We start from the raw sequence: 46,161 nt of genomic DNA, 5'->3' as shown, positions 1-46,161 counted from the left end.
GTGTGCCTGCTCAGCAGCGGCGATGAATTGCGAGAGCCGGGCGAGCCGTTGGCGCCGGGGCAGATATACAACAGCAATCGTTACTGCCTTGCCGCGTTGTTGCGCGGTTGGGGCGTGGAAGTGCATGACTATGGCGTCATGGCCGATGAGTTGGCGACCAGCCGGCATGCCTTGAGCCTGGCTTCGTCGGAATGCGACCTGCTACTGACCTCTGGTGGCGTATCGGTGGGCGAGGAAGACCATCTCAAGCAGGCAATCGAAGCGCTGGGCAGCGTCGATTTTTGGCGACTGGCAATCCAGCCGGGCAAACCGCTGGCGTTTGGCGAAGTCGCTGGAAAACCCTGGATAGGCATGCCGGGCAATCCATCGGCGGCGCTGATTACCGCGCTGGTGGTCGTGCGTCCGTTTCTGCTCAGGGCACAGGGAGTCACTGAGGTGATGCCTGTGCCATTGGCCGTGCCGGCCGGGTTCGATTGGTTACAGCGCAACAAACGTCGGCAGTACCTGCGGGCAAGGCTGAGCCCAGGCGCCGATGGGCAATTGAGTGTGGAACTGCACCCTCAGCAAAGCTCTGCCATGTTGAGCGCCGCCTGCTGGGCCGACGGCCTTGCCGTGATCGAGTGCGGGCAGCAGGTCCTCAAACACGACAACGTCATGTTCCTGTCCTTCGCCGACCTGATGCATTGATGGCAATTGATCACCGTCAAGGCCCTGTCTGCCGGTCTCGCTAGACTGGCAGCGCATTTTCGACTGCTCTGAGTCTGCGGACGGCAGGTATCCACCGAGGGTCGAGACGAGTTCCTTCATGAGGATTACCCATGCAACTGGTCTGCCCGGCAGGGAACCTGCCTGCGCTTAAAGCGGCTGTGCGCCAAGGCGCCGATGCCGTTTACGTCGGTTTTCGTGATGACACCAATGCCCGGCATTTCGCCGGGTTGAATATGGACGACAAGCAGTTCGACGCCGCAGTCGCGTTCATTCGCCAACATCAACGCAAACTCTATGTCGCGGTTAACACGTACCCTCAGCCCAAGGGCTGGGAGCGCTGGCAGCGGGCGGTGGATCGCGCCGCCGACTTCGGCGTGGATGCGCTGATCGCCGCCGACCCTGGCGTGCTCAACTATGCCAGTCAGCGTCACCCGCAACTGGCGCTGCACTTGTCTGTCCAGGGTTCAGCAACCCATGCCGCGGCGCTGACGTTCTATGCGCAACGCTACGGTATTCGCCGCGCCGTGCTGCCTCGGGTGCTGTCGTTGACGCAAGTGCGCCAGGTCGCCGCCAGCAGCCCGGTGCCCATTGAAGTCTTCGGCTTCGGCAGCTTGTGCATCATGGCTGAAGGGCGTTGCCACCTTTCCTCCTACGTCACGGGCGAATCGCCGAACCTGTGTGGCGTCTGTTCGCCGGCCAAGGCAGTACGCTGGAGCGAAGACGCCCAAGGCCTGAGCGCACGCCTCAGTGAAGTCCTGATCGATCGCTACACCCCTGACGAGCCCGCTGGCTATCCGACCTTGTGCAAAGGCCGCTTTCTGGTGGGTGGCAAGCGCTTTCATGCGCTGGAGGAGCCCACCAGTCTCGATACCCTGGATCTGCTGCCGGAACTGGCGGCCATCGGGGTCGAAGCGGTAAAAATCGAGGGTCGCCAACGCAGCCCGGCCTATGTGGAACAAGTCACCCGCGTCTGGCGTGCCGCGCTGGATGCCCATCGCGGCTCGCCGGGCAGCTTTCGGGTCAAGGATGAATGGCGTCAGGTGTTGGCTGGTTTGTCCGAAGGCAGCCAGACCACATTGGGTGCTTATCATCGATCATGGCAATGAGGGACTGGACATGAAGCTCAGCTTGGGACCGGTCCTGTTTTATTGGGACAAAGAGCAACTCAGTAACTTTTACGCCGAGATGTCGGCCTTGCCTCTGGATGTGATTTATCTGGGGGAAACCGTGTGTTCGAAACGCCGGGCATTTTCATTGGATCAATGGCTGGGCCTGGGGCGCGAGTTGCACGAGTGCAGCCAGGCGCAGATGGTGCTTTCCAGCCTGACGCTGATCGAAGCAGCGTCCGAGCTCTCCAGCCTGCGCCGCCTGTGCGACAACGGCCAATTGCTGGTGGAAGCTAACGACATGGGCGCGGTGCAGTTTCTGGCCGAGCGCAAGCTGCCCTTTGTCGGTGGACCGGCGCTCAATCTGTACAACGGCCATGCACTGACGCAACTGCTGGACTGCGGAATGACCCGCTGGGTGCCGCCGGTGGAGTGTTCGGCGGCGCTGATTGGCGATGTGATCGAGCAGGTGCGTGAGTTGGGACGCGAGGTACCGGAAATCGAAATTTTTGCTTATGGGCATTTGCCTCTGGCCTATTCCGCGCGCTGTTTTACCGCCAGGGCGGAAAACCGGCCCAAGGACGACTGCCAGTTTTGCTGCATCAACTACCCCGACGGCTTGGCCTTGAGCAGTCAGGAAGGCCAGCGGTTGTTCACGATCAATGGCATTCAAACAATGTCGGCCGACGTGACCAATCTGCTGGCTGATTATTCCGGACTGGTGGCCTGCGGTGCTGATCTGTTGCGCCTGAGCCCGCGTGCCCAGGGGATGGCGGAAGTGATTGCCGCCTATCAACGGGTTCGTCTGGGCGAGACGCCGCCGCTGTTCGTTGAGGGCTGCAATGGTTATTGGCATGGCCAGGCTGGCATGTTGCGCGTCGAGGAGGCAGGCCTGTGTTGAACCGGAAAAAATGGTTGTTGAAAGGTGCTGATCGGTTGTTGCCGTTGGCGCACCGAGTGCCTTTTGCCGTACAGCGGCTGGTGTTGCAGCAAGCGCTCAATCGCTGCCTCGCCGAGCCTCTGCGCGACGGCAGTTTTGAGCTGTTACGGGGTCGTTGGCTGTGCCTGCGGATTCCAGATCTGAGCTTGTCCTGGTACCTGACCCTGGGTCGTGAGGGATTGCAGATCGCCGAGCGGGCAAAGGCGCACGTGACCATCAGCGGCAACTGGCGGGAGTTTTTACTCCTGGCCAGTCGTCAGGAAGACCCTGACACCCTGTTTTTTCGCAGGCGTCTGGTGATTGAGGGGGATACCGAATTGGGGTTGGCGTTGAAGAACCTGATCGATAGCCTGGACCCTGATGTATTGCCTGTTTGGTTGTGGCGCAATCTGGAGCGGGCAGGGAAGGGGTTGGCGGCGGGGTGAGAATCTGCGTTGCTGTGATTGCCTGCGATGAAGCCGGCCTGGCTCTTGCGGCTATCGTAGGAGCCGAGCTTGCTCGCGATGGCGGCCTGGCAGCCGGCCTGTCTTTCGCGGATATACACTCTCCCACAGTGGACTTTCATTGCATCAAGACCCTGTCAGATCCTCAATCCATCGTCTCGGCGGCTACGATCATCCGGTTTTTCTCCTCAAGATCACCCCCGCCAATCAACCGTTTTACCTCCTCGAATAACTCATCACTCTGCTCCTCGGTGCAGTCCTCGCCATAGCGTTTGCGCAGGCCGTGCTGGCTGAGGATCAGGTGCACATCGGCGTGCAGGCCGTGCTGGTTCAGACAGGCTTCGACACATTGCAGCGGGCAGCCGTCCAGCGCGAGGATCGGCCGTCCCGAGCGCGCTTTATTGACCAGCGGCGCGACATGCCCGCCGACACCGACGATGCAGGACATTTCGGCCAGGCCTGCGCGATCCAGGCGCAAGGCCAGGGTGTTGGCCAGTTGCGCGACATTCGAACAGCCGGAGCAGGAGTAGACCAAAGGCAGGGTTGAATCGGGCATGAGGGTTCTCCAGTGATGGACTCTGCCAGTGTGCAAGGCTGGCGGCATTGTGCCTTGACCATGGTCAAATCCGGGGGCGGCTACTGTTGGTAAGCGGCCAGATCCTCTTCGGCGAGGATGCGGATATTGCGGCGCTCCATGGCGATCAGGCCGCCCTCGACCAAGCGATGCAAAATGCGCGAGAAGGTTTCCGGCTGGATGCCCAGTTTCGAGGCCACCAGACGCTTGGACACCTGCAAGACGATCTGGCCATTGACCGGGTCCCGTTCCTGGAACAGGAAGTTGATGACCCGTCGGCTGGCGTTGGCGAGGGTCAGGGTGTCAATGTCCTTGAGGCGCTGGTGCAGGTGAATGCTCATGCTTGCCAGGATCGCCAGACAGATCTTCGGCTGATCTTCCAGGGCGTTGCGGTAATGGCTGCCCTCAATGCTGACCAGCACGCAGTCCTTCAGTGCCGTGGCACTCACCGGGTAGAGTCTGGCCTGGCTGAACAGCAGGGCTTCGGCGAAGGTTTGCCCGGCGTGAATGACCTCCACCAGGTTTTCCTGACCTTCACCCGTAACCCTGTGCAGCTTGATCTGACCGCTGACCAGCAAGAAGAAACGCTTGGCCGGATCGCCTTGATGCATGAGTGTGGCGTGACAGCCCAAGTGTTTGAGATTGGCCAGATTGCAAACATCCTGGAAGACCTTTTCCGGCAATTGGCTGAACAGGTGGTGACGGCGCAACGTTAAAACGATTGAAGGGTGGGTCAGCATGGCGTACCTCCGCTGACGGTCATGGTAGAGCTCGCGGACCCTGTGGCCTATGCCTCCGCAGGTCTACCTCCAAAGAGGGATGTCCGTCAGCTGGTGCTGCGCAGATGCTCCATGGCCCACACGGCCGCCTCTACCCGCGAGCGCAAACCGAGCTTGTGCAACAGGTTTTTGACGTGAACCTTGACCGTACCTTCGGTGATGCCCAGCTTGTGCCCGATGACCTTGTTGCTAAAGCCGCTGGCAATGGTTTTCAGTACCTGGCGCTCGCGCTCGGTCAGTTCCACCACGGCCTGGCGTGGCGGTGAACGCAATGCCTGGGCCATGGCCCGAGTCAGGCCGGGGCTGATGACCAGTGCACCGTTCAATGCATCACGAATGTATTGAATCAACAGTTCGGGTTCCATGTCCTTGAGCAGGTAGCCATCGGCATCCAGGCGCAGCGCGTCACGAATATCATCTTCGGCGTCCGACACCGTAAACAGCAGCACCTTTCCCGTGTAGTGCGTGGCCCGTAACCGCCGCAGGGTTTCAATGCCATTCATCTGCGGCATGTTGTTATCGAGCAATATCAGATCGGGTTGCAACGGCTCGATGAGCGCGAGTGCTTCTTCACCGTTTCCGGCTTCACCGACGATCTCGAAATCATCCTCGAGTTCGAGCATTTGGCGGATGCCATGACGCATCATCGGATGATCGTCCACCAGCAGGATTCTGTGTCGCAGGGACGGATTCATGAAACGCTACCTTCTGTTTGTTGCCCGAGAAACTCCGGTTGGAATTCCAGCTGGACGAGGGTGCCTTGCGGCACCCGGGAACATATCTGCAGGTGACCGCGCAAGCTGCGGGCGCGTTCCTCCATGATGGTCAGGCCGTGGTGTTCACGCTTGTCGATATTGCCGCTGAAGCCCCGACCGTCGTCTTCGACCGAGAGCCTGACGGTTTCGCCGTCCTGACGCAGTTGCAGCCAGGCGTTTTGCGCATGGGCGTGGCGCGAGCAGTTGGACAGCGCTTCGCGAGTGATTTGCAGAATGTGGATCTGCTCACTGGCCGACAGTTGAAAGGCCAGCGTATCGACGTGCAGGTGCACCAGGAAATCCCCACGGCGGGAGAATTCCTGGGCGGTGTCCTTGAGCTCTTGCACCAGCCCTTCGTCGTGAATCTGCAAGCGAAAGGTGGTCAACAGTTCGCGTAGCTGGCGGTAGGCATTGTTCAGCCCCTCGCGCAGTTCGGCGGTGACGGTTTCCAGGGTTTCGACCGGTTCGCCACGGCGCATCAGGGTTTGCATGCGGCTGACTTGCAGCTTCATGTACGACAGCGCCTGGGCCAGTGAGTCGTGCAGCTCGCGGGCAATGATAGTGCGTTCTTCGAGCAGCAGCAGGCGATGATCCTGTTCGCGCTGGCGTTTGAGCGAGAGCGAGGTACCGATCAGGTTGGCCAGCGCCTGGATCAGTTGGGACTCCCAGTTCTGTGCCCGATGCCCATCGTCAAAATGCGCCTTGAGCTCACCCAGTTCATTGCCCTGGTTGCTGATGCTGAAGGTTTGCGGACTGGATTTAGTGTGTTTCTGGCAGGTGGCGCATTCACTGCTGGCACAGACTTCCCGGTGGTTTTCGCCATGCAGGGCGAGCATGTGCGAGGCGGGTGCCTGCACCGCGCCGCGCAAGCATAGAGATAGACGCAAGCCAGGCAAGCGTTGCTGGAAGCGCCGGATCAGTTCATCCAGCCCTTCGGCATTGGCCAGGCGCGTAGCCAGGCTGCGGCTGCTTTGGTACAGCAGTTCCAGGGCGGCATTGGCTTGTTGCAGGTTCAGGGTTTTCTGCTGGACCTGACTCTCGAGGGTGCGGTGCGACTCTTCGATGGTTTCGGCCATGGCGTTGAAGCTCATGGCCAACTGGCCCAGCTCATCTTGCGACTGATGGTTGACCCTCACTTTGAAGTCTGCGTCGCGAAAGCGCTTGGTGGCGTCCACCAGTTCTTGCAAGGGCTTTACGACGCCGTACTGCAACTCATATAGACCGATCAGCAGGATGAAGATGGTAGTGAACAGGGCCATGCCCTGGATTGCCTGCTGCCAGCCTTGTTTGTGTTCGCTTTGTTGCTGCAACAGGCTGACGAACTGGTTCAGTTGCTCGACGAAAGGCAAGGCATTGGCCTGGAAAAATTCCGAGTCGCCACGCTCCAGCGCCGGACGTAAATCGGTGCTCCAGCGTTGCTGGATTTGTTGGTAGCTGGCCTGCAGGGCGGTTGCCGGACCATCGTCCAGCACAGCCTTGAGCGATTGACTGTCCAGGCGTTGTTGCAGGCTGTCGGTGATGGTTGAGATTTCTTCACCGGTTGCGCCAGAGGCCAGTTTCCAGCTCAGGTGGTAGGTCTCCATGCGCACGGAACCGGCGGTGTTGATGGCCGCTGCATCGCCCTGACTGAACCAAGCGATCAGCCCGGCGCTCAGGGAGCTGGCGAGCGCCAGGATGGCAATCAGGATCACCGCTAGCGCAGCGCGAGCGGGCAGGGAGCTGCGCAACCAGCGCAGCATCAGCGCTGACCCAGAAACAAGATGAGGAAACCTGGCATGTAGAACTCCAAATGGTGGCTGCGGATGGTTTTGCAGCCGATCCCGGTCGCACTACCTCTAAAGAGTTGTCGGCCTCTCCCGGTAGGTCAAAGCGTCGACATAAAAAGTTAACAGGTTGATAAATATAGGGTTTTATTGGATTTTTGGTCTACCTCCTTGGAGGTAGACCGCATCAGCATAGGCTTATAGCGCCATGGGCTTCGTTGATGTGGGTCAATTTTCTGCAGGGTGCGCCTCACTAGTCTCCAGCCATGGATAACTGACTGGAGAGCATTGTGACCCAACCGCGTGTGCAACAAGGGCTTGTGCTGGGTATGAGTACGCTGGCCTTCACCGTGTGTTTTATGGTCTGGATGATGTTTGCCGTGCTCGGCGTGCCGATCAAGGAGCTTCTCCAGCTCAACGAAACCCAATTCGGCCTGCTCGCCGCGACCCCGGTGCTGACCGGCTCACTGGTGCGTTTACCGTTGGGCCTGCTGACCGACCGCTTCGGCGGGCGCAGCGTGTTCTTCCTGCTGATGCTGGCCTGCGTGGCGCCACTGTATCTGATCAGCCACGCCACCGCCTACTGGCAGTTCCTGGCGTTGGGCTTGTTCGTTGGCCTCGCCGGCGGCTCGTTTTCAGTGGGGATTGCCTATGTCGCCAAATGGTTCGACAAGGAGAACCAGGGCTTCGCCATGGGCATCTTCGGTGCCGGTAACGCCGGGGCCGCGGTGACCAAGTTTCTGGCTCCGGCGCTGATCGCTGCCGGCAGCTGGCAGTTGGTGCCGAAAGTCTACAGCGCAATCCTGTTCATCACTGCACTGCTGTTCTGGTTCTTGAGCGCAGAAAACAAAGACCATCGCAGCGCCAATGGCGCCAGCTTGCGTGAACAACTAAGTGCGTTGAAGGACCCTGCAGTGTGGCGTTACTGCCAGTACTACTCGATCGTTTTCGGCGGCTATGTCGGCCTGGCGCTGTGGATGACCAAATACTACGTGCAGGAATACGGCTTCAACCTGCAAAGCGCGGCCCTGTTGGCGGCCTGCTTTTCCCTGCCTGGCGGCGTACTGCGCGCCGTCGGCGGCTGGATGTCGGATCGCTGGGGGCCTCAAAGCGTCACCTGGTGGGTGTTGTGGGTCAGCTGGATCTGCTTGTTTCTGCTCTCGTATCCCCAGACTCAATTGCAGGTGCAGACCATCAACGGCCCGCTGAACGTTCATATCGGCTTGAGCCCCACGCTATTCACCGCACTGTTGTTCGTCATGGGTATCGCCTTCGCGTTCGGCAAGGCGTCGGTTTTCAAGTACATCGCCAACGACTACCCGGAAAACATGGGGGCGGTGTCCGGCATTGTCGGCCTCGCTGGCGGCTTGGGCGGTTTCGTGTTGCCGATTCTGTTCGGCGCACTGGTGGACCTGACCGGCGTGCGCTCCTCCTGCTTCATGTTGATGTATGGCGTGGTCTGGGTCTCCCTGACCTGGATGTATTTCAGCGAAATCCGCAAACGCCCGTGGCTCGGTAAGCAGCCGCCAGTGACCCCATTCCCGTTTTCCAGCATTGCCCAAGGAGAAGAACATGTCCGTTCTGCAAAAGCCTGATTCAGGCCCGGTCATTCACGACTGGCGCCCGGAAGACCCCGCGTTCTGGGGGCGTACCGGCAAACAAACCGCCACACGTAACCTGTGGATCTCCATTCCTGCGCTGTTGTTGGCCTTTGCGGTGTGGATGGTCTGGAGCACGGTGATTGTGCGTTTGAACGCCATTGGCTTCACCTTCAGCACCGATCAGCTGTTTTGGCTGGCGGCATTGCCTGGGCTCTCGGGCGCAACCTTGCGGGTCTTCTACTCCTTTATGGTGCCGATCTTCGGCGGCCGCCGCTGGACCGCCCTGAGTACTGCGTCGCTGTTGCTGCCATCGATCTGGATGGGCTTCGCCGTGCAGGACCCGAGCACCTCCTACAGCGTGTTTGTCCTGATTGCCTTGCTCTGCGGTTTCGGCGGCGGCAACTTTGCCTCGAGCATGTCCAACATCAGCTTCTTCTATCCCAAGTCCCAGCAGGGTACGGCCCTGGGCCTCAACGCCGGGCTGGGTAACCTGGGTGTCTCGGTGATGCAGTTCTGTGTGCCGCTGGTGATTACCTTTGGTGTGTTCGGCTTCATGGGCGGATCACCGCAAGTACTGCCAGACGGCAGCCAGTTGTGGCTGCAGAACGCAGGGTTTATCTGGGTACCGTTCATTGTCGCGGTGACGGTGATTGCCTGGTTCGGCATGAATGACTTGTCCAGCGCCAGAGCCTCGTTCAGCGAGCAGGCAGTGATCTTCAAGCGCAAGCACAACTGGCTGATGTGCTGGTTGTACCTGGCAACCTTCGGTTCGTTCATCGGCTTTTCCGCAGCCTTTCCGCTGCTGATCAAAACCTCCTTCCCTGATGTCATCGCCTTGAAATTCGCCTTCCTCGGCCCTTTGGTGGGTGCCTTAGTGCGCCCATTGGGCGGCTGGTTGGCGGACAAGCTCGGCGGCGCGAAAGTGACCTTGTGGAACTTCGTCCTGATGATCGTCATGGTGTTCGGTGTGCTGCACTTTCTGCCGCAGCACGGTACGGGCGGCAACTTCTACGGCTTCCTCGGCATGTTCATGCTGCTGTTCATCACCACGGGCGTGGGCAACGGCTCCACCTTCCGGATGATCCCGGTGATCTTCCGCACCCTTCATGAAAAGTTCTCCGCCGGGCAAGCGCCTGCCATCCGCGAACAAGCGATGAAAAATGCCGGCAAGGAGTCGGCTGCAGTGCTCGGCTTCAGTTCCGCGATGGGCGCCTTCGGTGCGTTCTTCATTCCCAAATCTTTCGGCACTTCGATGGCGCAGACCGGCGGCCCGGAGATGGCCTTCTACATGTTCGTCGGCTTTTACCTGAGTTGCATTGTGGTGACCTGGTGGTGGTACGCCCGCAAGGGCGCCGCGACGCCCTGCTGACACGACCCGAATCCAACCATTGCGTGGGCGGGGCACAGACCCCGCGGCAAGCCTGAGAGGAATACACCTTGAGTCATTTACTGGATCAACTGCGGTTTTTCAATCGCAAGCAAAACGAGTTTTCCGACGGTCATGGAGAGACCCGCAAGGAGTCCCGCGACTGGGAGAACGTCTACCGTTCGCGGTGGCAGTACGACAAGATCGTGCGCTCCACCCATGGGGTGAACTGCACGGGATCCTGTTCCTGGAAAATTTACGTCAAAAACGGTCTGATCACGTGGGAAACCCAACAGACGGACTACCCGCGTACCCGCAACGATCTGCCCAACCATGAGCCCCGTGGCTGCCCGCGTGGTGCCAGCTATAGCTGGTATATCTACAGCGCCAACCGGCTCAAGTACCCGAAAATTCGCAAGCCGTTGCTCAAACTCTGGCGCGATGCGCGGCAGACAATGGCACCGGTCGAAGCCTGGGCCAGCATCGTCGAGGACAAGGTCAAGGCCGACTCTTATAAAAGCAAACGCGGCATGGGGGGCTTCATTCGTTCCAACTGGGAGGAAGTCAACGAGATCATCGCCGCTGCCAACGTCTATACCATCAAGCAATATGGTCCCGACCGGATCGTCGGTTTCTCGCCGATTCCTGCCATGTCGATGGTCAGCTATGCCGCAGGTTCGCGTTATCTGTCGCTGATCGGCGGTGCGTGCCTGAGCTTCTATGACTGGTACTGCGACTTGCCACCGGCTTCGCCGATGGTCTGGGGCGAGCAGACCGACGTGCCGGAATCGGCCGACTGGTACAACTCCAACTACATCATTGCCTGGGGTTCCAACGTTCCTCAGACCCGTACCCCGGATGCGCACTTTTTCACCGAAGTCCGTTACAAGGGCACCAAAACGGTCGCCATCACTCCAGATTACTCGGAAGTCGCCAAGCTTACCGACCTGTGGCTGAACCCTAAACAAGGCACCGATGCGGCGCTGGCCCAGGCGTTCAACCATGTGATCTTCAAAGAATTCCACCTGGACAAGCCAAGCGCCTATTTCACCGAATACGCCAAGCGCTTCACCGATTTGCCAGTGCTGGTACTGCTCAAGCAAATGGTGGACGTGGCACCGGGCGCCGGTTACCAGCCGGACCGCTTCTTGCGCGCCAGTGACCTGACCGACAATCTCGGCCAGGAAAACAACCCGGAATGGAAAACCATCGCCCTGGATGTCAGCGGTGAACTGGTTTCACCCCAGGGCTCCATCGGTTATCGCTGGGGCGAGAAGGGCAAGTGGAACATCCTCGCTCGTGAAGGCGGCGAAGGCCGTGAGATCGATCTGAAGCTGAGTCTGATCGGTGATGACGTCGCCGAAGTGGCGTTCCCGTATTTTGCCGGCGAGTCCCACGAACACTTCCAGCACGTGGCAGGCGATGCCGTGCAATACCGGCGTGTACCGGTGCATAACGTGGTTCTGGCGGACGGCAGCGTGGCGAAAGTCGCCACCGTGTTCGACCTGTCGGCGGCCAATCTGGCGATCGATCGCGGCCTTGGTGGCGCCAACGTTGCCAAGGATTACGACGACGCCAGCGTACCCGGTACCCCGGCCTGGCAGGAGCAGATCACCGGCGTCAGCCGTGAGAAAGCCATCCAGATCGCCCGTGAGTTCGCCGACAACGCCGACAAGACCAAGGGTCGCTCGATGATCATCGTCGGCGCCGCGATGAATCACTGGTACCACATGGACATGAACTACCGTGGGCTGATCAACATGCTCATGCTCTGCGGTTGTGTCGGCCAGACCGGTGGCGGTTGGGCGCACTACGTCGGTCAGGAAAAACTCCGTCCGCAATGCGGTTGGCTGCCACTGGCGTTCGGCCTCGACTGGAATCGTCCTCCACGGCAAATGAACGGCACCAGTTTCTTCTACGCCCATAGTTCGCAATGGCGTCACGAGAAAATGAGCATGCACGACGTGCTCTCGCCGCTGGCCGATAAAAGTCTGTTCCCTGAACATGCTCTGGACTACAACATCCGCGCCGAACGCGCCGGTTGGCTGCCCAGCGCGCCACAACTGAACACCAACCCGCTGCATATTTGCCGTGACGCTGCCGCTGCGGGCATGGACCCCAAGGACTACGTGGTCAAGTCGTTGCAGGACGGTTCCCTGCGGTTCTCCTGCGAACAGCCGGACAGCCCGGTCAACTTCCCGCGCAACATGTTTATCTGGCGTTCCAACCTGCTGGGCTCCTCGGGCAAAGGCCACGAGTACATGCTCAAGTACCTGCTCGGCACCAAAAACGGTGTGATGAACGAAGATATCGGCAAGGTTGGCGACTGCAAGCCGGAAGAGGCGGAATGGGTGGACGAGGGCGCTATCGGCAAACTCGATCTGGTCACCACGCTGGACTTCCGCATGTCCTCGACGTGCGTCTACTCGGACATCGTGTTGCCGACGGCAACCTGGTACGAAAAAGACGACATGAACACCTCGGACATGCACCCGTTCATTCACCCGTTGTCGGCAGCCATCGATCCGGCTTGGGAATCGCGTTCGGACTGGGAGATCTACAAAGGCATCGCCAAGGCGTTCTCCAGCATGTCCGAAGGGCATCTGGGCGTTGAAAAGGATCTGGTCACCATCCCGCTGATGCACGACAGCGTCGGCGAACTGGCCCAGCCATTCGGCGGTACCGACTGGAAAAGTGCCGGCGTGGCCCCAGAGCCAGGCAAGAACGCCCCGAACCTGCATGTGGTGGAGCGTGACTACCCGAACATCTACAAACAGTTCACTTCCCTTGGGCCATTGCTCGAGAAAAACGGCAACGGTGGCAAGGGCATCAACTGGAACACCGATGACGAAGTGAAATTCCTCGGTGAACTCAATCACCACGAAGGCGCAGCCGGTATCAGCCAGGGTCGGCCAAAAATCGACACGGCGATCGATGCCGCAGAAGTGATTCTGTCCCTGGCACCGGAAACCAACGGCCAGGTGGCGGTCAAGGCCTGGGCCGCGCTGTCGGAATTCACCGGGATCGACCACAGCCATCTGGCGCTGTCCAAGGCTCACGAGGCGATTCGTTTCCGCGATATTCAGGCGCAGCCGCGCAAGATCATTTCCAGCCCAACCTGGTCGGGACTCGAAGACGATCACGTCAGCTATAACGCCGGTTACACCAACGTTCACGAAGGGATTCCATGGCGCACCATCACCGGTCGCCAGCAGTTCTATCAGGATCACCCGTGGATGCAGGCGTTCGGTGAGCAGCTGATGAGTTATCGGCCGCCGGTCAACACCCGCACCATCGAAGGGGTGAAAGGCAAGCGCAGCAACGGCGAAACCGAAATCGTCCTGAACTGGATCACTCCGCACCAGAAATGGGGCATCCACAGCACCTACAGCGACAACCTGCTGATGCTCACCCTCAGCCGTGGCGGGCCGATTGTCTGGCTCTCTGAGATCGACGCGAAACGCGCCGGTATCGAAGACAACGACTGGATCGAGTGCTTCAACATCAACGGTGCGCTGACCGCCCGCGCGGTGGTCAGTCAGCGGGTCAAGGAAGGCATGGTGATGATGTACCACGCCCAGGAACGGATCGTGAACGTGCCCGGTTCCGAAACCACCAAGACCCGTGGCGGCCATCACAACTCGGTCACCCGCGTTGTGCTCAAGCCAACCCACATGATCGGTGGCTACGCCCAGCAAGCCTACGGTTTCAACTATTACGGCACGGTCGGTTGCAACCGCGATGAATTCGTCGTGGTGCGCAAGATGGCCAAAGTCGACTGGCTCGATGGTTCGACAGGCGATGACCTGCCGCGTCCCCTGCCGACCGATATCGAGGAGAACTGAGATGAAGATTCGCTCACAAATCGGCATGGTTCTGAACCTGGACAAATGCATCGGTTGCCACACGTGCTCAATCACCTGCAAAAACGTCTGGACCAGTCGTGAAGGCATGGAATACGCCTGGTTTAACAACGTCGAATCGAAACCCGGGATCGGCTACCCGAAAGAATGGGAAAACCAGGACAAGTGGAAGGGCGGCTGGATCCGCAATGCCAACGGCACGATCAACCCGCGCATTGGCGGTAAATTCCGCGTGTTGGCGAATATTTTTGCCAACCCGGATCTGCCGAGCCTTGATGATTACTACGAACCCTTCGACTTCGATTACCAGCATCTGCACACCGCACCGCTGGGCGAACACCAGCCAACGGCACGGCCGCGCTCGCTGATTTCTGGCAAGCGTATGGAAAAAATCGAGTGGGGCCCGAACTGGGAGGAAATCCTCGGTACTGAATTCGCCAAACGGCGCAAAGACAAGAACTTCGACAAGATCCAGGCCGACATCTACGGCGAGTATGAAAATACATTCATGATGTATTTGCCGCGTCTGTGCGAGCACTGCCTCAACCCTACGTGTGCAGCGGCCTGCCCGAGCGGGGCGATCTACAAGCGCGAAGAAGACGGGATTGTCCTGATCGACCAGGAAAAATGCCGTGGCTGGCGGATGTGCATCAGCGGCTGCCCGTACAAGAAGATCTACTTCAACTGGAAAAGTGGTAAATCCGAGAAGTGCATCTTCTGCTACCCGCGTATCGAAGCCGGGATGCCGACGGTCTGTGCCGAAACCTGCGTCGGGCGGATTCGCTACCTCGGCGTGCTGCTGTATGACGCCGACCGCATCAGCGAAGTGGCGAGCACGGCGAATGAGCAGGATCTGTACGAAAAACAACTGGAGATCTTCCTCGACCCGAACGACCCGGCAGTGATTCGCCAGGCCCTGGCCGACGGTGTACCTCAGTCGGTGATCGATTCCGCACAACGTTCACCGGTCTACAAAATGGCCGTGGACTGGAAACTCGCGCTGCCGCTGCACCCGGAATACCGCACCTTGCCAATGGTCTGGTACGTACCGCCGCTGTCACCGATCCAGAACGCCGCAACGGCTGGCACCGTGGGCATGAACGGGGTGATCCCGGATGTCGATAGCCTGCGTATTCCCCTGAAGTACCTGGCCAACCTGCTGACGGCGGGCGATGAAAAACCGGTCAAGCGCGCGCTCAAACGCTTGCTGGCAATGCGTGCCTACAAACGTTCCGAACAAGTCGATGGCGTTCAGGACCTGCAAGTGCTGGCGGATGTCGGCTTGAGCGTGGCCCAGGTCGAGGAGATGTATCGCTACCTGGCGATCGCCAACTACGAAGACCGTTTCGTGGTGCCCAGCGCCCACCGTGAAGATGCCATGAGCGATGCTTTTGCCGAGCGCTCGGGCTGCGGCTTCAGTTTCGGCAGCGGCTGCAGTGGCAGTTCCGACACCAATATGTTTGGCGCGAAGAAAGCCAACCGCCGCGACATCCTGAAAACCGTTCAGTTGTGGGAGGAATGAGCATGCGCATTCTCAAAGTGATTTCGCTTCTGCTCGATTATCCGACCGAGACATTGATTGCCGGTCGTGAAGAACTGGAGCAGGCGATTATCCAGGCCCGGGAAATCAGCCCCAAGCAGCGCGGCGCGTTGTTCGAATTGCTTGAGCTGATCTGCGCCAATGACCTGATGGACGGGCAGGAGCACTACGGTGCGCTGTTCGGTCGGGGTCGCTCGCTGTCGTTGCTGCTGTTCGAGCATGTGCACGGCGAATCCCGTGACCGGGGTCAAGCCATGGTCGACATGATGGCGCAATACGAGGAGGCCGGTTTTGCCATCGGCGTCAAAGAGCTGCCGGACTACATCCCGCTGTACCTGGAGTTCCTCTCCACCCGCGAAGACATCGAGGCTCGCGAGGGCCTGGCCGATGTTTCGCATCTGTTGGCCTTGCTGGCGGCGCGTCTGGAAGAGCGTGAGAGTGCTTACGCCAGTTGCTTCCGGGCGCTGCTGCAGATCGCCGGGGCCGAGCCTCATCAGGCGGTGGCCGATCTGCGTGCGCAGGTCGCAGCGGAACCCCGCGACGACTCCCTCGAAGCCCTCGACAAAATCTGGGAAGAAGAGGCCGTGGACTTTCTCCAGGCTGAACAGCAGGACCGTTGTGGCTCCCTGCCGAGTGCGCCGGGCAAGGCTCGTGAGGAAAGCGCCGTACCGCTGCACTGGGTTGATTTTCAGCATGAAGGATTGGCCGCCGTGCCAGCCGGGGAGGTAGGTAATGTCTAAATGGAATCTGTTGTTGTTCGGGGTGTACCCCTATGTCGCCCTGGCGATCTGCCTGTTAGGCAGTTGGGCACGCTTCGATCTCTCGCAGTACACCTGGAAGGCTGGCTCCAGTCAGATGCTCAACAATCGCGGGATGCGCGTGGCGAGCAACTTCTTCCATATAGGTGTGTTGTTTGTATTGGCCGGGCACTTTGTCGGCTTGCTGACGCCAGCGTCGGTTTATCACCATGTGATCAGCACTGAGAACAAGCAGTTGCTGGCGATGGTCTCCGGCGGGGTTTTCGGCCTGTTGTGCCTGATTGGTCTGCTGATGCTGGTCAATCGACGGCTCACCGATCCACGGGTGCGCGCCACTTCCAGCCCTTCAGATATTTTGATTCTGCTGGTGCTGCTGGCGCAGTTGGTACTCGGCCTGCTGACGATCGTGGCGTCCACTTCGCACATGGACGGCTCGGTCATGGTGCTGCTCGCCGATTGGGCGCAGAACACCGTGCTGTTGCGTCCGATGGAAGCGGCGGCGGCCATCGAGCCAGTTGGCTTGATCTACAAGCTGCACGTGTTTCTCGGCTTGACCCTGTTCGTGCTGTTCCCCTTCACTCGTCTTGTACACATGATCAGTGCACCGATCTGGTACCTGGGGCGGCGTTATCAAATCGTTCGGCAGAAAATCTGAGGAGGCAATCATGTCAGGTGGATGTGGATGTGGCGGCGGTAACGGCGGCAGCGGTGGCTGCGGATCTTCAAAGCAAGCGGAGTCCTCGGCGCCCGGCGTCGTGGATATCGCGACAGGCGGGGCGGTGCAGTTTGAGCCCCTCCCGGTTGAATCAGGAGCAACTGAACCGGCGGCTGCCGACGGCGCCCCGGTGCAATTGATCGCCAGCAGCGAACAGGAGTGGCCGATCATCAGCGTCAACGATGTATCGATCACCCCAGAAATGATGGCCCAGGAGCTGCAATATCACCCGGCTGAAAGCCGCGAGGAAGCGGTGTATCTGGCCACCAGGGCGCTGGTGATCCGCGAGTTGTTGCAGCAGCGAATCGCCGAACTCGACCTGTCGTTGCAGATAGGTGCCGGTGAGAACGAAGAGGAAGCGGCCACCCGTTTGTTGCTCGAACGTGAAGTGCAGGTGCCTCAGTGTGATGAGGAAACCAGTCTTCGTTACTACGAAAATAATCGCGGTCGCTTCCACAGCGCGCCGCTGTTAGCGGTGCGGCACATTCTGCTCGAATGTGCCCCGGACGATGCCGAGGCCCGAGGTCTGGCGCACGATCAGGCGGAAGTACTGCTACAGCGCCTGGAGGATTTCCCTGGCAGCTTCTCCGAGGTGGCGCTGAAGTATTCGGCCTGTCCGTCGAAGGCTCAAGGTGGCTCCCTGGGGCAGATCAGCAAAGGGCAAACCGTGCCCGAGCTGGAACGCCAGCTGTTCACTCTGGCGCCGGGCCTGGCCAGTAAACCGCTGGAGAGTCGTTACGGCTGGCATGTGATCAGTGTCGATCAACGGATCGAAGGCATGCCGTTGCCCTATGAGGTGGTTTCGACAGCAATTCGCACGCAGCTGCAACAAGGTGTCTGGCAGAAAGCCCTGGTGCAGTACCTGCAAACCCTGATCGGTGCTGCGGATATTCGCGGTATTCACTTGCAGGGCGCCGACTCACCGCTGGTGCAGTAACCCTTTGGCAAACCGGGAGATGTAATGAGCGCTGTCATGCAGGATGGTTTTGGGCGGCAGATCGATTATTTGCGGATGTCGGTGACTGATCGTTGTGATTTTCGCTGTGTGTATTGCATGGCGGAAAATATGACCTTCCTGCCGCGTCAGCAGGTCCTTACGCTCGAAGAGTTGCAGCGCCTGGCGACGCTGTTTGTCGGTCTGGGGGTGCGCAAAATCCGCCTGACCGGCGGCGAGCCGCTGATTCGCCCCGGTATTGTCGGCCTGTGCCGCAACATTGCCGCTTTGCCCGGTCTGCGCGAACTGGTGATGACCAGCAACGGCTCGCAACTGGGCCGTTTGGCCCGGCCGTTGGCGGAGGCTGGGGTCAAGCGGATGAACATCAGCCTTGACAGTCTGGACGGGGAGAAATTTCGCGCCATCACCCGCAACGGTGATCTCGATCAGGTGCTCAACGGCATCGAAGCGGCTCGCGGTGCGGGCTTTGAGCGGATCAAGCTCAATTGCGTGGTCATGAAAGGGCGCAACTTTGATGAAGTCCTTGGGTTGGTGCAGTACGCCATCGAGCAACACATCGATATCAGTTTCATCGAAGAGATGCCCTTGGGTGACGTCGGGCGTTCGCGGGGCGAGACATTCTGTTCCAGCGACGAGGTGCGTGCACTGATCGCGAGTCGTCATCGGTTGCTCGACAGCACCGAAAACAGCGGTGGACCGGCACGTTATGTTCGCCTGGAGCGCCACCCCGATACCCGGATCGGTTTCATTTCACCCAATAGCCACAACTTCTGCGGCAGCTGCAACCGGGTGCGGATGACGGTTGAAGGGCGACTGTTGCTTTGCCTGGGGCAGGACGATGCCCTTGATTTGCGCGGTTTGCTGCGCCGCTATCCGCTGGACGACCAACCGGTGATCAACGCAGTGCGCCAGGCCTTGCTTGGCAAGCCATTGCGCCACGATTTCAACCCCGAAGGCGAGGTGCAGATTCTGCGCTTCATGAGCATGAGTGGCGGTTGATCCGGAGTGTTTTCTGGCCGCCGTGGGGCGGCCTTTTTTTTGCTGACGATTCTTGACGTCGATCAATTGCAAATGAGTCCTTTGTCCGTAGTCTTTACTGCATGTTGTGTTTTTAAAAGTTAAAACATCTATATGTAGTGTTTGGAGGCCAAATGCAGAGCACGCTGATCACAGTAGGGTGTAACCGCTTGCACAAGCGCGATGGCAGTCAGGTCGCCTTCGATGCAGACAAGATCCGTCAGGCGATCATCGCCACCGGTCGTGCCAGCGATGACTTCGTCGATGCCGCCATGGCCGAGGAGTTGCTCGACGCCGTGCTGGTCAGTCTGGAGGATTTACCGGAGTTGCATGTTGAGCAGATCCAGGATCGGGTCGAACGGGTCTTGATGGATGCCGGTTTCTTTCAGGCCCTGCGTGCCTACATCGTCTATCGGGAGCAGCATGGACGCCTGCGTCGTGATCGCAAGGCGATCGTCGAAGTGGCGGCTTCGATGAACGAGTACCTGTCTCGCGAAGACTGGCGGGTGCAGGCCAACGCCAATCAGGGGTATTCGCTCGGTGGGCTGGTGCTCAATGTCTCCGGCAAGGTCACTGCCAATTACTGGCTGGATGAGGTGTACAGCGAGGCCATCGGTCAGGCCCACCGCGAGGCCGATCTGCATATCCACGATTTGGACATGCTCGCCGGTTATTGTGCCGGTTGGTCGCTGCGCACGTTGCTGCATGAAGGCCTAAATGGTGTGCCGGGCCGCGTCGAAGCGGGACCGCCGCAGCACCTGAGTAGCGCCCTGGGGCAGATGGTGAACTTTCTTGGCACCCTGCAAAACGAATGGGCCGGCGCTCAGGCGTTCAGCTCATTCGATACCTATCTGGCGCCTTATGTGCGCAACGACGAATTGAGCTACAAGGACGTCCGCCAGGCACTGCAAGAGTTTATCTACAACCTCAATGTGCCCTCGCGCTGGGGGACCCAGACACCGTTCACCAACCTGACGTTCGACTGGGTATGCCCGGAGGATCTGCGTGAACAGATTCCCGTTGTCGGCGGAGTGGAAATGCCTTATGCCTACGGCGATTTGCAGGCTGAGATGGACCTGCTCAACCGGGCCTATATCGAGGTGATGCAGGCCGGGGATGCCAAGGGGCGCGTGTTCACTTTCCCGATCCCGACCTACAACATTACCCATGACTTTCCCTGGGACAGTGAGAATGCTGATCGCCTGTTCGAGATGACGGCACGTTATGGGCTGCCGTACTTCCAGAACTTTCTCAACTCGGACTTGCTGCCCAATCAGGTGCGCTCGATGTGTTGTCGCTTGCAGCTGGATGTCCGCGAGTTGCTCAAGCGAGGCGGCGGCTTGTTCGGCTCGGCGGAACAGACTGGCTCACTGGGCGTCGTTACCCTCAACTGCGCGCGTCTGGGCTATGTGTTCAAGGGCGATACCAGCGGCCTGCTGCGCCGCCTGGACACCCTGATGGAACTGGCGATGGAGAGCCTGGAGGTCAAGCGCAAGGTGATCCAGCATCACATGGATGCAGGTTTGTACCCTTACACCAAGCGTTACCTGGGCACCTTGCGCAACCATTTCTCCACCATCGGCCTTAACGGCCTGCATGAAATGCTGCGCAATTTCACCGGAGACGAGCAGGGCATGCACACCGAACAGGGCCGGCAATTTGCCCTGAAGCTGCTGGACCATGTGCGCGCCACCTTGCTGCGTTTCCAGGAGGAAACCGGCCACCTCTACAACCTCGAAGCCACCCCGGCCGAGGGCACCACTTACCGTTTCGCCAAGGAAGACCGCAAACGTTATCCCGAGATACTCCAGGCCGGTAGCGTTGAGGCGCCGTATTACACCAATTCTTCGCAACTGCCGGTGGGCTACACCGACGATCCTTTCGAGGCGCTGGAGCTTCAGGACGAACTGCAATGCAAATACACCGGCGGCACGGTGCTGCATCTGTACATGGCTGAGCGGATTTCCTCGACCGAGGCCTGCAAACAGCTGGTGCGCAAGGCGCTCGGGCGCTTCCGCCTACCTTACCTGACCGTGACCCCAACGTTCTCCATCTGTCCGGTGCACGGCTACCTCGACGGTGAGCATGAGTTCTGCCCCAAATGCGACGAGGCATTGCTGTTGCGCGAGCAGAAACTCTGCGCCGTTCATTGATTTCGATTCACTCAACTGCAAGGAACTTCACCATGAATGCATCGCAAACCCTGCCCCAGGCTCAACGTCAACGCTGCGAAGTCTGGACCCGGGTGATGGGCTATCACCGCCCGGTATCGGCGTTTAATCCGGGCAAGCAGTCCGAGCATCGCGAACGGGTCCATTTCACTGAAAGTGCGGCGCTGGCCGGGCGCCAATGAGTCGAACGCTTCGGGTCGGGGGCATGGTGCCCCTGACCACTCTCGACTATCCAGGTCAGCTGGCCTGCGTGCTGTTTTGCCAGGGTTGCGCCTGGCGTTGCCGTTATTGCCATAACCCGCAATTGATCCCGCCTCGCGGCAGCGAAGAAGTGGATTGGTGTCAGGTGCGGGCGTTTCTGCGACGTCGTCAGGGCTTGCTCGATGCCGTGGTATTCAGCGGCGGTGAGCCAACGCTGCAGGACGGCTTGCCTGGCGCCATGGAAGAAGTGCGGGAGATGGGATTTCGTATCGGTTTGCACAGCGCCGGAATCAAACCGGCCGCCTTTGCCAAGGCTGTTAGAGGGGCCGATTGGGTCGGCTTCGATATCAAGGCGTTGCCTGAGGATTGTCAAACCATCACCCGGGTCGGGGGCAGCGGTGCCGCCAACTGGCTGAGCCTGGAGCATCTGTTGGCCAGCGGTGTCGACTATGAATGTCGCACTACCGTGCATTGGCACTTGTTCGACCCGGCACGATTGTTGGCCCTGGCCCGGCGTTTGAGTGCTCAAGGGGTCAAATGTTTTGCCGTGCAGTTGGTCAGGACCGCGCGGATGCTTGATCCAAACCTGTCGAGCATTTCGGCACAGGCTGAGCAAGCCGATCTTTGGGCTGTCATGCGCGAGTTGTTTCCGCAGTTTGTGTTGCGTGGTGGATGAATACCTCCACAGTCTCACTTTGAGACGGCTACCAACCCCAGAATTGCAGCCACCAGCCATACCCCACCAACCCATTAGCCAATAACAGGCACCCGCTGCCTGCGACGCGCCGAGGCAATGAAACCTGCTCGTAGCCCAGTAGTTTCCAGCCCAGCGACAAACTCCAACCCATCGCCGCCATCAACAGCGATGCCCTTGTCGGCTGTACCCACTCCAGCAGCAAGCCCTCGTAGCGCAGCAATTTTACGGTAGTTGCCGACAGCCCCAGAAACAGTCCGGCGCCACCAAGGGGGGTGAGGGTCAGGGCCAGGGGCGAATACAGTGCCGGATTTCCTGCCAGTCGCGCGGTGAAACGCAACAGAATCAACAAGGCCGTCCCCAGCAGCATCGAACTCAAGACCAGATAAGTAATAATGCTGAAGCCGTCTAGCCAACTGAAGCTGTCGTTGAGCTGCGGATAATGCGTGAGTAGCCACCAGGGGGCGTTGTCCTGCAAGGGCCAGAGCAGGTCCTGTTCCACCAACCATGCGGCGAGCTGCTGTTTGAGGGAGACGAACCACGGGCTGACGGTCCATTGAAAAGCGCCCATGGCCAGACCGATCACACCGAACAGCAGCAGTCGGGCATCCCAGGGCGATAGTCTGTGTTTCGTTGATTGAAGAATTTCCTGATTGCTGGAGCGGGCGATCAACTGAACTGCGCCGCGTTGCCCGCTGCAGCGTCCGCAGGCATGGCAGTCACTGGCCCCTTGCAGGCGACGGATATCGAGCAAGGGCGCGCAATTGGGCGGCGGCAGGCGTGGTTCGGCATTTTCCATCCAGCGTTGTTCGTCCACCTTGAAATGCACGGGTGCCAGTCGGGCTAGGAGGGCAAAGACCCCACTGACCGGGCACAGGTATCGGCACCAGACCCGTTTGCCGCGGGCGAACAGCAAGCCGACGACGACTGCTGCGGCTGTCGACCCCCCTAGAATCAACAGCGCCGCCTGAGCGTAGTCATAAACGCTGATCAATTGGCCGTAGAGAGTCGTCAGGCAAAACGCCAACATTGGCCAGCCGCCCCAGCGCACCCAGCGCGGCACGCCCAGGCCTTTGCCGTAGCGGCTGGCCCATTCGGTCAGAGAACCTTCCGGGCACAAAACACCACACCAGAGCCGGCCGAACAGCACCATCGACAACAGCACGAACGGCCACCAGATGCCCCAGAACAGAAATTGCGCGAGCAAGGCCAGGTTGTCGAGGATCCGCGCCTGGCTGTCCGGTAGCGGCAACATCGCAGGTATCACTAAAAGCAACGCATAGAACAGCACAACGGCCCATTGCACGGCGCGAATCACAGGTGCGTGGTGGCGCATCCCGTGACCCAGGCGTTGGAGCCACTGATTGTGGCGACTCAGCTCGGGCATGGGATTTTCCCCGTAGCGCGTTGCCGTAACCAGCCGCCGACGGCCAGCCAGTAGCCGACCAACACCAGTAATGTCAGGCAACTGGGGGTCGCCCTGTAACCTGTAAAACCGGCGAGGAAGCCACCCAGCCCGTGGCTGTCACTCAGCAACTCGCTGCTGTCCCAGAGGGCTTCACCAACGCCTCTATAAACCACTTCAGGCAGATCCATAGCGAGCAGTTGGCCGCCGATCCGCTCGGTGCCGCTGACCAACAAGGCTGCGCCGAGCATGAGCAGAATGGTTTCGCTGATCACAAAGAACCTGTGCCATGAAATGAATCGGCGGCTGCTGTGCAGCAGGGAGATGGTCAACGTTGCCAGCACCAGTCCCGATACCCCACCGACCGCGAACAGTCCGAGCTGCGGGCCGCGCAACCGAGCTCCAGCGCCGTAGAGGAACACCACGGTTTCGCTGCCTTCGCGGCTGACCGCGAGCATCGCCAGCAGCAACAGACCAAGGCCACCTTGCCGAGCCAGGTGGCTATCGGCGTGGCGCCGTAGATCATGCTTGAGGGTGCGTCCATGACGGTGCATCCAGCTGACCATTTGCACGATCAACAGGCTGGCAATCAATGCCAGTGCGGCCTGGAACCATTCGTTGGCTGATCCACTCATGGCTTCTCCGGCAAACAGAATCAGCGCCGCCAACAACCCCGACAGCAACACTCCCAGAGTGACCCCGGTCCATAAGTATCTGGCCAGGCGATTGCCTTGGCTTTGTTGGCTGACCCAGGCCTGGAGAATGCCGATCACCAGCAGCGCCTCGACGCTTTCACGCCAGACGATGAACATTGATTGATTCATGAAAAACTCCGTGCGCGCCCTGGCTACTTGGCGAGGATGCCGCCCTCTGGTAATTGCGGATTGAACTCGTCGAAAAACGGATAGTGACCAGGTCTGAGGGGGTGAATGACAACGAAGGTTGTCACCCCCGGCGACAGGACCTTTTCAACCCGCAACGGCGTGCTCTCGAACTCTGCTGGACCGTTACCAATGTTTTTCAGAACGATCTTGAAGCGCTGTCCGGCAGGCACCTCCAACAAGGCGGGGGTAAAGTGTCCGTCGTTCAGGCTCAGTTCGTAGCTGGGTAACTCGGCGTAGGCAGTCAATGGCGTGCCCGTCCAGACCAGAATCAACCAGGCAACGTACGGGCGAATCCGGGCGAACCTCCCTGGGCCACGCGGCGCAGGCGGAAGGCGGTTCATTCAATAGCCACCTTTTTTGCCAATGCCGGCATAGATGAACGTGTAGTGCAGTTCGCAGCGTTCAAACCAGGGCTCCACACCTGTTTCCTTGTCGGTATGACGCCCGAGGGACGCATGACCGCTGGGCGGCATAACGGTGAAAGTCAGTTGGTATTTACCAGGGCCGAGCAGCTTTACATTGTCACCATAGTGCGGACCGTCATTGGCCACCATCGCATGGAAATCACCGTTGATTTCCGACTCGCTACCCTGTTTTTTCAGATTGAAAGAGACATTGAGGTAGGGCACGAAACTGCCTTCCTGAAAGCCCTGGCGATTGTCAGCAGTGGCCCGAATATCGGCTTCCAGGTGAACATCGGAGTCCGCAGTGGCCCGCATCATTCCGGCAGGTGCCATCTCGATCGGTTGCAAGTACACCGCTCCGACTTCCAGCCCTGGGCATGACTGAGGTTCCCCGATCGGGTATTCCTTGGCGTGGGCAAGCGGTGCAAGCAAGAGCAGGGCGAATGACAGCGAAAAGGGGGCGCGCATGAGGTCTTCCTGAGGGCACTGAGGAGTAAGGGCCCTAGTCTAGGAAGCTTTCTTGCGAATAATAATGATTAGCGTCAATTTTTGGAGTGATCGAGTTTATAAAGCGGAGAGTTTTCGAAAACGCACGGCGCGGTCGACGCTGTCGAACATTTGGGAGGCCGCATGAACCGTCAGCGGGTGCTGGGTGAAACCCGGTCTCGGCGAATCGCTGACGCTGACCATCCTGCGAGCCCCTTCACTACAGGGAAGCTTAGCTTCGTCAGTGTCACGGTGTGACGCACGAATCTTAATTCGTGGTTCTTGATTTGTATCAAGTGCATTTTCGCCCAGGCGCTCTAGGTTGGAGGCACTCCTAAACGTTATCTGGGGATAGGCATGGCCAAGAATTTTCCCATCCACCCGAAACACCCCGAGCGCATTTGCTGGGGGTGCGACAGATACTGTCCGACAAGTTCCATGGCGTGCGGGAACGGTTCTGATCGCACAATGCATCCGGCGGAGATGATCGGAGACGATTGGTATTTACACGGTGACTGGGGCATCGACCCGTTAATCGCGACAGATAAACCGTCGGATGATTCGCGTAGCTGAGTGCAGATGATGGCGGCTGTCGCGTCGACTGGCGCCAGGGGTGGTTATGGACTATTTCATTAGCTTCCGGCATCGGGCTGGATTGAGGAGATCTGATGAAAGACAAACTGGTTGACCATCAATGGACGAAAATTACAGGGCGAGACTCTTCCGCCAAGGACGTCCTCCGGGACAAGATCAAGCAAATAACCCAACTTGAGGAAGTGATTCGCTCAGAAGATGGCGAGGAGGCTGCACGCATCGTTTTCGATGACGGGCGCATAAAACACGCCCTGACGAGATGCCTGGAGAATCTTGAAGGCTCAAATTCGGTCAACGAACATGACTTCTGGATTTGCTACGAATACGCGACCGCCGCAGCGAAGAAAGCTCAGGTGATCATTGATGAGCAGTAGACAAGCCTGATTTTTCGCCTCTGCCCTGTTCTCCGTATTCAGCGCATTAGGCGAGGGTGGGGCAAGGGCAAGGGCCGGGTGCTGTGGGGCAGTGTCTCGTTGCGCAGTGGGTTGATCGCGAGGTGTTTTTGCAGGCGCAATGGAGTGTTCAGAAGATCAGACATTTCTAAATATTTCCAGGATTGTGCCGATACGCACGTAACCCCTTTTATAAAGTTGAGACGTAATGGTCAGTATCAGCAGCGTAACGATCAACTATGCGACAGCGACTACCGGCACCGCTAAGACGTCTTCTGTTGATAGCAGCGAATCAACCGACAAAAGCGGCGCTACAGCATCAGCATCAGCATCAGCATCAGCCTCGAGCGGCACTGCGGCCAAAGGCGCCACTAAGGCCGGCGGCACCGGTGCAAGCAGTAGCAGTAGCAGCACTGAATCTGACATTGTGAAACAACTGAAAAAGCAGATTGCCCAGTTGCAAAAGCAGCTGGAAGTACAAATGAAGGCTCTCGCTGCGGCACAAAAAGGCAACGCGTCTTCAGACGCCAAGGCAGCGGCAGTCGCTCAGGCACAGTCTCAGGTGGCGGCGACCAACAGCCAGTTGGTGGCAGCTACCAGTGCATTGGCACAGGCTGTCAAGAGTGCAAGCGGCAGTGCTTCGGGTTCGTTGGTCAATACCAGCGCCTGACATCAGGTCACTTGGGTTAGCGCCTGTTGGGGCGAGACAAGCCGTCTTTCTGATTTTTATCAAGTCCACTCCATTGCTCGCGGCGTAATCTCGCCCAAAGCCAGCCCCATGCGAAACGTCGTGCATGCACGTCATCGCTGGCTGGCTCACCCAAGGGGTCGAGTGCTTTGGACCCTCACAGTCTCTGTTCAATCGAGTCCATGTAAGGGGGTCACCATGACAGCATCGAGCAATCCATCGGTGTATATTTTTGACAGCCACGCCGATGCGGAAGAGGCTATTCGCCTTTTGAGCAAGTCCGGTTTCGACGTCAAGAAACTGTCTCTCGTCGGCAAGGGTTATCACAGCGAGGAGCACCCGGTAGGTTTCTATACGTTGGGGGATCGCGTGAAAACCTGGGGTGGAATCGGTGCTTTTTGGGGGAGCATCTGGGGCATGCTGATCGGTCCCGCGGTTTTCCTCCTGCCGGGTCTGGGGGTCGTTGCCTTGGCCGGGCCGGTGGTTTCATTGCTGGTGGGAGCACTGGAGGGCGCCTTGGTGGTCGGGGGGCTTTCGGCGTTGGGCGCGGCCTTGTCCCGGGTCGGTGTGTCCAATGACGAAATCATCAAATACGAGACCGCCCTCAAGGCTGACAAATACCTGTTGATGGTGCACGGCACGACGGCTGAAATCGCCGAGGCGCAGACGGTGCTGGGCCACTGAGTGCACCTCACGCAATAACGCAGGTTAAAGGACCGTCGAGGTAACCCGATGCACGCTATGGTGTTGAAAACGCCAGGTTCAGCTCTGGAATGGACCGAGCTTCCGGACCGGCAACCCGGTCAGGGTCAGATACGGATCAAGGTAACCGCATGTGGTGTGTGTCGCACCGACCTGCATGTCGTCGACGGAGAGTTGCCCGATCCGCACCTCCCTATCATTCCGGGCCACGAAATCGTAGGACGGATCGATGCTATTGGCCCTGGCGTGATCGGGTTGTCGATAGGCGAGCGTGTCGGGGTGCCGTGGCTGGGCCATACCTGTGGCGTGTGTCCTTATTGCATCGGACACCGCGAGAATCTGTGTGATCGCCCACTGTTTACCGGTTATACGCTTGATGGCGGCTTTGCGACTTCGGTCATCGCCGAGGCTCACTATGTATTTCCGCTGGGCGAGGCAGGGAGCGATGAGTCGCTTGCACCCCTGCTGTGCGCGGGTTTGATCGGCTGGCGAGCATTGGTGATGGGAGGCGAAGGCGAGCGGGTCGGTTTGTATGGGTTCGGCGCTGCGGCACACATTCTGGCGCAGGTCGTCAAATGGCAGGACCGTTCGGTATACGCCTTCACGCGTCCGGGCGATACCGCCACACAGGACTTCGCCAGACAGCTGGGTGCTACGTGGGCCGGCAATGCGGATCAATCCCCTCCGGACTTGCTGGATGTGGCGATCATTTTTGCTCCGGTCGGGGCGCTCGTGCCTCTTGCCCTCAAGGCTGTGCGCAAGGGTGGGCGAGTGGTGTGCGCAGGCATTCACATGAGCGATATCCCGAGTTTTCCTTACGCACTGCTCTGGGAAGAGCGGGCCTTGCTGTCGGTCGCTAACCTGACCCGTCGCGACGGTCTGGATTTCCTGCAACTGGTGCCGAAAATCGGCATCGTCACTCGCACCCATCGCTACCCCCTGACCGACGCCAACCAAGCGCTGGCGGACCTTCGTGCAGGCCGGTTCGAGGGGGCTGCGGTGCTGGTGCCCTGAGTCAAAGGCACCGCGCTGGGGGGTGCGTCTTTATTGATAAAAGTCAAAGGGTAGCGAGCTGTTTCATAGAGGCTGAAAGTCATCGTCAGTCACTGGACAGCAGAGGAGAGCACCCTGATGGCTCACAGCAAAATTTTGTTCCGCGCCGCCGCCCGCGAAAAAATCCTGTGTGGCGCGACTCAACTCGCGGACGCCATCCGCGTGACGCTCGGACCCAAGTCGAAATCAGTATTGATTCAGAAAAAATGGGGCACGCCGATCGTCTGTAACGATGGGGTGACCATTGCCAAACAGGTGGACCTGCAGGATCCGGAGGAAAACCTCGGTGCGCAGATGTTGCGCCAAGCGGCTGAACGTACCGGTGAAGCGGTGGGGGATGGCACCAGCACCTCAACGGTGCTGGCCCATGCGATCTTTGCCGACGGTGTACGCAATGTGGTCGCAGGTGCCAGTGCCATAGACCTCAAGCGTGGATTGGACCGAGGCCTGTTGCTGGCAGTGCAATCACTGGCTGCGCAATCCCGTCCCGTCAGCACGCTCAAGGAAAAGGCCCAGGTAGCGACCCTTTCAGCCCACAACGATGCGACCATTGGCGAGCTGGTTGCTAACGCCCTGGAGAAGGTCGGTGTTGAAGGCGTGGTCAGCGTCGAGGAATCCAAAACCACCGAAACAGTGGTCGAGGTGGTCGAGGGGATGCGTTTCGACAGAGGTTATGTTTCACCGTATTTCGTGACAGATGCCGACAAGATGCAGGTTGAGCTCGAAGATGCCTACCTGTTGCTCTGTGACCACAAGATTGGCGTACTCAAAGACCTTATCCCGTTGCTTGAAATGATCGCGAAAAGCGGCCAGCCGCTGGTCTTGATCGCCGACGACATCGAAGGCGAGGCGTTGACCACTCTGATCGTCAACCAGATCCGCGGCGTATTGCGCGCCGTGGCGATCAAGGCGCCCGGCTTCGGTGATCGCCGTAAAGAAATGCTGCAGGATATTGCCGTTCTAACAGGGGCCACGGTAATTTCCAGCGAGTTAGGCATTAGCCTGGAGCACGTGGAGTTGAGCCAGCTGGGGCGAGCTCATCGCGTGGTGGTGCAAAAAGATAACACCACCCTGATTGGTGGCGCGGGCACGCACAAGGCGATTGAAACCCGGCTGCAACAGATCCGCCAGCAAGTCGACGCGACGACCAGCGATTATGATCGTGAGAAATTGCTGGAGCGCTTGGCCAAGTTGTCTGGCGGCGTCGCGGTGATCCGGGTGGGTGCACCCACCGAAGCGGAAATGAAGGCGCGCAAGGATGCTCTGGACGACGCCATTTCAGCGACCAAGGCGGCGATTGCCGAAGGCACCGTCCCCGGTGGCGGCCTGGCACTGCTCAAGGCCGTGCCGATTATTGCGGCAGAAGAGGCCCTCTATGAGGGTGATGTAAAAACCGGGTTACAGATTCTTCGCCGTGCTTTGGAAGCACCCGCCCGAGTCATCGCGGAAAATTCGGCGGTGGACGCTGGGGTCGTCGTCGCACGGATGCTCGCGGAGCCGGGAAATGTCGGCTTCGACGCGTCGGCCAATTGTTACGTGGATATGTATGAAGCCGGGATCATCGATCCGACAAAAGTCGTGCGTATTGCGTTGGAAAACGCCGTCTCGGTCGCCAGCATCCTGCTACTGACCGAGGCGACCATGACCGAGATTCCGGAAAAGGATACGCCGCCTGAACCTCCATACCCTGGATGATCCAGGCCTTCCCGTACGGTTGATCGGCCCATAACCCGGCGCTGCGCTGTCGCAGACAACGTCGAGTATTTGCAAGCGCCCGTGCACGGCAGGCGTCTTGAGAACCCAAGGAAGGAATTTGATGTAAATCAAGTTCACCGGCATTGCATGGGAGCAGTGTGGACCCGTGCGGGTACTCAATCCGGCATTGGCGCATGGGCTGGCAACAGGTGATTGATCAGCGGCAGGCGTCGAAGCCCACTCTTTCTGGAGGCAGACCATGAGCCAGTATCAACAGCTGTTGTTGATCATCAATCCGGCGTTGCGCCACTCCCCTGCGATAAACCGTGCTGCTGCGTTGGCCAAGGCCAGTGGCGCGACCTTGCATATCGTAGCGTTGATAAAACCCGTAGAAACCCTTTTATTGCTCGAAAAGAACATTCAGGAGAAGGTCCGCGACAGTTACTTCAAGGATCACAGTGAATGGCTCAAGGATGAAGCCGCAAGAATGCGCGTCAGGGGCATTAACGTCATGACCGAGGTGACGTGGGCTGACGACACAGAGTACGAAATCCTCCAGCACGTCACGAAAATGCAGCCTGACCTGCTGATCAAGGACGTGCAGCATGAACCGGCTATCAAGCGTGCCTTCATCACTCCGATGGATTGGCACCTGATTCGTGAGTGCCCTGTCCCGGTCTACCTGGTCGGTGCGAGCGGTCATACGTTGCCGCACAAGATCGTCGCCGCCGTTGACCCATCACGGCCCGAGTTGCAGGAAAGCGGGCTCAATGACCGGATTATTCAGGAAGCGAACAGCCTGGCGCTCCAGTGCGACGCGGAACTGCACCTGCTGCACGCATATGACGTGTCCTCGGTCTATCTGGGCGATGCGGGCGGTGGCGGCCTGGCGCTGACGAACCTGACCAAGGAACTGCGAAACGTGCTGGAGAAGTCTTTTCTCACGCTTGCGGACCACTACGGTGTGCCACCTGATCGGCGGCATTTCATCCTCGGTCAACCGGTCTCGGTGCTCGCCGAATTCGCCAGCCAACATCAGGTGGATGTCATCGTGATGGGGCGAATCCACCGCCACGGGTTGGAGAAGTTGATCGGCAGTACGACCGAACATATTTTGTACCAGACGTCCTGCAGCATTCTCGCGGTTTAGGTCGGGCCAACGTTGGTGCACGGTGTCCCGAGCATTTCGACGAGCTGTTTCGCGTCGGGCAACCCGACACCCTGCTGTGTTGTGGGCCGGAACCTTTCATGTTGGCGGTCGCTCGGGCCCGCCGGGCCCCCTACCAGGCTGGGCAACGGGCGCTGTTGAACGGCAAGCCACTTGAAGTCCTGAAAACACTGGGCGCTGCCTCAAGTGTCGACGATTGTTGCCGCCGTACAGAGCTTGTGCCGAGGGCCATGACCATGACTGCAATAGCTGATCCGGGGCGGGAGTACCCATCATGATCGAATTCGACCTGCCATCCCTGGGTGCCGATATGGACGAAGGCACCTTGCTGGAGTGGAAGATCCATCCCGGCGACAATGTCCATCGTGGACAAGTGATCGCTGTCGTCGATACCGCCAAGGCCGCCGTGGAGGTGGAGTGCTGGCACGAGGGCACGGTCTTTGAATTGCTTATTGGCGTCGGCACCACGGTTCCGGTAGGGACACCGATTGCCACGTTACTGGAGCCAGGGGAGACCCTGCCGAGCGTGCGACCCACACAGACGCCTGAGCCTGTTGAAATGCTCGTCACCGAGCTGATTGAGGGCGCAATGGCGCCTGCCAGCCGTCCACGGGTATCACCGGCGGGGCGCAAGCGAGCGGCCGAACTGAGTATCAACGTTGATGAATTGAAAGGCAGCGGTCCCCAGGGCGTGGTCACCCTGGAGGACGTTGAGGAGGCGGGCCGTCAGGCTGCGCCGAGCGACCGCAATCGGGCCATGCGGCACGCCATTGCAGTGGCCATGAGCCGCTCCAAACGTGAGATTCCCCACTACTACCTGTTTGAGACCATACCCTTGGGGAATGCCATGGCTTGGCTGCAGGCACACAATGCTCAAAGCAAGCCGCAGCAACGCGTGTTGCCCAGTGCATTGCTGCTCAAGGCTGTTGCCGTAGCCCTGCGTGAGCTGCCGCAGCTCAGTGGTTTCTGGCAGAACAACGCTTTCCAGCCGGCAACCGGGATTCATCTGGGCGTAGCGATCACCCTGCGCCAAGGTGGTCTGGTCGCTCCCGCACTGCACGATGTCGCCGATAAGCCACTGATACAGGTGATGAGTGAACTCGCCAGTCTGGTGGAACGCGCGCGCAATGGCTCCCTGCGCAGTTCTGAGCTGAGCGACGCAAGCGTGACGGTCACGCAACTTGGCGACCAGGGTGTGGACAGTGTGCTGGGCGTGGTCTATCCACCCCAAGTGGCGTTGATCGGTTTTGGTCGCATCTGCGAACGGCCTTGGGTTCGGGACGGCCAGCTGTGTGTGATGCCCACCGTTGTCGCCAGCCTGGCGGCCGACCACCGTGCCAGCGATGGCCACTATGGCGCACGCTTCCTGGGCGAAGTTCGTCGTGTATTGCAAACGCCAGAGAATCTTTGAGCCCGAGAACTTGTTAGGAGTAGACATTGGACCTGCAACTCATCCTCAGCCGAGTACGCTGGATGCGCTTGTCACTTATCTGGCGCAACGCGGGGTATCAGGTGCTGAGCATCCATTGGTCCGGAGTTGATGAAAGTCAAAGTAACAGGGGATCACGCGGTACAAGCTGAAGTGCAGTTATCGGTCGGCGGGCCGGGCAAGGCAGACTAGTCAGCCAAGAACCGTCCGGCACTATTTGACGAGGCATACCACCTATAGGAGGTTGTCAAATGACTCACTATCCCTCTATGCAAACCACGTTGCGTGACAGGACTGCTGCTGGCCAAAGCCTGGTGGAGCCACTGCTGAAATACCGTCGAAGGCCCGATGTCATTGTCCTTGCGTTGCCTCGTGGCGGGGTTCCGGTCGCGTATGAAATCGCCACCGCACTGGAGGTCCGTCTGGACTTGATGCTGGTCCGCAAGCTCGGGGTTCCATCCCACGAGGAATATGCGATGGGCGCTATTGCCAGCGGCTCCATACGGATACTCAACGAAGACGTCGTTCGGACCAATCACATAGATCAACGCACAATCGAGAGTGTAATCGCGCGGGAAACGACGGAGCTGCTGCGTCGCGAGCGCGTCTACCGCGGAGCGCGTCCCGCCCTGGATCTGCACGACCAAGTGGTGATTCTGGTTGATGACGGCCTGGCCACAGGGGCTTCAATGCGGGCGGCGATACAAGCCGTACTTCTGCAAAAACCCTCACGGATCGTCGTTGCGGTACCGGTGGCGTCGTTTGATACCGCAGAGGTACTGCGCGGCGAAGTGGATGAGGTCGTTTGCCCAATGGAACCCGAGTGGCTGCTATCAATCGGCAATTGGTACGTGGATTTTTCCCAGACCTCGGACGAGGAGGTCATCAACCTGTTGCAGCAGGCCTGGGGCAGAGAATCCAAGTCAGCACACTGACCCCTCTGGAGAATCCCGATGTTTAAGCCGCAGTATCGAAAACTGGACGTGGCGGACGTGGACTTATCCGCCGATTTGCGCCTGCCGACAAACGCTGTCGGGTTGGTGGTGTTCGTTCATGGCAGCGGCAGCAGTCGTTCAAGCCCGCGTAACCAGCAGGTTGCGCAGTACCTGTCCGAGCGAGGCCTGGGCACGCTGCTGTTCGATTTACTGACCGACGAGGAGCAAGTCCTGGATCGCCTGACGCGCGAGCTGCGCTTCGATATCCCGCTGCTGACCAGACGATTGGTGGGTGTGATCGACTGGATAGAACGGAGCACTGAGCTGCGACCATTGCATATCGGCCTGTTCGGGGCGAGCACCGGGGCCGCAGCAGCGCTGTTGGCGGCGGTAGAGCGGCCAGACGTGGTGCACGCCGTGGTCAGCCGGGGAGGGCGGACTGACCTGGCTGGGTCGGCGCTGGCGCAGGTAAAGGCGCCGACCTTACAGATCGTTGGTGGAGAGGACCTGCAGGTGCTCGATATGAACCGCGAAAGCGCCGGTGCCCTGCACTGTGAGCAGCGCCTGGAAGTCGTCGCGGGCGCCACCCACCTGTTTGAAGAACCCGGAACCCTTGAAGAAGTCGCCAGACTGGCTGGCGACTGGTTTGAAGCGCATCTGCGCACGCCGGTAACAAAAACGCCATCTCGATGAAGTCTTTCATTCGTTGAAAGGGATCACACACCAAAGGGAAACATGTCGTCTTCCGGTTCCACGCTTTGGCTTGACGGCAGTGGAATTGCAGTCACTGCTTGCGTCTGTTCAATCCAGACCATGGCGTCGAATTGTTCGGCCAGCACCGCCTTGAAATAATGGCTGCTGCGCTCGCTTTCAGGTCGGTAGATCACACCGATGGCCCGCTCAAGCAGTGGCGTGGCCAGCGCCTGGCGTAAATCGTCGCGCAGGGGATCGCGCCAGTCGGTCAATGACGCGGCGACGCCGGCTTCAAGAAACTGATGCTCCCAACTGTCCGCACGCGAGGGCCGGACGTCCTTGATGCACATGTCGCCGTCCCAATCATCGGCTGCGGCCACCTGGCCACGGTCTGTGCTCATGCCGATAAGCACAACATCGCGTCCATAAGCCGTGCGGCACAGTTGGCCGATATTGAACTGGCCCTCCCAGCCCATTTCCGTGGCGGCTGCATTGCCGATATGGGAGTTGTGCGCCCACACCACAGCCTTGGCCTCAGGTCCTCGATGCTTGAGCAGCGCGCGCAAGGTATCGAACATGTGCCTGTCACGCAGGTTCCAGGAGGCTGACGTCCCGCGATAAATGGCGCGGTAATATTGTTCCGCCGCCTGAACGACCGTGGCATTTTGCGTGGCATTGAAGAATGCTTCGTCGTCTTTGATAAGCCCGGCCAATTGTTCGGCCAGCATGGCGTTGAGTTGCTCGACCACGGGTTGCTCACAGGGCATTACGCCACCGCGTTCGACAAAGTGGCCGTACAGCGCGGGATCATCTTGCCAAGGTGTCAGGCAGCCGTAGCGACGCCGTGCTTCGTGCGCAAGCTGGGGGTCGACCCGGTCCAGGTAGTTCAAGACCTCGCGAATGGAATTGCGCAAACTGTAAACGTCCAGTCCGCGGAATTCGACGCGCAGTTCGGGCGCCATCTGATGATTGTGCTGATGCAGCCAGCGGGCGAACGTCTGCACATCGGTATTACGCCACATCCAGACCGGGAATCGACTGAACACATGGCGTTTCCAGGCTGTGGGCGCCAGCCCGCGAACATAACGGTCGACATGGCCCGCGTCCGGCCAATCCGCTTCGACAGCAACGATAGTGAACCCATGCCGTTCAATCAGGCGTTTCGTGATGGCTGCCCGGGTGCGGTAAAAATCGGAGGTGCCATGGCTGGCTTCACCGATCATCACCACGCGAGCATCGGCGTAACGATCGAACATTTCGCCAAAGTCCTCTGAATCCAGCGCGGGTAGCGGTTCTGCGCACTGGCGTAGCAGGGGGGCAATGAGGGGCTGGGTACCGCTGCCACTGGGGCCTGTGAATGTCTTCAGTATGTTCTGCCAAGGTGAGTTCATGACCGTCATCCCGGTGAGTGTGGATTACTCGACGTGCGGCGCTCTTTTTTGAGTCTTGCGTTGATCCTCCGCTTCAAGCGCTGCCTCTTTGCTCATTCCTACGCCTGGATTCAGGCGATTGTTTGAGTTGCATCAACAACGGGCGCAATAAAACCCATGATCCGCCCTGAGGCCACTCACTGACGGGTGCCTTCATGAACTCTGATCTGCATCAAGGAGCGGCTCGCAGGATAGGCAATGCTCATTGTCACGCCCACGTGTCGGTACCGCGCCATGACGCCCACCGCAGCGCCCATCAAACACCTGCTGCCAGACCTGGAGTCGTCATCGGCAACACTCGGACACGTGGTCAGCAACGATCAGATTGCGGCGATTTTCGATGATATTGCCGACCTGCTGGAAATCGAGGATGCCAATCCTTTTCGCATCCGGGCCTACCGCAATGCGTCGCGGACCCTAACGGCGCTGACGCTTGAACTGGCAGGGGTGATCGGACGCGGTGAGGAACCGCCCAAACTGCCAGGTATCGGGGTCGATCTCGCGGGCAAGATCAAAGAAATCGTAGCCACAGGCGACTGCGTGCTGCGCCAGCGGTTACGTCTGACGTTGCCGTCCGGGCTGGTGGAGTTACTGTCCGTCGCTGGTCTGGGCCCTAAACGGGTGAAGCACCTCTATCACGATCTGGGCATCGAAACCGCGCAGCAGCTGTGTCAGGCCGCCAAAGAGGGTCGCATTCGTCATCTACATGGTTTCGGTGAAAAAATGGAGGCTCGCCTGTTGGAGGCCGCGCAGAAAGGGATCGGTGTAGACCGACGTCTGCCCTTGGCCTTTGTCGCCCCCATCGCGCAAGCGCTGATTGATTATCTGCAGAAGATTCCAGGCGTGGTTTCAGCCACAGTGGCCGGGAGCTTGCGGCGCATGCGCGATACCGTCGGCGATATCGATATTCTGGTTGCTGCCGAGCCCTCGGTTGAAGTCATGACCGCCTTTCTCAAACATCCGGACGTAGCGACCGTGCTGGTTCACGGCCCTACTCGCGCCAGTGTGGTGCTGAGCACCCGGTTGCAGGTGGACCTGCGCGTGGTCAAGCCGTCAGCTTACGGCTCAGCCTTGGTGTATTTCACCGGCAGCAAAGCGCATAACATCGAAATTCGCCAATGTGCGCAGAAGCAAGGCCTGAAACTCAGCGAATATGGCGTGTTCAAGGCAAAAAAGCGTATAGCCGGCGTCACCGAGGCTTCCGTGTACCACGCCTTGGGGTTGGTATGGATCGAGCCGGAGTTGCGCGAAGCCCGAGGCGAAGTTGCTGCGGCTCAAGCAGGTCGGCTGCCCAGACTGATTGAGTTGCGCGATCTGAAGGGGGATCTGCATGCGCACACATTGGCGTCCGACGGCGGCAGTAGTCTCGAAGACATGGCGCTTGCGGCGCGCGCTGCCGGGTTGGAATATCTGGCAATCACCGATCACTCACAGCACCTCAGGATTGCCCACGGCCTGGATACCGACCGGTTACTGAGGCAAATCGACCAGATCGATGCACTCAACGAACGTTTATCGGGTATTACCTTGCTCAAGGGGGTTGAAGTGGACATTCTCGAGGAGGGCGATCTGGACCTCCCGGATGACATTTTGCGGCGTCTGGACCTGGTGGTCGGTGCCGTGCACAGTCATTTCGGCCTGACGCTGCGCCAACAGACCCAGCGCTTGCTGCGTGCGATGGAACATCGCTATTTCACGATTCTGGCGCATCCACTGTGCCGCTTGATCAACGAGCGAGAAGCACTGGCCATTGATCTGCCCGAGGTCATCAAAGCAGCAAAACAGCGTGGTTGTTGCCTGGAGCTCAACGCGCAGCCGCAACGCATGGACCTGTTCGACCTGCAGTGCCATTACGCCAAGGATCAAGGCGTGATGATTTGCATCAACTCGGATGCGCACCGGCCCGCTGACTTCGCCAACTTGCAGTATGGCGTCGGTCAGGCACGTCGCGCCTGGCTGGAGAAGCACAATGTTCTCAATACGCGTTCGCTGGTAGAACTCAGGGGGTATCTGACGTCATGTTCTGGCAAGGGATAAGCCTGTTTGCGGGCCACTCGGTGCGATTTGAAACAGTGGGTTATTGGTTTACGTCTCGGCATGCCGCCGGATCAAGGAGGCTAAGATGAGTGCGCGCGTGGACCAGGTCTCGACGATTGATTACGTTCACCCGGACGGAGCGACGGCAAAGATTGATTTTATATGGGGTGCAGCGGATGACCCGGTTCCGAAGGGGTTGCGTATTACCGTGAAATTCGCTGATAGAAAAATCCATATCCTCCGGGAGAAGGCTGTTTACAGGAGCTTCGACGAAGCTAAAAAGCAGGGGATGAAACTGGCTGCAGGCGTTATTGATCTGCTCGGCGAGCCGCTAGGTTGAATGCAGCCCCAGGGAGGTTGGCAAGCAGACTTTCTCGGTCTCTACAAAGGACATCTCGCGCCAGGAGCCATGACTGTGATGAAAGTGCTTTCTCTGTCCAAGGTATACCAGTTGCTTGAGCCCGGCCCGGTGGTTTTACTGACGACCGCGAGCGGTGGGGGTAGCAACGTCATGACCTTGTCGTGGCACATGATGGTCGAGTTCGCGCCGCCATTGGTGGCCTGCATCGTGAGCAGTGCCGACTACAGTTTCACGGCACTGCGCGCGACCAAGGAGTGCGTCATCGCCATCCCGGCGCTGGAGCTGGCACCCAAAGTGGTTGAGGTCGGCAATTGCTCTGGACGCAATGTCGACAAGTTCGCGAAGGTCGGGCTCACGCCGATACCCGCCCATGAGGTTGCGGCGCCTCTGATTGCAGAGTGCTTCGCCAATCTCGAATGCAAGGTGGTGGATACGCGCCTGGTGAACAAATTCAATCTATTTGTGCTTGAGGTGGTGAAGGCTTGGGTCGATCCAGAGCAGAAGGCCCCCAAGACGATCCACCATCAGGGCTACGGTCGGTTCGTGGTCGACGGAGAGACGATCACATTGGACTCGAAAATGCCCTGACGATGACTCAACACCTGACGAACCGGGACGTGGATCAACATCCGATTAGTTTATTTGCGGGCAACCATCAACCGCGGCCCGGCTTCCGCGGGTTTGAGGGACATCAGCGCCGGAAATTCTTCTGGCGTCAGTGTTTCTTTTTCCATCAGGAGTTTGGCGCCGGCATCCAGATCAGTCCGTCGACTCTCAAGCAACTCCTTGGCGCGACTGTAGGCTTCATCGAGTAACGCCCTGATGCCGAGGTCTATTTCCCGTGCAGTTTGTTCCGAGTAGTCCTTCTGACCCAATCCCGGTATGTGGTCGCCCAAGTACGTGGGATTTTGTCGCTCCAGTACCGACTGGCCAAGCTCCGCGCTCATGCCGAAGCGGGTAATCAGTTGTCGGGCGATATCGGTGGCCCGGGTCAGGTCGTCGGCGGCGCCCGTCGAGATCTGACCATAGGCGATGAACTCGGCGGCGCGACCGGCCATCAACACTGCAATGCGATCCTTGAGCATCTGGCAACTGATGAGGAAGTGATCCTCGGTCGGGCGTTGCAGGGTATAGCCCAGTGAGCCGATGGAGCGGGGGATGATCGAGACTTTATGCACCGGGTCCATTCCCGGCAAGGTTCCGGCAGCCAGGGCATGGCCCATTTCGTGGTAAGCGACCACCAGGCGCTCCTGGGGCTGCAACAGGCTGCTTTTGCGCTCCACGCCAGCGACAATGCGCTCCACCGCCGCCGTGAAGTCATCCAGGCTGACCGCCTGGGCCCCGCGACGGGTTGCGACAATTGCGGCTTCGTTGATCAGGTTCGCCAGGTCTGCGCCGGTGAATCCTGTGGTGATCTCGGCAATGCGTTCACAGTCGGCGCTGGGCTCGGCGGTGATGTTCTTGATGTGCACTTTGAGAATAGCGACTCGCCCCTTGCGATCCGGGCGGTCGATGAGGACTTGGCGATCGAAGCGACCAGCCCGCAGCAATGCCGGGTCGAGAATTTCCGGGCGATTGGTGGCCGCCAGCAGTACCACGCCTTCGCGAGGATCGAAGCCGTCCAGCTCTGCCAATAGCTGGTTGAGTGTCTGTTCTTTTTCGTCGTTGCCACCAAACGCGCCAACGCCGCGCATTTTTCCCAGTGCGTCCAGTTCGTCGATGAATATGATGCAGGGCGCGGCCTGCCGAGCCTGCTCGAACAGGTCACGCACCCTGGCTGCGCCGACGCCGACGAACATCTCGACGAATTCGGAACCCGAGATGGAAAAAAAGGGCACCCCGGCTTCTCCCGCGACGGCCTTGGCGACCAGGGTCTTGCCGGTGCCGGGAGGGCCGACCAGCAAAATTCCCTTCGGTATGTGGGCGCCCAAGCGTGCGTACTTGGCTTTATCCTTCAAAAAGGACACCACCTCCACAAGTTCTGCCTTGGCTTCGTCGATGCCCGCCACATCCGCGAAGGTGACCCCTGTATCGCGCTCGACGAATATTTTCGCCCGGGATTTACCGACGTTCATCATGCCACCGAGGCCTTGTTTTTCGGCGAGGCCGCGAAATAGAAAGTGCCAGACCACCATGATCATGACAAAGGGCAGGAGCCAGCCCAGCAGCGCATTCAGAAGTGTATTTTCGTTGACACCGGAGAAGCTGACATTGGATTGAGCGAGCTCTGTGGCCAACGTGGAGTCAACCCGGACCGTCGAGAACTGGTTGTGCCCATTAATCGGTTCTTGCAGTTTTCCGCTGATATGGTCTTTCTCGACGCTCAGCTCGCTAACTTTTTGCTCATTGAGCAACTGAAGGAATTGGCTGTAAGGAATCGACTCCACCGCCGCCCGTCCGGCAAACAAGAACTGGACCAGTGTCAGCGCAATAAAGGCAATGAAAAAGTACGAAATATTCAACTGATGGTTCTTCTTCATGGCCTTCGCTCGAGGGTGAACAACGAATGTGGACATCAGCCCGTTACAACGCAACATAAGGTCGTTCAGCCGCCTTGGGCGAACGTGAATACTGTTTACAACTTTAGACCCGCAGCCACCGTTCAGCTTGATGTAAATCAAAGTGGCGCCTGGCCGTGTGCTTATTCAGTTCGGGTAAGCCGTGCAGGGGCGGGGCATGGGTCGAGGGTGGCAGACAGATCGTTGTGCCGATTGATATATATCAACGCGATCAGCCGCAAAGAGGAAGAGCATGATTCCTTGAGTGCTTTGCCCATCGTTATGGACTGTCCGGATCTGTTTTGTTTGGCATTTATGAATGCTCAGGAAGGTCTATGAACGCTGATCGCTTAGAAAAATCCGAGAGTCAGGCCATCGTATCGACAGGCCTGACCAAGTGGTTTGGCGAAGGCGATGTGCGAATGACGGCCGTGGACAACGTTGAGTTTGTCGCGCATTTTGGCGAAATGGTGTTCATCGTCGGTCCCTCGGGCAGCGGCAAGACCACCTTCCTGAGCATGATTTCCGGCATTTTGCGGCCCAACGCCGGGACAGTGACGGTGAACGGCGCAGACATCTGGACGTTGAGCAGCGATCAATTGGCTGACTTTCGCCTGAATACCATTGGCTTCGTATTCCAGGACTATCACCTGTTTCCGCGCCTGACCGCTGCCGAAAACGTCGCGATCCCGCTGATCCTCAAACATCACGATTGGGATGACTCCCTCGCTCAGGCCAGGAAAAGCCTGGAAGTGGTCGGTCTCAAGGACCGGGGTGAGGTGCTACCGGTAAAACTGTCAGGAGGAGAGCAGCAGCGGGTCGCCATTGCGCGTGCCATTGTCAGCAGCCCGCAGATTCTTATTCTCGACGAGCCGACAGCTTCGCTCGACGGTGACACTGGCAAGATGATCATTGCCTTTGTAAAGGAGAAGGTCCTTAACGAAAGCCGTTGCATCCTGATCGTCACCCATGACGCGCGGATCAACGAATATGCGGATCGAATCATTCATATGGAAGATGGCCGGATCAAGGATATTGATGAGGGCTCGGAATGAGGAACAAGATTCTGTTCGGGTTCGCGATATGCGGGGTGCTGGCCGGGCTGATAGCCGCTTACATTTTTGGCCGGGAGGAACACGTCCTGCCGCCTGTATTCACACCGGCCAGCAGCCCTTACGAAACTGCCATTTTTGCCAATGGCATCATTGAAGGCGAGCAGTCAGGCGGTTCAAATATTGTGATTTACCCGCAAGTGTCCGGGCCTGTCACCCAGGTATTTGTGCATGAAGGGCAGGTTGTGTCGACCGGCATGTCCTTGCTGACCATCGATGACTCGGTGCCAAGGGCCAACCTTGAGTTGGCAGAGTCCAATTTGAAAACGGCCCGGGACCAGTACCAAAAGCGCCTTGCCTCTTACACGATTGACCCCAAGTCGATCAGCAAGGACACACTGGACACGGCAAAGAATCTCATGGGCCAGGCCAGCGCAGCCCTTAAAGCCGCCAGTGCATTACTCCAGCAATATTCAATCAAGGCGCCAGTAGAGGGGGTGATATTGGCCGTCAACACCACTGTTGGCAGCTATGTATCGTCTCAGGGCGCGTACGACACGTACATCCAGGGGTTCAGCCCGCTGGTGGTCATGAGCGCTTCCGAGGTCACCCTGGCTGTGCGCTGTTATGTGGACGAGATACTGATTTCGCGGTTACCTGCACCGGAACATATTCGTGCACAAATGTCGATTCGCGGCACGGACATAAAGATCCCCCTGGAGTTCGTTCGCGTTCAGCCTTATGTGTCGCCGAAAATCGAACTGTCTAATCAACGCCAGGAGAAGGTTGATCTCCGGGTGCTGCCAGTCATTTTCAGGTTCCAGAAAAAAGACCTCCCGATGGTGTATCCGGGTCAATTGGTGGATGTCTTCATAGGGCAGAAATGATGCGCCAGCCCTGCTGCTCAACGCCTCGCAAACCTCTGGGTTTACTCAAGGGCATGGCATGGCCAGTCATCAGTGTCGTGCTCATGAGTGCCTGTACGGTCGGTCCTGATTTCTCGCGCCCGGAACCGCCCGCAGAGAGCCGCTACACGAACGATCCGATGACCCGCACCGTCACGGCAGAAGGGCAGGCGCAACACTTTCTGTCGGGTTCCGAAGTGCCCCACGATTGGTGGCGGCTGTTCAAGTCTGAGCCGTTGAATGCGACTGTCCGTCAGTCGATTTCCCACAACCTTACCCTTCAGGCAGCGGAAGCAAGCTTGCGTCAAAGCCAGGATAATCTTCGCGCCGGCTATGGTGTGTTCTACCCGCATGTCGACGCGCGTTTTGGCGCTTCTCGTGAGCTAAGCTCACAAATACAGCAGGGTTCGGCGGTGCCTGGTTCGATTTTTAACGTGGTGACGTTGAGTGGAACCATCAGTTATACGCTCGATGTCTTTGGCGGCGAGCGGCGGGCCGTCGAGGGTTTGCAAGCCCAGGTCGACCGTCAGCTGTACCTGAACAAGGCGGCCTACCTGACCTTGACCGCGAATGTCGTCAACACCTCCATCGCCCGCGCGGCTTATGCCGCACAAGTGCGTGCGACCGAGCAGCTTATCGCACTTGAAAACGAACAACTTCATACCACCGATGTACAGGTTCGCGCCGGTACAGCGCCTTACTCGGCCGTGCTGAGCCTGCGCAGCCTGATCGCCACGAATGAAGCGGCGCTACCGGCGCTAAAGCAAAAAATCAGTCAAACCGAACATTTGCTGGCGACGCTTGAAGGTGTGGTGCCGACTGATGTCATATTGCCCGACATTGATTTGATGGGGCTCGCATTGCCCCAGGATTTGCCTGTCAGTTTGCCGTCCGCGCTGGTCCGTCAACGCCCGGACATTCTGTCCTCTGAAGCTCAACTGCATGTGGCCAGCGCCAATATCGGGGTTGCAACAGCCGCCCTGTTTCCCAGCTTCAGCTTGAGCGGAACCTACGGGACCGCCAGCTCCACCCTGGGCTCACTGATTGGCGGGGGGAACAGATTCTGGAGCATAGGGCCTGCGGTCGATGCGCCTTTGTTTCAAGGCGGCAGCTTGTGGTATGGCCGCCAAGCGGCGCTAGAGGCCTACCAGCAAGCCGCCGCAACCTATCGACAAATCGTCCTGGAATCGTTTGCACAGGTCGCCGACGCACTGCGGGCGCTGGAGTTCGATGCGCAAGCCCTGCAGAAACAAGGGGAGGCGCAGGCGACGGCCGAAGAGGCGCTTCAGGTGTTGCAAGCCAGCTATCGGTCGGGTCTGGTGACGTACCTGGACCTGCTGGTGGCGGACATACAGCTTCATGAAGTAAACATCGCTTACCTTCAAGCACTCGCCCAACGCCATCAGGACACGGTTGCGTTGTTCGTCGCGCTGGGCGGTGGCTGGTGGAATACGCCGGGTCCTGTCAGCCATGAGCAAGCGCCATGAAGTACGCCGGCATCTTGCGAATCGGTTTCAAGCTGTTGGTGAATGACAAGGCCAAGTTTTCTGCCTTGCTGATAGGGATCACGTTTTCTGTCTTTCTGATGATGCAAATGACGGCCATGTTCGCCGGTATTCTGAACCGCGCCTACTCGACCGTGACCAACATCGGGGCGACGATGTGGGTCATGGATCAGGCTGTCAATACGCCGGTCAATACCATACCGCTCCCCGATTATTTGCTGGATGCAGTGCGCAGCATGGACGAGGTCAACTACGCGGTGCCGATCTTTATCGGGGGGGCTCAAGTCAGGCTCGAAAGCGGGACCTATCAACCGGTCAGTGTGATTGGTCTGGACGACACCAGTCTGTTTGGCCGCCCGGAACTCGAACAGGGGCGCATTGAAGACATCTACGCGGAAAACGCCTTCATCATGGTGCGCGACGCCGAGTTCGCCAAACTGGAGAGTCCGAAGATCGGCACTTCATTCGAGCTTAATGACCATCGAGGCACGATCGTAGCCCTCGCCAAGGTCGCCGCCAGTGGACTGACGGGCGTACCGACGCTCTACACAACCTATCGACGTGCCATTGAATACATCCCGACCACGCGCTTCACGGTTTCATACATTTTGCTTCAGCCAAAGAGCGCTGCAGGCGAGGCGAGTATAAAAAGCCAAGTTGCCCAATTGGGCTATGTCGCGCTGACCAAGGACGAGTTCAACCAGCGAATTACCCATTTCTACATCTACCAGACCGGTGTGGGCACCAACATCCTGATGATGACCATTATCAGCTTTCTCATCGGACTCTCGATCTCCGGACAGACCTTCTACACCTTCATCCTGGAAAACCTGGACAAATTCGCTGCCTTGAAAGCCATCGGTGCGAAAGGGCGGGAGCTGATTTATATGATCCTGTTTATGGCGACGTTTACGGCGATGACCGGCTATGGACTGGGCATTGGCCTGGTCACGTTAATGATTTCTATCGCACGATCCAATGTGCCCAACTATGCGGCCATCATCACCTTCTGGAACCTGGGGCTTGCCTTCGGCATGGTGCTATTGATCGCCGGAGTTTCCAGCTATGTGGGGATACGCAAGGTCCTCAAAATCGAACCTTTCGATATTTTCAGGGGGTAACTGCCTTGAAAAAGCGCGCGGCAAAGATTGAAGTGGAGGAGGGCGCAGTCTGTCCGCGTCAGATTTGACAAATATCAAGATGCCCAAGGGTAGAACAGAGGCACATTGACGCTCGTATGCGGCAATAGCTCACTCTCGGGGGGCAAGATGATGGACAAGTATCAACAGAGTCAGAAGAACAAAATTTTCAAAGAGGGCACCCATGATCCCTACCGGATGGACCGTGTCAGCGGTGCGGCGCTCTGCCCGCAGTGCGGCTCACTCTATCAGGACGGCAACTGGACCTGGCATATCCCGGAAAGCACCATCGTCGGGGATGCGGAAGAGACTGTTTGCCCGGCGTGTCGGCGCATTGCAGACGACAGGCCTGCCGGCACGTTGAAGCTCTCCGGAAAATTTTTGCACGACCACCAAGAGGAGATTCTGAACCTGATCCATCACACAGAGGAGGTGGAGAAGGCCGAACACGCTCAGGAAAGGATCATAAAAGTGGTTGAAGTGGATGATGCGCTTGAAGTGACCACCACAGGCATACACCTTGCCAGCCGTATAGGTCATGCACTTAATGCGGCCTATAAAGGCAACTCTCATTACCACTACAGTGATGATGAAACTCACCTCACCGTCAATTGGGAACGACTATAACGACGTTCAGCCACGTGCCGACCGCCAGGGTCACGGCGGTCCGCCCACTCCCTTCCTTCTTAGCTCAAACGCGCCGCGCGCTCAGCCGTCAGCAGCTCCAGATAGAGCTCAGCATAGGGTTCTATTGCCT

The 46,161-nt window shown here is 58.7% G+C and carries 44 protein-coding genes; 33 read left to right on the top strand and 11 right to left on the bottom strand.

Annotation, left to right across the window (positions count from 1 at the left end; all coding sequences use genetic code 11):
* The 4 genes from K0F75_RS25525 to K0F75_RS01665 form a co-directional block, all read left to right on the top strand.
* On the top strand, nt 1-687 hold a 687-nt coding region (locus K0F75_RS25525), incomplete at its 5' end, for a molybdopterin molybdotransferase MoeA (protein WP_257604228.1).
* Between the two features lie 131 nt (nt 688-818).
* The gene (locus K0F75_RS01675; protein WP_219060025.1) at nt 819-1,814 is read left to right on the top strand and encodes a peptidase U32 family protein; all 996 of its coding nucleotides are present in this window, start codon (nt 819-821) and stop codon (nt 1,812-1,814) included.
* 10 nt (nt 1,815-1,824) lie between these two features.
* Complete coding sequence (locus tag K0F75_RS01670; RefSeq protein ID WP_219060024.1) at nt 1,825-2,715, top strand: U32 family peptidase; 891 nt, start codon at nt 1,825-1,827, stop codon at nt 2,713-2,715.
* On the top strand, nt 2,709-3,179 hold the full coding sequence (locus K0F75_RS01665) for an SCP2 domain-containing protein (RefSeq protein WP_219060023.1): 471 nt from the start codon (nt 2,709-2,711) through the stop codon (nt 3,177-3,179). The genes K0F75_RS01670 and K0F75_RS01665 overlap by 7 nt, the downstream gene beginning before the upstream one ends.
* A 163-nt stretch (nt 3,180-3,342) precedes the next feature.
* On the opposite strand, the gene K0F75_RS01660 is transcribed toward K0F75_RS01665, so the two are convergent.
* From K0F75_RS01660 to K0F75_RS01645, 4 genes are all read right to left on the bottom strand, one after another.
* A complete protein-coding gene (locus K0F75_RS01660; protein WP_219060022.1) occupies nt 3,343-3,753 on the bottom strand; it encodes a putative zinc-binding protein in 411 nt (136 codons plus the stop codon).
* A gap of 80 nt (nt 3,754-3,833) precedes the next feature.
* Entirely contained in the window at nt 3,834-4,511 is a 678-nt protein-coding gene (locus tag K0F75_RS01655) for a Crp/Fnr family transcriptional regulator (RefSeq protein WP_219060021.1), read from the bottom strand.
* An 86-nt stretch (nt 4,512-4,597) separates the two neighbouring features.
* Complete coding sequence (gene narL / locus K0F75_RS01650; RefSeq protein WP_219060020.1) at nt 4,598-5,245, bottom strand: two-component system response regulator NarL; 648 nt, start codon at nt 5,243-5,245, stop codon at nt 4,598-4,600.
* Nucleotides 5,242-7,044 carry a HAMP domain-containing protein gene (locus K0F75_RS01645; RefSeq protein WP_219060019.1) on the bottom strand — a complete coding sequence of 601 codons (1,803 nt, stop codon included), beginning with the start codon at nt 7,042-7,044 and terminating at the stop codon, nt 5,242-5,244. The genes narL and K0F75_RS01645 overlap by 4 nt, the downstream gene beginning before the upstream one ends.
* A 314-nt stretch (nt 7,045-7,358) precedes the next feature.
* On the opposite strand from K0F75_RS01645, the gene K0F75_RS01640 reads away from it, so the two are divergent.
* The 11 genes from K0F75_RS01640 (at nt 7,359) to K0F75_RS01590 (ending at nt 21,931) form a co-directional block, all read left to right on the top strand.
* Nucleotides 7,359-8,663 carry a nitrate/nitrite transporter gene (locus K0F75_RS01640; protein ID WP_219060018.1) on the top strand — a complete coding sequence of 435 codons (1,305 nt, stop codon included), beginning with the start codon at nt 7,359-7,361 and terminating at the stop codon, nt 8,661-8,663.
* Nucleotides 8,641-10,038: a NarK family nitrate/nitrite MFS transporter gene (locus K0F75_RS01635; protein ID WP_219060017.1), complete on the top strand. Its 1,398-nt coding sequence runs from the start codon at nt 8,641-8,643 to the stop codon at nt 10,036-10,038. Before K0F75_RS01640 ends, K0F75_RS01635 begins: the two co-directional genes overlap by 23 nt.
* A 68-nt stretch (nt 10,039-10,106) precedes the next feature.
* The gene (locus tag K0F75_RS01630; protein ID WP_219060016.1) at nt 10,107-13,880 is read left to right on the top strand and encodes a nitrate reductase subunit alpha; all 3,774 of its coding nucleotides are present in this window, start codon (nt 10,107-10,109) and stop codon (nt 13,878-13,880) included.
* Between the two features lies 1 nt (nt 13,881).
* Entirely contained in the window at nt 13,882-15,420 is a 1,539-nt protein-coding gene (narH, locus tag K0F75_RS01625) for a nitrate reductase subunit beta (RefSeq protein WP_046047388.1), read from the top strand.
* A gap of 2 nt (nt 15,421-15,422) precedes the next feature.
* Entirely contained in the window at nt 15,423-16,178 is a 756-nt protein-coding gene (gene narJ, locus K0F75_RS01620; protein ID WP_219060015.1) for a nitrate reductase molybdenum cofactor assembly chaperone, read from the top strand.
* Nucleotides 16,171-16,851 (top strand): respiratory nitrate reductase subunit gamma, encoded by a 681-nt coding sequence (narI, locus tag K0F75_RS01615; RefSeq protein WP_219060014.1) that lies wholly within the window; start codon nt 16,171-16,173, stop codon nt 16,849-16,851. The genes narJ and narI overlap by 8 nt, the downstream gene beginning before the upstream one ends.
* Before the next feature lie 10 nt (nt 16,852-16,861).
* A complete protein-coding gene (locus K0F75_RS01610) occupies nt 16,862-17,848 on the top strand; it encodes a peptidylprolyl isomerase (RefSeq protein WP_219060013.1) in 987 nt (328 codons plus the stop codon).
* Nucleotides 17,849-17,872: 24 nt separating this feature from the next.
* A complete protein-coding gene (moaA, locus tag K0F75_RS01605; protein WP_219060012.1) occupies nt 17,873-18,865 on the top strand; it encodes a GTP 3',8-cyclase MoaA in 993 nt (330 codons plus the stop codon).
* Nucleotides 18,866-19,017: 152 nt separating this feature from the next.
* Entirely contained in the window at nt 19,018-21,036 is a 2,019-nt protein-coding gene (locus tag K0F75_RS01600; protein ID WP_219060011.1) for a ribonucleoside triphosphate reductase, read from the top strand.
* A 32-nt stretch (nt 21,037-21,068) separates the two neighbouring features.
* Entirely contained in the window at nt 21,069-21,236 is a 168-nt protein-coding gene (gene nrdD, locus K0F75_RS01595) for an anaerobic ribonucleoside-triphosphate reductase (protein ID WP_219060010.1), read from the top strand.
* Entirely contained in the window at nt 21,233-21,931 is a 699-nt protein-coding gene (locus K0F75_RS01590; RefSeq protein WP_257604227.1) for an anaerobic ribonucleoside-triphosphate reductase activating protein, read from the top strand. Before nrdD ends, K0F75_RS01590 begins: the two co-directional genes overlap by 4 nt.
* A 28-nt stretch (nt 21,932-21,959) precedes the next feature.
* Here K0F75_RS01590 and K0F75_RS01585 read toward each other — a convergent pair whose 3' ends face one another.
* From K0F75_RS01585 to K0F75_RS01570, 4 genes are read right to left on the bottom strand one after another with little or no spacing between them, the layout of a single operon-like run.
* Nucleotides 21,960-23,336, bottom strand: coding sequence for a 4Fe-4S binding protein (locus K0F75_RS01585; RefSeq protein ID WP_219060009.1), 1,377 nt, complete (start codon nt 23,334-23,336; stop codon nt 21,960-21,962).
* Nucleotides 23,324-24,178: an FTR1 family protein gene (locus tag K0F75_RS01580; protein ID WP_219060008.1), complete on the bottom strand. Its 855-nt coding sequence runs from the start codon at nt 24,176-24,178 to the stop codon at nt 23,324-23,326. Before K0F75_RS01580 ends, K0F75_RS01585 begins: the two co-directional genes overlap by 13 nt.
* A gap of 23 nt (nt 24,179-24,201) precedes the next feature.
* Entirely contained in the window at nt 24,202-24,579 is a 378-nt protein-coding gene (locus K0F75_RS01575) for a cupredoxin domain-containing protein (RefSeq protein ID WP_219060007.1), read from the bottom strand.
* Nucleotides 24,580-25,110 (bottom strand): iron transporter, encoded by a 531-nt coding sequence (locus tag K0F75_RS01570; RefSeq protein ID WP_219060006.1) that lies wholly within the window; start codon nt 25,108-25,110, stop codon nt 24,580-24,582. It lies immediately after the preceding gene.
* A gap of 375 nt (nt 25,111-25,485) precedes the next feature.
* Here K0F75_RS01570 and K0F75_RS01565 point away from each other — a divergent pair, with 375 nt between their 5' ends.
* Together K0F75_RS01565 and K0F75_RS01560 are read left to right on the top strand one after the other, a co-directional pair.
* Entirely contained in the window at nt 25,486-25,701 is a 216-nt protein-coding gene (locus tag K0F75_RS01565; RefSeq protein ID WP_219060005.1) for a DUF3079 domain-containing protein, read from the top strand.
* Between the two features lie 95 nt (nt 25,702-25,796).
* Complete coding sequence (locus K0F75_RS01560) at nt 25,797-26,096, top strand: hypothetical protein (RefSeq protein ID WP_219060004.1); 300 nt, start codon at nt 25,797-25,799, stop codon at nt 26,094-26,096.
* A gap of 38 nt (nt 26,097-26,134) precedes the next feature.
* Here the strand turns inward: K0F75_RS01560 and K0F75_RS25520 are convergent, their stop codons facing one another.
* Entirely contained in the window at nt 26,135-26,260 is a 126-nt protein-coding gene (locus K0F75_RS25520) for a hypothetical protein (RefSeq protein WP_257604226.1), read from the bottom strand.
* A 62-nt stretch (nt 26,261-26,322) separates the two neighbouring features.
* Here K0F75_RS25520 and K0F75_RS01555 point away from each other — a divergent pair, with 62 nt between their 5' ends.
* From K0F75_RS01555 to K0F75_RS01520, 8 genes are all read left to right on the top strand, one after another.
* Nucleotides 26,323-26,784, top strand: coding sequence for a hypothetical protein (locus K0F75_RS01555; RefSeq protein ID WP_219060003.1), 462 nt, complete (start codon nt 26,323-26,325; stop codon nt 26,782-26,784).
* Nucleotides 26,785-27,000: 216 nt separating this feature from the next.
* Entirely contained in the window at nt 27,001-27,486 is a 486-nt protein-coding gene (locus K0F75_RS01550; protein ID WP_219060002.1) for a hypothetical protein, read from the top strand.
* A 48-nt stretch (nt 27,487-27,534) separates the two neighbouring features.
* Complete coding sequence (locus K0F75_RS01545; protein WP_219060001.1) at nt 27,535-28,518, top strand: zinc-dependent alcohol dehydrogenase family protein; 984 nt, start codon at nt 27,535-27,537, stop codon at nt 28,516-28,518.
* A gap of 117 nt (nt 28,519-28,635) precedes the next feature.
* The gene (groL, locus tag K0F75_RS01540; protein ID WP_219060000.1) at nt 28,636-30,252 is read left to right on the top strand and encodes a chaperonin GroEL; all 1,617 of its coding nucleotides are present in this window, start codon (nt 28,636-28,638) and stop codon (nt 30,250-30,252) included.
* A gap of 259 nt (nt 30,253-30,511) precedes the next feature.
* Nucleotides 30,512-31,402, top strand: a complete 891-nt coding sequence (locus K0F75_RS01535; protein WP_219059999.1) for a universal stress protein — start codon at nt 30,512-30,514, stop codon at nt 31,400-31,402.
* Nucleotides 31,403-31,694: 292 nt separating this feature from the next.
* On the top strand, nt 31,695-32,831 hold the full coding sequence (locus K0F75_RS01530) for a dihydrolipoamide acetyltransferase family protein (protein WP_219059998.1): 1,137 nt from the start codon (nt 31,695-31,697) through the stop codon (nt 32,829-32,831).
* A gap of 269 nt (nt 32,832-33,100) precedes the next feature.
* Entirely contained in the window at nt 33,101-33,784 is a 684-nt protein-coding gene (locus K0F75_RS01525; RefSeq protein WP_219059997.1) for a phosphoribosyltransferase, read from the top strand.
* A gap of 18 nt (nt 33,785-33,802) precedes the next feature.
* The gene (locus K0F75_RS01520) at nt 33,803-34,477 is read left to right on the top strand and encodes a dienelactone hydrolase family protein (RefSeq protein WP_219059996.1); all 675 of its coding nucleotides are present in this window, start codon (nt 33,803-33,805) and stop codon (nt 34,475-34,477) included.
* 23 nt (nt 34,478-34,500) lie between these two features.
* Here the strand turns inward: K0F75_RS01520 and K0F75_RS01515 are convergent, their stop codons facing one another.
* On the bottom strand, nt 34,501-35,868 hold the full coding sequence (locus K0F75_RS01515; protein WP_219059995.1) for an erythromycin esterase family protein: 1,368 nt from the start codon (nt 35,866-35,868) through the stop codon (nt 34,501-34,503).
* A gap of 237 nt (nt 35,869-36,105) precedes the next feature.
* Between K0F75_RS01515 and polX the strand changes: the two genes are divergently transcribed.
* The 3 genes from polX to K0F75_RS01500 all read left to right on the top strand — a co-directional run bounded on the left by polX (nt 36,106) and on the right by K0F75_RS01500 (nt 38,893).
* On the top strand, nt 36,106-37,944 hold the full coding sequence (gene polX, locus K0F75_RS01510; protein WP_257604225.1) for a DNA polymerase/3'-5' exonuclease PolX: 1,839 nt from the start codon (nt 36,106-36,108) through the stop codon (nt 37,942-37,944).
* 85 nt (nt 37,945-38,029) lie between these two features.
* The gene (locus K0F75_RS01505; protein ID WP_219059994.1) at nt 38,030-38,284 is read left to right on the top strand and encodes a hypothetical protein; all 255 of its coding nucleotides are present in this window, start codon (nt 38,030-38,032) and stop codon (nt 38,282-38,284) included.
* Between the two features lie 78 nt (nt 38,285-38,362).
* Nucleotides 38,363-38,893 carry a flavin reductase family protein gene (locus K0F75_RS01500; RefSeq protein ID WP_219059993.1) on the top strand — a complete coding sequence of 177 codons (531 nt, stop codon included), beginning with the start codon at nt 38,363-38,365 and terminating at the stop codon, nt 38,891-38,893.
* 50 nt (nt 38,894-38,943) lie between these two features.
* Here the strand turns inward: K0F75_RS01500 and ftsH are convergent, their stop codons facing one another.
* Nucleotides 38,944-40,785 carry an ATP-dependent zinc metalloprotease FtsH gene (ftsH, locus tag K0F75_RS01495; protein ID WP_219059992.1) on the bottom strand — a complete coding sequence of 614 codons (1,842 nt, stop codon included), beginning with the start codon at nt 40,783-40,785 and terminating at the stop codon, nt 38,944-38,946.
* A 353-nt stretch (nt 40,786-41,138) separates the two neighbouring features.
* Between ftsH and K0F75_RS01490 the strand changes: the two genes are divergently transcribed.
* From K0F75_RS01490 to K0F75_RS01470, 5 genes are all read left to right on the top strand, one after another.
* Nucleotides 41,139-41,858 (top strand): ABC transporter ATP-binding protein, encoded by a 720-nt coding sequence (locus K0F75_RS01490; protein ID WP_219059991.1) that lies wholly within the window; start codon nt 41,139-41,141, stop codon nt 41,856-41,858.
* Nucleotides 41,855-42,742, top strand: coding sequence for an efflux RND transporter periplasmic adaptor subunit (locus K0F75_RS01485; protein ID WP_219059990.1), 888 nt, complete (start codon nt 41,855-41,857; stop codon nt 42,740-42,742). The genes K0F75_RS01490 and K0F75_RS01485 overlap by 4 nt, the downstream gene beginning before the upstream one ends.
* On the top strand, nt 42,742-44,247 hold the full coding sequence (locus tag K0F75_RS01480) for an efflux transporter outer membrane subunit (protein WP_257604224.1): 1,506 nt from the start codon (nt 42,742-42,744) through the stop codon (nt 44,245-44,247). Before K0F75_RS01485 ends, K0F75_RS01480 begins: the two co-directional genes overlap by 1 nt.
* A 38-nt stretch (nt 44,248-44,285) precedes the next feature.
* Nucleotides 44,286-45,386 carry an ABC transporter permease gene (locus tag K0F75_RS01475; RefSeq protein ID WP_257604223.1) on the top strand — a complete coding sequence of 367 codons (1,101 nt, stop codon included), beginning with the start codon at nt 44,286-44,288 and terminating at the stop codon, nt 45,384-45,386.
* A gap of 150 nt (nt 45,387-45,536) precedes the next feature.
* A complete protein-coding gene (locus tag K0F75_RS01470; RefSeq protein ID WP_219059988.1) occupies nt 45,537-46,031 on the top strand; it encodes a BCAM0308 family protein in 495 nt (164 codons plus the stop codon).
* The last annotated feature ends 130 nt before the right edge of the window (nt 46,032-46,161 follow it).

Origin of the sequence: Pseudomonas sp. UMAB-08, from assembly GCF_900095225.1 — a bacterium.
In the GTDB taxonomy this organism is placed as follows: Bacteria; Pseudomonadota; Gammaproteobacteria; order Pseudomonadales; family Pseudomonadaceae; genus Aquipseudomonas.
This window is presented reverse-complemented; position numbering and strand designations above follow the sequence as displayed.

What these genes read in the sequence shown, in the direction of transcription:
- K0F75_RS01485 (WP_219059990.1), top strand. Translation starts at nt 41,855, where the DNA reads ATGAGGAACAAGATTCTGTTCGGGTTCGCGATATGCGGGGTGCTGGCC.
- K0F75_RS01580 (WP_219060008.1), bottom strand. Translation starts at nt 24,178, where the DNA reads ATGAATCAATCAATGTTCATCGTCTGGCGTGAAAGCGTCGAGGCGCTG.
- groL (WP_219060000.1), top strand. Translation starts at nt 28,636, where the DNA reads ATGGCTCACAGCAAAATTTTGTTCCGCGCCGCCGCCCGCGAAAAAATC.
- K0F75_RS01585 (WP_219060009.1), bottom strand. Translation starts at nt 23,336, where the DNA reads ATGCCCGAGCTGAGTCGCCACAATCAGTGGCTCCAACGCCTGGGTCAC.
- K0F75_RS01600 (WP_219060011.1), top strand. Translation starts at nt 19,018, where the DNA reads ATGCAGAGCACGCTGATCACAGTAGGGTGTAACCGCTTGCACAAGCGC.
- ftsH (WP_219059992.1), bottom strand. Translation starts at nt 40,785, where the DNA reads ATGAAGAAGAACCATCAGTTGAATATTTCGTACTTTTTCATTGCCTTT.
- K0F75_RS01555 (WP_219060003.1), top strand. Translation starts at nt 26,323, where the DNA reads ATGGTCAGTATCAGCAGCGTAACGATCAACTATGCGACAGCGACTACC.
- K0F75_RS01550 (WP_219060002.1), top strand. Translation starts at nt 27,001, where the DNA reads ATGACAGCATCGAGCAATCCATCGGTGTATATTTTTGACAGCCACGCC.
- K0F75_RS01480 (WP_257604224.1), top strand. Translation starts at nt 42,742, where the DNA reads ATGCGCCAGCCCTGCTGCTCAACGCCTCGCAAACCTCTGGGTTTACTC.
- K0F75_RS01670 (WP_219060024.1), top strand. Translation starts at nt 1,825, where the DNA reads ATGAAGCTCAGCTTGGGACCGGTCCTGTTTTATTGGGACAAAGAGCAA.
- narH (WP_046047388.1), top strand. Translation starts at nt 13,882, where the DNA reads ATGAAGATTCGCTCACAAATCGGCATGGTTCTGAACCTGGACAAATGC.
- K0F75_RS01530 (WP_219059998.1), top strand. Translation starts at nt 31,695, where the DNA reads ATGATCGAATTCGACCTGCCATCCCTGGGTGCCGATATGGACGAAGGC.
- narL (WP_219060020.1), bottom strand. Translation starts at nt 5,245, where the DNA reads ATGAATCCGTCCCTGCGACACAGAATCCTGCTGGTGGACGATCATCCG.
- narI (WP_219060014.1), top strand. Translation starts at nt 16,171, where the DNA reads ATGTCTAAATGGAATCTGTTGTTGTTCGGGGTGTACCCCTATGTCGCC.
- K0F75_RS01535 (WP_219059999.1), top strand. Translation starts at nt 30,512, where the DNA reads ATGAGCCAGTATCAACAGCTGTTGTTGATCATCAATCCGGCGTTGCGC.
- K0F75_RS01525 (WP_219059997.1), top strand. Translation starts at nt 33,101, where the DNA reads ATGACTCACTATCCCTCTATGCAAACCACGTTGCGTGACAGGACTGCT.
- K0F75_RS01545 (WP_219060001.1), top strand. Translation starts at nt 27,535, where the DNA reads ATGCACGCTATGGTGTTGAAAACGCCAGGTTCAGCTCTGGAATGGACC.
- K0F75_RS01570 (WP_219060006.1), bottom strand. Translation starts at nt 25,110, where the DNA reads ATGCGCGCCCCCTTTTCGCTGTCATTCGCCCTGCTCTTGCTTGCACCG.
- K0F75_RS01655 (WP_219060021.1), bottom strand. Translation starts at nt 4,511, where the DNA reads ATGCTGACCCACCCTTCAATCGTTTTAACGTTGCGCCGTCACCACCTG.
- moaA (WP_219060012.1), top strand. Translation starts at nt 17,873, where the DNA reads ATGAGCGCTGTCATGCAGGATGGTTTTGGGCGGCAGATCGATTATTTG.
- K0F75_RS01645 (WP_219060019.1), bottom strand. Translation starts at nt 7,044, where the DNA reads ATGCTGCGCTGGTTGCGCAGCTCCCTGCCCGCTCGCGCTGCGCTAGCG.
- K0F75_RS01490 (WP_219059991.1), top strand. Translation starts at nt 41,139, where the DNA reads ATGAACGCTGATCGCTTAGAAAAATCCGAGAGTCAGGCCATCGTATCG.
- K0F75_RS01565 (WP_219060005.1), top strand. Translation starts at nt 25,486, where the DNA reads ATGGCCAAGAATTTTCCCATCCACCCGAAACACCCCGAGCGCATTTGC.
- K0F75_RS01675 (WP_219060025.1), top strand. Translation starts at nt 819, where the DNA reads ATGCAACTGGTCTGCCCGGCAGGGAACCTGCCTGCGCTTAAAGCGGCT.
- K0F75_RS01660 (WP_219060022.1), bottom strand. Translation starts at nt 3,753, where the DNA reads ATGCCCGATTCAACCCTGCCTTTGGTCTACTCCTGCTCCGGCTGTTCG.
- K0F75_RS25520 (WP_257604226.1), bottom strand. Translation starts at nt 26,260, where the DNA reads ATGTCTGATCTTCTGAACACTCCATTGCGCCTGCAAAAACACCTCGCG.
- K0F75_RS01500 (WP_219059993.1), top strand. Translation starts at nt 38,363, where the DNA reads ATGAAAGTGCTTTCTCTGTCCAAGGTATACCAGTTGCTTGAGCCCGGC.
- narJ (WP_219060015.1), top strand. Translation starts at nt 15,423, where the DNA reads ATGCGCATTCTCAAAGTGATTTCGCTTCTGCTCGATTATCCGACCGAG.
- K0F75_RS01520 (WP_219059996.1), top strand. Translation starts at nt 33,803, where the DNA reads ATGTTTAAGCCGCAGTATCGAAAACTGGACGTGGCGGACGTGGACTTA.
- K0F75_RS01505 (WP_219059994.1), top strand. Translation starts at nt 38,030, where the DNA reads ATGAGTGCGCGCGTGGACCAGGTCTCGACGATTGATTACGTTCACCCG.
- K0F75_RS01515 (WP_219059995.1), bottom strand. Translation starts at nt 35,868, where the DNA reads ATGAACTCACCTTGGCAGAACATACTGAAGACATTCACAGGCCCCAGT.
- K0F75_RS01470 (WP_219059988.1), top strand. Translation starts at nt 45,537, where the DNA reads ATGGACAAGTATCAACAGAGTCAGAAGAACAAAATTTTCAAAGAGGGC.
- K0F75_RS01610 (WP_219060013.1), top strand. Translation starts at nt 16,862, where the DNA reads ATGTCAGGTGGATGTGGATGTGGCGGCGGTAACGGCGGCAGCGGTGGC.
- K0F75_RS01590 (WP_257604227.1), top strand. Translation starts at nt 21,233, where the DNA reads ATGAGTCGAACGCTTCGGGTCGGGGGCATGGTGCCCCTGACCACTCTC.
- K0F75_RS01635 (WP_219060017.1), top strand. Translation starts at nt 8,641, where the DNA reads ATGTCCGTTCTGCAAAAGCCTGATTCAGGCCCGGTCATTCACGACTGG.
- K0F75_RS01575 (WP_219060007.1), bottom strand. Translation starts at nt 24,579, where the DNA reads ATGAACCGCCTTCCGCCTGCGCCGCGTGGCCCAGGGAGGTTCGCCCGG.
- polX (WP_257604225.1), top strand. Translation starts at nt 36,106, where the DNA reads ATGCTCATTGTCACGCCCACGTGTCGGTACCGCGCCATGACGCCCACC.
- nrdD (WP_219060010.1), top strand. Translation starts at nt 21,069, where the DNA reads ATGAATGCATCGCAAACCCTGCCCCAGGCTCAACGTCAACGCTGCGAA.
- K0F75_RS01560 (WP_219060004.1), top strand. Translation starts at nt 25,797, where the DNA reads ATGAAAGACAAACTGGTTGACCATCAATGGACGAAAATTACAGGGCGA.